General features: G+C 64.4%; 51 protein-coding genes (1 of these 51 cut by a window edge). 22 read left to right on the top strand and 29 right to left on the bottom strand.

All coding sequences use genetic code 11. The features are described from left to right. Positions 1–84: 84 nt before the first annotated feature. The 5 genes from ACFSUD_RS08595 (at position 85) to yaaA (ending at position 6,620) form a co-directional block, all read left to right on the top strand. Positions 85–234: an SRPBCC family protein gene (locus ACFSUD_RS08595; protein WP_386373737.1), complete on the top strand. Its 150-nt coding sequence runs from the start codon at positions 85–87 to the stop codon at positions 232–234. 321 nt (positions 235–555) lie between these two features. Beyond that, on the top strand, positions 556–1,098 hold the full coding sequence (locus ACFSUD_RS08600) for a phasin family protein (protein WP_386373427.1): 543 nt from the start codon (positions 556–558) through the stop codon (positions 1,096–1,098). A gap of 513 nt (positions 1,099–1,611) precedes the next feature. After that, complete coding sequence (locus ACFSUD_RS08605; protein WP_386373428.1) at positions 1,612–3,084, top strand: tetratricopeptide repeat protein; 1,473 nt, start codon at positions 1,612–1,614, stop codon at positions 3,082–3,084. A gap of 680 nt (positions 3,085–3,764) precedes the next feature. Then, positions 3,765–5,810: a DNA helicase RecQ gene (gene recQ / locus ACFSUD_RS08610; RefSeq protein WP_386373429.1), complete on the top strand. Its 2,046-nt coding sequence runs from the start codon at positions 3,765–3,767 to the stop codon at positions 5,808–5,810. A 30-nt stretch (positions 5,811–5,840) separates the two neighbouring features. Continuing rightward, positions 5,841–6,620, top strand: a complete 780-nt coding sequence (gene yaaA, locus ACFSUD_RS08615) for a peroxide stress protein YaaA (protein WP_386373430.1) — start codon at positions 5,841–5,843, stop codon at positions 6,618–6,620. On the opposite strand, the gene ACFSUD_RS08620 is transcribed toward yaaA, so the two are convergent. The 5 genes from ACFSUD_RS08620 to ACFSUD_RS08640 all read right to left on the bottom strand — a co-directional run bounded on the left by ACFSUD_RS08620 (position 6,605) and on the right by ACFSUD_RS08640 (position 15,604). Further along, entirely contained in the window at positions 6,605–8,788 is a 2,184-nt protein-coding gene (locus tag ACFSUD_RS08620; protein WP_386373431.1) for a response regulator, read from the bottom strand. The genes yaaA and ACFSUD_RS08620 overlap by 16 nt on opposite strands. Before the next feature lie 90 nt (positions 8,789–8,878). Then, positions 8,879–10,921, bottom strand: coding sequence for a hypothetical protein (locus ACFSUD_RS08625; RefSeq protein ID WP_386373433.1), 2,043 nt, complete (start codon positions 10,919–10,921; stop codon positions 8,879–8,881). After that, positions 10,918–13,707, bottom strand: a complete 2,790-nt coding sequence (locus ACFSUD_RS08630; protein WP_386373435.1) for a DUF4159 domain-containing protein — start codon at positions 13,705–13,707, stop codon at positions 10,918–10,920. Before ACFSUD_RS08630 ends, ACFSUD_RS08625 begins: the two co-directional genes overlap by 4 nt. Beyond that, a complete protein-coding gene (locus ACFSUD_RS08635; protein WP_386373437.1) occupies positions 13,704–14,588 on the bottom strand; it encodes a DUF58 domain-containing protein in 885 nt (294 codons plus the stop codon). Before ACFSUD_RS08635 ends, ACFSUD_RS08630 begins: the two co-directional genes overlap by 4 nt. Beyond that, complete coding sequence (locus ACFSUD_RS08640) at positions 14,585–15,604, bottom strand: AAA family ATPase (RefSeq protein WP_386373439.1); 1,020 nt, start codon at positions 15,602–15,604, stop codon at positions 14,585–14,587. The genes ACFSUD_RS08635 and ACFSUD_RS08640 overlap by 4 nt, the downstream gene beginning before the upstream one ends. Positions 15,605–15,674: 70 nt before the next feature. Between ACFSUD_RS08640 and ACFSUD_RS08645 the strand changes: the two genes are divergently transcribed. Beyond that, positions 15,675–16,268 carry a DUF1285 domain-containing protein gene (locus ACFSUD_RS08645; RefSeq protein WP_386373441.1) on the top strand — a complete coding sequence of 198 codons (594 nt, stop codon included), beginning with the start codon at positions 15,675–15,677 and terminating at the stop codon, positions 16,266–16,268. A gap of 18 nt (positions 16,269–16,286) precedes the next feature. Here the strand turns inward: ACFSUD_RS08645 and polA are convergent, their stop codons facing one another. Both polA and ACFSUD_RS08655 read right to left on the bottom strand, forming a co-directional pair. Then, entirely contained in the window at positions 16,287–19,085 is a 2,799-nt protein-coding gene (gene polA / locus ACFSUD_RS08650) for a DNA polymerase I (RefSeq protein ID WP_386373443.1), read from the bottom strand. Between the two features lie 135 nt (positions 19,086–19,220). Then, entirely contained in the window at positions 19,221–19,400 is a 180-nt protein-coding gene (locus tag ACFSUD_RS08655) for a zinc-finger domain-containing protein (protein ID WP_386373445.1), read from the bottom strand. A gap of 245 nt (positions 19,401–19,645) precedes the next feature. Between ACFSUD_RS08655 and gpmI the strand changes: the two genes are divergently transcribed. Genes gpmI through ACFSUD_RS08670 form a run of 3 tightly spaced genes read left to right on the top strand, consistent with a single transcriptional unit; the run spans position 19,646 to position 23,635 of the window. After that, the gene (gene gpmI, locus ACFSUD_RS08660; RefSeq protein WP_386373447.1) at positions 19,646–21,163 is read left to right on the top strand and encodes a 2,3-bisphosphoglycerate-independent phosphoglycerate mutase; all 1,518 of its coding nucleotides are present in this window, start codon (positions 19,646–19,648) and stop codon (positions 21,161–21,163) included. Continuing rightward, positions 21,160–22,293 (top strand): murein hydrolase activator EnvC family protein, encoded by a 1,134-nt coding sequence (locus ACFSUD_RS08665; protein WP_386373449.1) that lies wholly within the window; start codon positions 21,160–21,162, stop codon positions 22,291–22,293. Before gpmI ends, ACFSUD_RS08665 begins: the two co-directional genes overlap by 4 nt. A 4-nt stretch (positions 22,294–22,297) precedes the next feature. Then, the gene (locus ACFSUD_RS08670) at positions 22,298–23,635 is read left to right on the top strand and encodes a S41 family peptidase (RefSeq protein WP_386373450.1); all 1,338 of its coding nucleotides are present in this window, start codon (positions 22,298–22,300) and stop codon (positions 23,633–23,635) included. Positions 23,636–23,909: 274 nt separating this feature from the next. On the opposite strand, the gene ACFSUD_RS08675 is transcribed toward ACFSUD_RS08670, so the two are convergent. From ACFSUD_RS08675 to ilvD, 4 genes are all read right to left on the bottom strand, one after another. Beyond that, positions 23,910–24,281: a hypothetical protein gene (locus tag ACFSUD_RS08675; protein WP_386373452.1), complete on the bottom strand. Its 372-nt coding sequence runs from the start codon at positions 24,279–24,281 to the stop codon at positions 23,910–23,912. A gap of 10 nt (positions 24,282–24,291) precedes the next feature. Next, a complete protein-coding gene (locus ACFSUD_RS08680) occupies positions 24,292–25,065 on the bottom strand; it encodes a DUF6478 family protein (RefSeq protein WP_386373454.1) in 774 nt (257 codons plus the stop codon). Between the two features lie 73 nt (positions 25,066–25,138). Continuing rightward, positions 25,139–25,702, bottom strand: coding sequence for a hypothetical protein (locus ACFSUD_RS08685; protein WP_386373456.1), 564 nt, complete (start codon positions 25,700–25,702; stop codon positions 25,139–25,141). Next, positions 25,683–27,449, bottom strand: coding sequence for a dihydroxy-acid dehydratase (gene ilvD / locus ACFSUD_RS08690; protein WP_386373458.1), 1,767 nt, complete (start codon positions 27,447–27,449; stop codon positions 25,683–25,685). Before ilvD ends, ACFSUD_RS08685 begins: the two co-directional genes overlap by 20 nt. Before the next feature lie 159 nt (positions 27,450–27,608). Between ilvD and ACFSUD_RS08695 the strand changes: the two genes are divergently transcribed. The 4 genes from ACFSUD_RS08695 to ACFSUD_RS08710 are packed head-to-tail and all read left to right on the top strand — an operon-like array spanning position 27,609 to position 33,935. Further along, the gene (locus tag ACFSUD_RS08695) at positions 27,609–30,761 is read left to right on the top strand and encodes an ABC transporter transmembrane domain-containing protein (protein ID WP_386373460.1); all 3,153 of its coding nucleotides are present in this window, start codon (positions 27,609–27,611) and stop codon (positions 30,759–30,761) included. Further along, on the top strand, positions 30,758–31,657 hold the full coding sequence (locus ACFSUD_RS08700; RefSeq protein ID WP_386373462.1) for a CPBP family intramembrane glutamic endopeptidase: 900 nt from the start codon (positions 30,758–30,760) through the stop codon (positions 31,655–31,657). The genes ACFSUD_RS08695 and ACFSUD_RS08700 overlap by 4 nt, the downstream gene beginning before the upstream one ends. 56 nt (positions 31,658–31,713) lie before the next feature. Further along, positions 31,714–32,664 carry an acetyl-CoA carboxylase, carboxyltransferase subunit beta gene (accD, locus tag ACFSUD_RS08705; RefSeq protein ID WP_386373464.1) on the top strand — a complete coding sequence of 317 codons (951 nt, stop codon included), beginning with the start codon at positions 31,714–31,716 and terminating at the stop codon, positions 32,662–32,664. Then, positions 32,661–33,935, top strand: coding sequence for a bifunctional folylpolyglutamate synthase/dihydrofolate synthase (locus ACFSUD_RS08710; protein ID WP_386373466.1), 1,275 nt, complete (start codon positions 32,661–32,663; stop codon positions 33,933–33,935). The genes accD and ACFSUD_RS08710 overlap by 4 nt, the downstream gene beginning before the upstream one ends. 19 nt (positions 33,936–33,954) lie before the next feature. On the opposite strand, the gene zapE is transcribed toward ACFSUD_RS08710, so the two are convergent. From zapE to mbfA, 7 genes are all read right to left on the bottom strand, one after another. Beyond that, positions 33,955–35,037, bottom strand: a complete 1,083-nt coding sequence (gene zapE / locus ACFSUD_RS08715; protein ID WP_386373468.1) for a cell division protein ZapE — start codon at positions 35,035–35,037, stop codon at positions 33,955–33,957. Positions 35,038–35,134: 97 nt separating this feature from the next. Then, positions 35,135–36,055 (bottom strand): ornithine cyclodeaminase family protein, encoded by a 921-nt coding sequence (locus ACFSUD_RS08720; RefSeq protein WP_386373470.1) that lies wholly within the window; start codon positions 36,053–36,055, stop codon positions 35,135–35,137. Continuing rightward, positions 36,052–36,672: an HAD family hydrolase gene (locus ACFSUD_RS08725; RefSeq protein ID WP_386373472.1), complete on the bottom strand. Its 621-nt coding sequence runs from the start codon at positions 36,670–36,672 to the stop codon at positions 36,052–36,054. Before ACFSUD_RS08725 ends, ACFSUD_RS08720 begins: the two co-directional genes overlap by 4 nt. Positions 36,673–36,715: 43 nt before the next feature. After that, positions 36,716–37,168 carry a YaiI/YqxD family protein gene (locus tag ACFSUD_RS08730; RefSeq protein ID WP_386373474.1) on the bottom strand — a complete coding sequence of 151 codons (453 nt, stop codon included), beginning with the start codon at positions 37,166–37,168 and terminating at the stop codon, positions 36,716–36,718. Between the two features lie 10 nt (positions 37,169–37,178). Then, positions 37,179–38,012, bottom strand: a complete 834-nt coding sequence (fghA, locus tag ACFSUD_RS08735) for an S-formylglutathione hydrolase (protein WP_386373475.1) — start codon at positions 38,010–38,012, stop codon at positions 37,179–37,181. Positions 38,013–38,095: 83 nt separating this feature from the next. After that, positions 38,096–39,025: an AEC family transporter gene (locus ACFSUD_RS08740; protein ID WP_386373739.1), complete on the bottom strand. Its 930-nt coding sequence runs from the start codon at positions 39,023–39,025 to the stop codon at positions 38,096–38,098. A 66-nt stretch (positions 39,026–39,091) separates the two neighbouring features. Then, positions 39,092–40,066: an iron exporter MbfA gene (gene mbfA / locus ACFSUD_RS08745; protein WP_386373477.1), complete on the bottom strand. Its 975-nt coding sequence runs from the start codon at positions 40,064–40,066 to the stop codon at positions 39,092–39,094. 182 nt (positions 40,067–40,248) lie between these two features. Here mbfA and ACFSUD_RS08750 point away from each other — a divergent pair, with 182 nt between their 5' ends. Beyond that, a complete protein-coding gene (locus ACFSUD_RS08750; protein ID WP_386373478.1) occupies positions 40,249–40,599 on the top strand; it encodes a DUF2794 domain-containing protein in 351 nt (116 codons plus the stop codon). Positions 40,600–40,623: 24 nt separating this feature from the next. Here ACFSUD_RS08750 and ACFSUD_RS08755 read toward each other — a convergent pair whose 3' ends face one another. The 3 genes from ACFSUD_RS08755 to ACFSUD_RS08765 form a co-directional block, all read right to left on the bottom strand. Beyond that, the gene (locus ACFSUD_RS08755; RefSeq protein ID WP_386373480.1) at positions 40,624–41,406 is read right to left on the bottom strand and encodes a C40 family peptidase; all 783 of its coding nucleotides are present in this window, start codon (positions 41,404–41,406) and stop codon (positions 40,624–40,626) included. Next, a complete protein-coding gene (locus ACFSUD_RS08760) occupies positions 41,403–42,785 on the bottom strand; it encodes a leucyl aminopeptidase family protein (RefSeq protein ID WP_386373482.1) in 1,383 nt (460 codons plus the stop codon). The genes ACFSUD_RS08755 and ACFSUD_RS08760 overlap by 4 nt, the downstream gene beginning before the upstream one ends. A 74-nt stretch (positions 42,786–42,859) precedes the next feature. Further along, entirely contained in the window at positions 42,860–43,243 is a 384-nt protein-coding gene (locus ACFSUD_RS08765; RefSeq protein ID WP_386373484.1) for a hypothetical protein, read from the bottom strand. 141 nt (positions 43,244–43,384) lie between these two features. On the opposite strand from ACFSUD_RS08765, the gene ACFSUD_RS08770 reads away from it, so the two are divergent. Continuing rightward, complete coding sequence (locus ACFSUD_RS08770) at positions 43,385–44,035, top strand: carbonic anhydrase (protein ID WP_386373486.1); 651 nt, start codon at positions 43,385–43,387, stop codon at positions 44,033–44,035. A gap of 61 nt (positions 44,036–44,096) precedes the next feature. Continuing rightward, the gene (locus ACFSUD_RS08775) at positions 44,097–44,333 is read left to right on the top strand and encodes a hypothetical protein (protein ID WP_386373488.1); all 237 of its coding nucleotides are present in this window, start codon (positions 44,097–44,099) and stop codon (positions 44,331–44,333) included. Positions 44,334–44,366: 33 nt separating this feature from the next. On the opposite strand, the gene ACFSUD_RS08780 is transcribed toward ACFSUD_RS08775, so the two are convergent. The 4 genes from ACFSUD_RS08780 to ACFSUD_RS08795 all read right to left on the bottom strand — a co-directional run bounded on the left by ACFSUD_RS08780 (position 44,367) and on the right by ACFSUD_RS08795 (position 47,730). Continuing rightward, positions 44,367–45,389 (bottom strand): aspartate-semialdehyde dehydrogenase, encoded by a 1,023-nt coding sequence (locus ACFSUD_RS08780; RefSeq protein WP_386373490.1) that lies wholly within the window; start codon positions 45,387–45,389, stop codon positions 44,367–44,369. Between the two features lie 89 nt (positions 45,390–45,478). Then, positions 45,479–46,651, bottom strand: coding sequence for an MFS transporter (locus tag ACFSUD_RS08785; protein WP_386373492.1), 1,173 nt, complete (start codon positions 46,649–46,651; stop codon positions 45,479–45,481). A 112-nt stretch (positions 46,652–46,763) separates the two neighbouring features. Next, the gene (locus tag ACFSUD_RS08790; protein WP_386373741.1) at positions 46,764–47,438 is read right to left on the bottom strand and encodes a winged helix-turn-helix domain-containing protein; all 675 of its coding nucleotides are present in this window, start codon (positions 47,436–47,438) and stop codon (positions 46,764–46,766) included. A gap of 1 nt (position 47,439) precedes the next feature. Further along, on the bottom strand, positions 47,440–47,730 hold the full coding sequence (locus ACFSUD_RS08795) for a hypothetical protein (protein WP_386373493.1): 291 nt from the start codon (positions 47,728–47,730) through the stop codon (positions 47,440–47,442). Between the two features lie 180 nt (positions 47,731–47,910). Between ACFSUD_RS08795 and ACFSUD_RS08800 the strand changes: the two genes are divergently transcribed. The 3 genes from ACFSUD_RS08800 (at position 47,911) to ACFSUD_RS08810 (ending at position 50,452) form a co-directional block, all read left to right on the top strand. Then, positions 47,911–48,483, top strand: a complete 573-nt coding sequence (locus ACFSUD_RS08800; protein WP_386373495.1) for a hypothetical protein — start codon at positions 47,911–47,913, stop codon at positions 48,481–48,483. A 147-nt stretch (positions 48,484–48,630) separates the two neighbouring features. Beyond that, complete coding sequence (locus tag ACFSUD_RS08805) at positions 48,631–49,245, top strand: ribonuclease HII (protein ID WP_386373497.1); 615 nt, start codon at positions 48,631–48,633, stop codon at positions 49,243–49,245. 106 nt (positions 49,246–49,351) lie between these two features. Further along, positions 49,352–50,452: a site-specific DNA-methyltransferase gene (locus ACFSUD_RS08810; protein WP_386373499.1), complete on the top strand. Its 1,101-nt coding sequence runs from the start codon at positions 49,352–49,354 to the stop codon at positions 50,450–50,452. Between the two features lie 218 nt (positions 50,453–50,670). Here ACFSUD_RS08810 and ACFSUD_RS08815 read toward each other — a convergent pair whose 3' ends face one another. Both ACFSUD_RS08815 and ACFSUD_RS08820 read right to left on the bottom strand, forming a co-directional pair. Beyond that, the gene (locus ACFSUD_RS08815; RefSeq protein ID WP_386373500.1) at positions 50,671–51,822 is read right to left on the bottom strand and encodes an alkane 1-monooxygenase; all 1,152 of its coding nucleotides are present in this window, start codon (positions 51,820–51,822) and stop codon (positions 50,671–50,673) included. Between the two features lie 71 nt (positions 51,823–51,893). Further along, the gene (locus ACFSUD_RS08820) at positions 51,894–52,970 is read right to left on the bottom strand and encodes an A/G-specific adenine glycosylase (RefSeq protein WP_386373502.1); all 1,077 of its coding nucleotides are present in this window, start codon (positions 52,968–52,970) and stop codon (positions 51,894–51,896) included. A 97-nt stretch (positions 52,971–53,067) separates the two neighbouring features. Between ACFSUD_RS08820 and ACFSUD_RS08825 the strand changes: the two genes are divergently transcribed. From ACFSUD_RS08825 to ACFSUD_RS08835, 3 genes are read left to right on the top strand one after another with little or no spacing between them, the layout of a single operon-like run. Next, positions 53,068–53,580, top strand: coding sequence for a DUF721 domain-containing protein (locus ACFSUD_RS08825; protein ID WP_386373504.1), 513 nt, complete (start codon positions 53,068–53,070; stop codon positions 53,578–53,580). Positions 53,581–53,604: 24 nt separating this feature from the next. Further along, entirely contained in the window at positions 53,605–54,285 is a 681-nt protein-coding gene (locus ACFSUD_RS08830) for a DsbA family protein (RefSeq protein WP_386373506.1), read from the top strand. Further along, positions 54,285–55,397, top strand: coding sequence for a CaiB/BaiF CoA transferase family protein (locus tag ACFSUD_RS08835; RefSeq protein ID WP_386373508.1), 1,113 nt, complete (start codon positions 54,285–54,287; stop codon positions 55,395–55,397). Before ACFSUD_RS08830 ends, ACFSUD_RS08835 begins: the two co-directional genes overlap by 1 nt. A gap of 6 nt (positions 55,398–55,403) precedes the next feature. Here the strand turns inward: ACFSUD_RS08835 and ACFSUD_RS08840 are convergent, their stop codons facing one another. Then, the gene (locus ACFSUD_RS08840) at positions 55,404–56,543 is read right to left on the bottom strand and encodes a patatin-like phospholipase family protein (RefSeq protein WP_386373510.1); all 1,140 of its coding nucleotides are present in this window, start codon (positions 56,541–56,543) and stop codon (positions 55,404–55,406) included. Positions 56,544–56,584: 41 nt separating this feature from the next. Next, positions 56,585–56,923 carry the end of a tetraacyldisaccharide 4'-kinase gene (lpxK, locus tag ACFSUD_RS08845; RefSeq protein ID WP_386373512.1) on the bottom strand. It continues 651 nt past the right edge of the window, so the window shows 339 of its 990 coding nt (coding positions 652–990); the start codon falls outside the window, past its right edge; the stop codon is at positions 56,585–56,587.

A 56,923-nucleotide genomic window follows, 5' to 3' on the forward strand; every position in this document is an offset into this window, starting at 1 on the left:
GTTGATAAAGTCGGACATAAGGTCGGACTTACCATCGGATCGATCCCGAAATCAGACGGCCGCCGCCGGAGGCTTACGACGGATGTGTGGAAAGTAACGAACGCTGAGGACGTCGGACTGTGCATGTCGATGTCAGATGGTGCAAAATCGGACCACTACCGCCCTGGGCCTTTCTCGCCGGATGAAAGGCATTGCGTCCAGTTTTGTGACTGGATCATGAAATACTCGGCTTAGATATGGAAAGTCAGTTAACGGCAGGATCGTCCGCTGGTCGACTTTCGAACCTCTAAAATTCTGCGCGGTCTATGATTGGCAGCAATGACGCGTTGCGCCGCAGCATTTGGAAAGATCTCGTAGGTCGGCAACGGGTCGCTCCTACCAATTGGTCGCCGATACCCGAACGGCAGATTCGTCCCTCGTAGGCGACCAACAACATTTGCGCAGACCCCTAAATATTTTTCGAACTGCCGCAGTGCGGCGGTTGTAATGCTGCAGCGCGGCATTACATGGTTATCAACGCCAACGAACCCCCCATTCTCCAGAAGGAGTTTCCACATGACCACGCAGAACACCCAGACCCCTATGTTCGACATGCAGAGCCTGTTCAACCCCAAGAGCAGCCACGAATTGTTTAAGACGATGGCCAGCATGAACGAGCGCATGACTGCGATTTTCGTCGAAGCAGGCACCCGGTCTGTCGAGATCATGACCGCTACCGCGAAGCAATCCCTGTCGAACCTCAGTGAGGTCGCACAGGTCCGCGAGGAGCCCGCCGACTACGCCAAAGCTTACAGTGAATTTGCGCAAAAACAAATGGACCTCCTGAAGCGATCCGCGCAAGATATCGGCGAAGTGACCCAAGAAGCTGGCACCGAGACGCAAGAGTTGACTTCTGAACTCGGCGAAGAAGTGAATGGCAAGGTCGCAGCCAGCACCAAAGAAGCCACTGAGAAATTCTCTGCCAACGCCAAAGAGGCCAGCGAGCGGCTTACATCAAGCACCGAAGAAGCGACAGACAAGTTCAAATCTGTCGCCAAAGATGCCGCATATAAAGGCGCATCTGACAAAACTTCTTCGGCTTTCAAAAAGTCCAGCTAAGGCATCAGTCTTTTAAGCTATGACATGATGTGCGGCGGGTTCTGTAATGGACCCGCCGTTCTCGTCGGAGTGTCTGCATATTGTATTGGTCTGCTATGCGGATATTCCTGCCGGTCGCTGCGGACGCACAGTTTCCGCTGCGGTTGGGAAGACCTCCGGAAAGAAAGGCGGACACCATTCATTCGCTTTGCCGGTCACGATCGGCGGCGGTATGCCGGGAGCGCAGAGCCGCAAAGTCGAGCCGAGGATTGCTTCCTCCGTGTCGCGGCATGTCCGCTCTGGAACTCGTTTTGAAGAATGCTGCGCGACTCTCAGGTTACCATTCAGCGCCTGTTTATGTTACCTTACCTTAGGTCAATAAGTACAGTCGAGAGGCGGTCATCCCCTGCCGAAGCCACTTCTTTCCGATCCAGTTCAAAGAAGCATCGAATTGCGTGTCCCATAGCTGCCGCCAACGACTCATGTGAAGATTTCGCCGTAATCCACATCATCAGATATTTCGGGAGATTTTCGATGCAACGCATAACAATCAAGACTGGAGGCCTCGTTTTTGCCTTGCTAGGCGCAGTCTCGATGCCTATGTCCCTCATCGCAGCAGGAGTAGATTTTCCGACCACCTGTTCGACGAACGCCGATGCTGAGGTCGACGACGGCCTGACCCTCCTTCACAACATGATGTATATTGAGGCTGAGGCGGCTTTCGGCCGCGCCGCCGAAGCCGATCCCGACTGCGCCATGGCACAATGGGGGATCGCAATGGCAAACTTCCATCCGCTCTGGCCCGGAACGCCATCTGACGATGAAAAGGCGCGCGGCACTGCTGCGGCGGAACGTCTGGCCAACATGACCCCAGGCAGCGACCTCGAACAGGCGTTCGCCAACGCTGTGGCGGCGTTCTACGCGTCCGATCATGCCGACTACCGTGCCCGGCTCGCGGCTTGGGCGAAAGCGCAGCAGGCCGCGCAGGAGAAAATTCCCGAAAACATCGATGCGGCAGCCCTCTCAGCCCTCGCCCGCCTCGCAACCGCGCCATCGGGGCCGGATCGGATAGAGGAAAACGCGCGGGTCGGTGATGTGCTTGATGTGCTTCACAAAACAGCTCCGGACCATCCGGGAGTAATTCACTATGCTATTCACGCCTATGACAACCCGCCTCTCAAGGACCGCGGGCTACCCTATGCCGAGATTTATGACACTGCGGCACCGGCAGCAGCCCATGCGCTGCACATGCCCGCGCATATCTTCACGCGGACGGGCGACTGGCTGAAGTCGATCGATTTAAATCGCCGCTCTGCTGAAGCCGCGCTGGGAACATCTCAGGATGTGGTTCAGACCCACTATGTCCATGCCATCGATTATATGGTCTATGGCCACCTCCAGATGGGGGACATAGCCAAGGCAGAACGGCTGGTGGACGAAATGCTTGCGATCGACAACCATCAGGTAAGTTTTGGCGGAGCCTATGCATTGGCCGCATCCCCCGTCCGGCTGCTTCTGGAACAGGGGCAGTGGGCCGAGGCCGCTGCTCTTTCGCCCGCCATGCACGCAACGATCCCATGGGAGAATTTTCCGCAGGCCGCCGCGATGCTCTGGTTTGCCAAGGGACTGGGAGCGGCGCGCACGAACGATATAGCGACCGCGCGCGCCGCAGCCAGTGAATTGACCAGGCTGCACGATTCCATGCAGAAACAAGGACAAGATTACTGGGCTCGCCTGACTGAGGGTCAACTCTTGACGGTCGAGGGATGGATGGAATTGGCCGAGGGCAACAATGAGGTTGCACTGGCTCAGCAGAAAAAGGCTGCCGACCTGGAGGACGAGATAGGCAAGAGCCCCGTGACACCTGGCCATGTCCTGCCAGCCCGCGAACTCCTGGGCGACATGCTCAGCGAACTAGGGCGGACCGAAGAAGCGGACGAAGCCTACCGCGCGACCCTCGCCCATTCACCCAACCGGGCACGCAGCCTCGCGGCTCTGAACCGATAGGCAATGCCCCGGATTTCCTCAGTTTGTTCTGGCGGTCTACAATCGCATTGCATTCATACTTTCCGCGCTTCCTCCCAAGCCTTTGCAGGAACGCAGCGAGGATCGGGCACCCGCAGCGAAGGTCTGATAGGACCCGCTTATCAGGCATTCAGCCAATGAGAATGCTGCGCAATGGACCAAGGACCAGTCTGGGAAAGCTGAGTCACAGGAATAGACGAGGTGGTTAATGGTCTGTCAGGGCCGGGAGCAGCCGCTTCCGGATGTTTCACTCGTCTCCGAGACGGTCGAAGGCTGCAGTTAACCTGATAGTGCCACTCTGACTTTGGACAATCGGTTTCCTGCGCATCCTAGCTCTCTGTGCTTGACGCAACAAAGGGCAGTAGGGAGTTATCATGAATGCTTTGTCCGAAGGACAGCGGCGTTAGGAAGGTTCAGCAAGCGGGCGGATTGCAGCCACTGGCTGTTTGTCGCACTCATCCGCAGATGCAAGAGCTTATCTGGCTAATGCTTTGCTTGTTCGGAAAAGGTCAATTCCTACTCCCACAACCAAACCTATTTAGTCGAAACAAGGGCAAGTGCCGCCGATCGAGCATGCATATTGCCGGTATGGGAGGCTGGGCTTGTTCACGCTTTGTTAGTATGCGAGTCTGCATAAAGAGCAGGTGGATCGAAGGTAGGGCATGTCAGGCGCTGTTTCGCTGTTACGTGATATTTTCGGGTTTGACGATTTTCGCCCCGGACAGCAGGAAGTTGTCGACGCCGTCGCGGCGGGCGAAAACGTTCTGGCGATCATGCCGACCGGGGGCGGCAAGTCCCTTTGTTATCAATTGCCCGCGTTGGTCCGGGACGGGGTGACTGTGGTGATTTCGCCGCTGATCGCCTTGATGCGGGATCAGGTCCGCAGTTTGCAGGAGGCCGGGGTTGCCGCCGGGGCGCTGACATCCGGAAATACCCAGGAGGAAACCGAAGTCGTTTGGGAGGCTTTGGAGGCAGGGCGGCTGAAACTGCTCTACATGGCGCCGGAACGGCTTGCGGGGAGCGCGGCGCTCGGCATGCTGCGGCGTGCCAATGTGCGGCTGATTGCCGTTGACGAGGCCCATTGCGTCAGCCAATGGGGGCATGATTTTCGCCCGGATTACCTTCGCATCGGCGCGTTGCGGCGGGAGCTCGACGTACCGCTGGCGGCTTTTACGGCAACGGCGGATGCGGAGACCCGGGATGAAATCGTCCAGAAACTCTTCGGTGATACGGCCCCCCGTATCTTCCTGCGTGGTTTCGACCGGCCGAACATCCATCTCGCCTTCGCTGCGAAGGACCGCCCGCGACAGCAGATCCTTGCCTTCGCAGCGGCACGCAAGGGCCAGTCGGGGATCGTCTATTGCGGCACAAGGGCGAAGACCGAAGGGTTGGCGCGGGCGCTGCGCGAGGAGGGGCACGAGGCGCTGCATTATCACGGGGGGATGGACGCCGAGGCGCGGCGTGAGGCGGAGCGGCGGTTCCAGCAGGAGGATGGCCTGATCGTCGTGGCAACGGTGGCCTTCGGCATGGGGATCGACAAGCCCGATATCCGCTGGGTCGCGCATGCCGATCTGCCCAAGAGCATCGAAGCCTATTACCAGGAAATCGGCCGGGCCGGGCGCGACGGTGCTCCGGCGGAGACCCTGACGCTGTTCGGGCCGGACGATATCCGATTGCGGCGCAGTCAGATCGATGAGGGTCTGGCGCCGCCGGAACGACGCGCCGCGGATCACGGCCGCCTGAATGCGCTGCTCGGCTTGGCGGAAGCGCTGGAGTGTCGTCGCAAGAGCCTTCTGGCCTATTTCGACGAACATCAGGTGAGCTGCGGACGCTGCGACCTCTGCGATACGCCAGCGGAGGTTTTCGACGGTACGATGGCGGTGCGCAAGGCGCTGTCGGCGATGCTGCGCACCGAGGAATGGTTCGGCGCCGGACATCTGATCGATATTCTGCTCGGCAATGAGACCGACAAGATCCGTGAACGTGGTCATGGGGATCTGCCGACCTACGGGGTTGGCACCGAATATGACCGGCGCCAGTGGCAGGCGGTCTTCCGGCAGATGATGGGCCATGATCTGGTGCGCCCCGACCCCGAGCGTCACGGGGCCCTGCGGATGACCGATACGGCTCTGCCGATCCTGCGCGGCGAAGCGCAGATCAGCCTGCGCCAGGACAGTATCCGGGCGGCGGCGGGTGCGCGGCGACCGGCGGTAAAGGCGATGGTGCGCGAGGAGGATGCACCGTTGCTGTCTGCGCTCAAGGCCAAGCGCCGCGCGCTGGCCGAGGCCGGAAAGGTCCCGGCCTATGTTATTTTCACGGATCGGACCCTGATCGAGATGGCGGAGACCCGGCCGCGCGATCTCGACTCTATGGCGCGGATCTCCGGTGTCGGCGCCAAGAAGCTGGAAAGCTACGGCAACATGTTCCTCGAAGTGATCAATGGCGAGGTCACGCAGATGCATCCGAACCGGCGGCGGCTGGCCGGGCGGGCGCAGGGCAATCTCTATGACCGGCTTCTGCAGATCCAGACCGATCTGGCGCGTGGTTCGGCGGGTACGGACAAGCCGCTGAGCTGTTCGGCGGCCCAGCTTGCCAAGGTAGCGCAGCTGCGCGATCCGGACGACGCGGCGCTGCAGCGTCTGCTTGGCGAGCGGCGCGCGGAGCGTTTCGGTCCGGCCTTTCTGGACGTTCTGAAGGCGACGGGCTAAGCACGATCCGAAATACGAGAGGGTGAGCAGATGCTGGTGGTGATTTCGCCCGCCAAGAGGCTGGATTGGACCGAGCGTGCGTTGGAGACGACGACACCCGACTTCCAGGAAGATGCGATACGGCTCGCGCGCAGCGCCCGCAATCTGACATTGGGAAAGCTCAAGGCGCTGATGGGGCTCAGCGATGATCTGGCGCGGCTGAACCGTGAGCGTTTTCGGGCATTCGAGGCGGAACCTGGTCCGGAGCTGACCCGACCCGCGGCGCTGGCCTTTGCCGGCGATACCTATCAGGGGCTCGAAGCGGGCAGTCTGGATGCCGAGGAGCTGGCCTGGGCACAGCGGCATCTGCGGATCCTTTCGGGGCTTTACGGCGTGTTGCGCCCGCTCGATGCGATCCAGCCCTATCGGCTCGAAATGGGCAGCCGGTTGAAGACCCGACGCGGTGAGAACCTCTATGAATATTGGCGCGACGAGCTTGCGCAGGCATTGAACGATCAGGGTGAAGCGCTCGGGACCGATGTGCTGATCAATTGCGCCAGCCAGGAATATTTCGGCGCGGTGCCGCTCAGGCCGCTGAAGCTGCGGGTGGTGACCCCGCAATTTCTGGAAGACAAGGGCGACGGCAAGGGGCCGAAGATCGTCAGCTTCTTTGCCAAGAAGGCGCGGGGGGCGATGGCGCGTTTCATCATCCAGAACCGGATTGTCGAGGCCGAGGCGATCCGCGACTTCGACAGCGGCGGCTATGCCTGGCAGCAAGACTTGTCTACCCCGGAGCGGCCGGCCTTCCTGCGCCCCTATCCGACGGCCTGAACCGCCGGTACGGGCGTCAGTGGCCGCATCTGTTCCGTCCAAGCGTTGCGGATGATTTCGATGATCTGCGGCTTGCGCAGTGGCTTGGTCATGTATTGATCCAGTCCGGCGGCCAGGATGGCGGCGTCATCCCCGGCCATGGCGTGGGCGGTCAGCGCGATGATCGGGACATGGCCGCCGATCTCGGATTCACGCGCGCGGATCGCGGCGGTGGCTTCCTTCCCGTCCATCCGTGGCATCGAGATGTCCATGAAAATCAGGTCCGGTTCGAAGCTGCTGAACTGCGCCACTGCTTCTTCGCCGTTCGCGGCGATCGCGAGGTCGATGTCGAGATCCTTGATCATCTTCCTAAAGATCAGCTGATTGGTCTTGTTGTCCTCCGCCGCGAGAATGCGCAGGCGCCGGAGGGGGGGCGCGATGCTGCGCGGCTCCGCCGTTTTCCGGTCAAAACTCAGCGTGGCAAGGCTTGCCAGCAGATCCTGCCGCGAGGCCGGTTTGTGCAGGATGCCCGACAGGAGGGCGCTGGCCGGGTCCTGCGTGGCGGCGGCGGGGGTGGTGCTGAGCAGCAGCATTGGCTGTTCATGCCCCGCCGCACGCAACGCCGCCGCGAGTTCGAGTCCGTCCATCTGCGGCATGTTGTGATCGCTGAGGATCAGGTCGACAGGGCCATCCATCAGGGTCAGGGCGTCTGCACCGCTGGCACAGCTGCTCACCTTGAAACCGAGTTGGCGAAGCTGGCGTTCGAGAATGTCGCGATGCGGGCTGCTGTCATCGACGACCAGCACGTGTTTCAGACCGGCGGGCAGGACCGGCGGCTCCGGCGGCATCGTCCCGGCGACGGCCAGCGCCAGCTTGAAACCGAAGCAGGAGCCGACGCCCTCCTGCGAGGTCACCCAGATCTCGCCCCCCATCAACTCGATCAGCCGCTGGGAGATCGCCAGCCCAAGCCCGGTGCCGTCGAATTGCCGGTTGCGTTGGTTCTCGACCTGGTTGAACTCGCCGAAAATATGCCCGACCATTTCCGCCGGAATGCCGATGCCGGTGTCCTCGATGCTGAGATGCAGCGTGACGCGACAGGTCTGCGGCTCGGGCACGCCGGTGGCGCGGATCAGGACATGACCGGCATTGGTGAATTTTACCGCATTGCCGACCAGGTTGGTCAGAACCTGACGGATGCGCCCCGGGTCGCCCACCAGTTCGGTCGGCAGGAACATGTCGTAATCAAGCAGCAGTGTCAGCCCCTTGTCCCGTGCGGAAGGCTGCAGCAGCAGAATGATTTCCTGGATCGCGCGCTCCAGATCGAAGGGTTCGGGATGCAGCTTCAGCTTGTCGGCGTCGATCTTGGAATAGTCGAGAACGTCATTGATGATGACCAGCAGCGCTTCGCCGGAATGTTTGATGGTTTCGACATAGAGCCGCTGTTCCTCGTTAAGCGCGGTATCACCGAGCAGGTCGGCCATGCCCACGACACCGTTCATCGGTGTGCGGATCTCATGACTCCTATTGGCGAGAAAGGCGGATTTGGCGCAATTGGCGCTTTCGGCGACGGCACGGGCGGTCTTCAGCTCCGCCTCGTATCGCAAGGTATCGGTGATGTTGAGCCCGAGAGAGACAAGATCGCCGCCGGGGCCGCGCTGGTCTATCAGCTTGATATAGCCGCCGTCCCAGAGCTTCACCACCACCGGCTCGTGCGCGCCCTGCTGCAGGCGACGGGTCATCATGCTGCGCCATGCTGCGGCGCCCTGCGGGCCGGGGTCGATGATTCCCTCGTCGGTGAGCAGTTGCAGGATGGTGACGTAGTTGATTCCGGGGGCAACCTCTTCCAGCCCGTCGAAGACCGCCAGATAGGCGCGGTTGGCCATGATCATCTCGTTATCGGCGTTGAACAGGGCGAAGCCGTCGTGAATGGTCTCGATTGATTGCCAGAGCCGCCGCTCGGTCAGGGCGATGCGCTGATGTGCGGCGTTGAGATCGGATTTCACCCGCTGGTTTTCGCCGCGGATGTTCTCGACCTCGGCGCGGGTCTCGACGATCTCTTCGCTCAATTGCTGCGCATGTTGCCCGAGCTTGCGGTTCGCGGCGAAGAGCTCCGCCTGTTTGAGTTCCAGCAGCCGTTCCGCCGCCAACCGGCTGCGCCGCTCTTCGGTCAATTTGCTGGCCAGGCTCATGCGCCGCTCCGCTCCAGGGTCTGGCGCGAGCATTTCCGATCAGGGTGAAAAACTGCTTAATGCGGGCGCGTATCGTCGTGCCGTCTCGTCCTAGCGACGACCTTCGCGCAGCCAGGCGATGGTGATCAAGCCGAGGCTGAGCAGGAGTACAAGCCAGGGCGGCAGCAATGCGGTCTGGCGGATGTCGCGGGTTTCATAGGCGTCGCGCGGGGTCAGCCCGATCCAGCCGCGACCTGCCGCCGGTCGGCCCGCGCGGATGTTGCGCAGCCTCGGCAGGCCGTCTTCGATATGCAGGATGCCGCCGCGCCGGGGCGCGATCACCGGTTCCATGGTCTCTCCGCTCGCGATGGTTTCGACGAATTCGCGTGGCGCGGCGGGGCCGAGGCCGATAACGCTCTGTTGTTCCCCGTTTTCCAACCGGTAAAGCCCGATTTCTGGCCCTTCGAACGCGGCGGCGAACTTCCCCGGCGCGACTTCCTCCATGACAAGCTCGGTCACGGTGCCATCGGGTGCGGTGATGCTGAGCGGCGGCACGCTCTCTCCGAGGGTCCGGCGGGTGATCTTCATGCTCTGGCCATCGGCGCTGGCGGTCAGCGCCTCTTCCTCGAGCTCGGGTTCCTTCATCATCCAATGTGCGAGGCGGCGCAGCAATTCGAGTTGTGGTCCGCCGCCCTCGTAGCCGCGGTTCCAGAGCCAGGCATGGTCGGACGCGAGCAGCGCCACACGGCCCTCCTGCACCCGGTTGAGCACCAGCAGCGGGCGTGCGTCGATGCCTTCCAGCACCGTCGCGCCCTGCGGGTCGATCACGTCTATCTGGCGCAGCCAGCGCCCCCAATCCCCGTTGCCGGGCAGGTCGGCGGTGACCGGATGACGCTTGCCCAGTTCCGAGACCTTGGGCGTATAGGGCTCTTCGAGCACCCGTGCGCTCGGGGTCGCGGGCAGGATGGCGCCGAGCGGCGAGCGGTAGAGACTGTCGGCGCTGGCGAAATCGGGCCCGGCGGCGACCAGTACCGCGCCGCCCCTGCGGATGTAATCCGCGACGTTCTGCAGGTAGAGCGCGGGCAGGATGCCGCGGCGCTTGTAGCGGTCGAAGATGATCAGGTCGAAATCCTCGATCTTGTCCATGAACAGCTCGCGCGTCGGGAAGGCGATCAGCGACAATTCATTGACCGGCACGCCGTCCTGCTTCTCCGGCGGCCGCAGGATGGTGAAATGCACCAGATCGACGGAGGAATCCGACTTCAGCAGGTTGCGCCAGGTGCGCCCGCCGGGATGTGGCTCGCCGCTGACCAGCAGCACCCGGAGCCGGTCGCGCACGCCGTTCATCTGGATCAGCGCGGCATTGTTGCGATCGGTCAGTTCGCCCTCCGCCAGCGGCATGGAGAAGCGGATCACGTTGCGCCCGCCATGGGGCAGGGTGACCGGCAAGTCGATATCCTCGCCCACCGGCACCCTGAAGCGCTGCGGCTCTTCGCCATCGACGGAGATATCGAGCTGCGCCAGCCCGTCTCCCTCCGGCGCGGCGCCGAGATCGTCGATGCGCAGGGTCAGGGTCACCGGTTCGCCGATGATCGCGAAGGCCGGGGCGTTGCTGACGCTCAGGCGGCGGTCCCAGTCGCTCTGCTCGCCGCTGAGCAGCAGGTGCATCGGCGCAGGCAGGTCGAGCGGCATGTCGGCATCATGGATGCGCCCGTCGCTCAGCGCGACTATCCCGGCAATGCGTGAACGCGGCTCTTCGGCGAGCGCATCGGCGAGGCTGCGCATCAGTTCGGTTCCCGCATCCCCCGGCCCGTCGGGCACGTCGATGAGACGCAGTTCGGTGTTGGGTCGGGCTTCTATCTGCGCGGCGAGCGCCTTGGCGGCGGCTTCGGTCTGGGCGGCCCGGTCGCCGAGCCGCTGGCTGGCGCTGCGGTCTTCCAGCATCACCACGATGTCGCTCAGTGGCGCGCGGTCTTCCTGCTGCACCGAGGGACCGGCCAGCGCGCCGAGCACCACCAGGGCCGCAAGGCCACGCAGCAGCCAGCCGCCGAGACCGCGCCAGAGCGCCAGCAGCGTTCCGGCAAGCGACAGCGCCGCCAGCGCCCAGAGCAGCGGCAGCGGGATCAGCGGGTCGAAGACGATCGTCGAGGTCATTGGCCAAGCCTGTCGAGCAGCGCAGGCACATGGACCTGGTCGGATTTGTAATTGCCGGTCAGGACATGCATGATCAGATTGACCCCGAAACGATAGGCCAGCTCGCGCTGCCGCTCGCCGGAAAAGCCGCGACCGATGGGCAGCAGCGGCGCGCCGTTCGAAGTGATCGCCCAAGCGCTGGCCCAGTCGTTGCCACCGATCACCACCGGCGTCACGCCATCGTTGAGATTGCGGAAGGGCATGCCTTCGACCTTCTCGGCATCCGGCGGTGCCGCCTCGACCCAGACGTCACGGCTGGTGTGGCGACCGGGGAAATCCTGCAACAGGTAGAATGTGCGGGTCAGCACGTGATCGTCCGGCAGCGGTTCGAGTGGCGGGATGTCAAGCGGGGCGGCAAGCTCCTGAAGCTTGCGCCCGTTCGGGCTGGCGGCGCCGAAACCCGCGATATCGGCGTCGCGCGTGTCGAACAGGATGAGCCCCCCGGAGCGCAGATATTCGTTGAGCTTTGCATAGGCCTTGTCAGAGGGCTGCGGCTGATCCGGGGTCACCGGCCAGTAGAGGATCGGGAAGAACGACAATTCGTCACGTTCCAGATCGACGCCGATCGGGGGCGCGGGCTCGACCGATGTGCGGAAGAACAGCGTGTCTGTGAGGCCGAGCAACCCGGCCTTGGCCACGTCGTCGAGCTGCCGGTTGCCGGTCAGCACATGCGCCAGCGCCACTTCCGCCGCCGCGTCGAGCGCAAAGGCTTCCGCGTCGCGTTCGCTCGGCCCCTGCTGGGCCTGCGCCGTCGGAACCTGAAGAAAGGGGATAAAGACGAGCAGCGCGATCGCCGCGGCGCTGTTGCTGCGCGCCAATAGCCGACCCGACAGCGCCAGCGACGCGAGGACATCGGCCAGCAGCAGGAGCAGCGACAGGCTGAGCAACCAGCCCCCGAGCGGCCGCTCCGGCGCCAGCGCCAGGCCGTGCACCGGCACGTCGGCGGGCCAGCTGCTCGGGGTGAGTTCGGTTTCGGCGGAGATCGCGTTGCGCGCCAGCCGCCGGTCCTCGTTCCCGTAGATCCCCGGCAGCAACCCCGGCCCGGCCGGTTGCGATAGCAGCACTTCCCCCGCCACGCCCTGCAGGTTGCCTGCCTCGCTGAGCGTGCCATAGCCATCCATCACCCGCAGCGGGCTCCAGGTCGTGCCTTCGAGACTGGCAGGTTCCGGCGTTCCTGAGGCCGAGGAAACCGCCAGCCGTTCGAGCATCTGTACGAACAGGCCCGACAGCGGCAGGCTTGACCATTCCGCCGTGGCGGTGACGTGAAACAGGACGATCTGGCCCTGGCCGGACGCCTTGCGCGTGACCAGCGGCGTACCGTCGCTGAGCGCGGCGATGACCCTTTCGGCAAGACTCGGGTCGGGCTGTGCCACGACCTGTGCCGAGACCGAGACATCCGGCGGGATGGCAAGCCCGAAGAACGGTGAACTGTCGCGGAAAGGAGCCAGCGTCTTGGGCTCGCCCCAGCTCATCGCGCCGCCGACACTGCGCCCGCCCGCGCGCAGACGTACCGGCATCAGGGGGTCCTCCGCCATGCGGCTCACATCGCTTGCGGCGATCCGCGGCCCTGCGAAGCGGATCAGCATGCCGCCCGCGTCGATCCATTCCAGTAACGGCGCGGTTTCCGCTTCCGACAGGGTCGCGATATCCGCCAGAACTATGACATCGGGATTGGCGGGCAGCACTTCGGTCAGGCTGCCCTTGATCAGCTCGGCGCTCGGCGCGAGAGCCTGTTCGATGTAATGCAATGGCGACAGCAATTGCAGCTCTTCGCGCTGGCCCCGCCCGCCGATCAGCGCCACCTCCCGACGTTGCAGCCCGTCATCGACAAGGCTGCGCGCCCCGGCGGAACGCTGTCCGGAGATGTCAAAGGAGGTGATCCGCGCCCGCAGTTCGGCGGGCAGGGACAGCGACAGCTCGGCTTCCTTGGCCGCTTCGGCGAAATCGGCGGTGCCCCGGGCAAGGACGCGGGCATTGCCTGCCGGGTCGCGGCCCTGTGCCTCGACGGTGACCTGCCGCGCCGCGCCGGGGGCCGCACGTTTCAGCGTCAGCTGAACCGCACCGTCGGCATAGCGTGCCGGGGCGATGGCCATGGCATTTCCCGCGACCTGGTGGACCTCGACGCGGCCACGGTCCTGCAGGCGATCAAGCAGGGTGGAGCGACCGTCGTAATCCAGCCCGTCGCTGAACCAGAGCGTGTCGAAATCGGGCAGGTCGGCGATGATCTCCGCTACCCGGCCGATCTGTGCGACGTCAGGTTGCCAGGGTGCCGGGCTGAACCCGGCAAGGCGGCTGCGCCAGATATCGGCGGATTGAAACGCCGGGGTGTCGGGATCGGTCAGGCTCAGGAAGCCGACCGGACGCCCGGCGCGGGCGGCGCGGGTCAGCTGCGCCTCGATCGCCTCTTCCTGCTGGGTCCAGCGGGCGGCACCGGCCCAGGACCCATCAAGCAGGATCAACAGCGGCCCCTTGCCCTCGGCCCGGTCCTGCACGGGGTTCAGCACCGGCCCGGCCAGACCGATGATGATCGCCGCCAGCGCCAGCATCCGCAACAGCAGCAGCCACCAGGGCGTGCGGTCAGACACGCTTTCGTCATCCTTCAGCCCCAGCAGCAATGCCACGCCGGGAAAACGGCGGCGCACCGGCGCGGGCGGCACGGCGCGCAGGATCAGCCACAGGATCGGCAGCGCCAGCAGGGCGAGCAGCAGCCAAGGCGCGGTGAAGCCGATGCCGCCCAGAATCGTCATGCCGCCACCCCGCCGCGGGCATCGAGCGCACCATAGAGCCAGAGCAGCGCCGATTGCGGCGAGGCATCGGTGTGATGCAGCCCGTAGCGCCAGCCGGTGAGCGCGCAGAGCCGCTGCAACTCTGCCTTGCGTGCCGCCAGCCGGTCGAGATAGCGGTTGCGCAGCTCGCTGGCCTTCAACGTTTCATGGCGCAGCGTGCCGCCGACGCTTTCGAAGATCGTGCGGCCCTGGAAAGGGAACATTTCCTCGCTCGGATCGAGAACGTGATAGAGGATGCCGCGGATGCCCCTATCGGCGGATTTGGTCAGCGCCGTCTGCACGCCGGCGAGATCGCCCATGAAATCGGAGACGAACAGCGCCCTTGCATGGGGGATCAACGCGCGGTGTTCGGGCGGTGCGTAATCGGCTTCGTCCTCCGCGCCGAACATCTCGGCCAGCCGCCAGAGCTGGGTATTGCCGCGCCGGGGCGGCAGGGCGGTACCGGTCAGGCCGACCCGCTCGCCACCGCGGATCAGCAGCACCGCCAGCGCCAGAGCCAGCAGCCGGGCGCGGTCGATTTTCGGCGCGAGGGCATGATCCGAGGCAAAGCGCATCGAGGCGCCCTGATCGACCCAGAGCAGCACCGATTGCGCGATCTGCCATTCCCGCTCGCGCACGAATTCCTGATCGCCGCGCGCGGAGCGGCGGTGATCGATCATCCGGCGGCTGTCGCCCATCTGCGCCGGACGGTATTGCCAGAAGTCATCGCCGGTTCCGGCGCGGCGCCGTCCATGCGCGCCAAGCAGCACCGCTCCGGCCAGATGCTCGGCCCGTGCCAGCAGCGGCGGCAGGCGCTGCGCCTGTTCCTCGGCGCGCGCGCGAAGGGCGCCCGGATCGCTCACGCCGCAGCCTGCGCCCCGGTCAGCCTGGCGACGGTGCGGTCGATCAGCGTCTGCAGGCTGTCGCCGCGCGCCCGAGCAGCGAAATTGAGCGCCATGCGATGGCTCAGCACCGGGCGCGCCATGTCGATGACATCCTCGGCATTCGGCGCGAGACGCCCTTCCAGCAGCGCCCGCGCGCGTACCGCGAGCATCAGCGCCTGCGCCGCACGGGGTCCGGGGCCCCAGGCCACGGTTTCGCGCACCTCGTCACTGGCGTCCTGCTCGTCAGGGCGGAAGGCCCGGACCAGATCGAGGATCAGCTCGACCACGCTTTCGCCGACCGGCATGCGGCGCAGCAGGCGCTGCGCATCGAGCAATTCCTGTGCCGTGAACACTGCAACCGCCTCGGCCTCGGCCTCGCCGGTAGTGGCGATCAGAATGTCACGCTCGGTGGCGCGATCCGGGTAATCGACGTCGATCTGTACCAGGAAGCGGTCAAGCTGCGCTTCGGGCAGCGGGTAGGTGCCCTCCTGCTCGATCGGGTTCTGGGTGGCGAGCACGTGGAAGAGCACCCCGAGCGCGCGGTCCTGCCCCGCCACGGTCACGGTCTTTTCCTGCATGGCCTGCAGCAGGGCCGACTGGGTGCGCGGGCTGGCGCGGTTGATCTCGTCGGCCATCAGCAGCTGGCAGAAAACCGGCCCCTCGATGAAGCGGAAGGCACGGCTGCCGTCGGCGCCGGTGTCGAGCACCTCGGAACCGAGAATGTCGGCCGGCATCAGGTCGGGGGTGAATTGCACACGGTTGCTGTGCAGGCCCATGACGATGCCGAGCGTCTCCACCAGCCGCGTTTTGCCCAACCCCGGCAGGCCGATCAGCAGCCCGTGACCGCCGCAGAGCAGCGCCGTCAGCGTCAGGTCAACGACCCGCGGCTGTCCGATGAAGCGGCGGGTGATGGATTGCTTCGCCGCGCCGAGCTGCGCGCCGAGCGCCTCGATCTGCGCCACCATGTCATCGGCCTCGCTCTCGGTCAGGGTCATGACTTTTACTCTCTCAAGGTTATATGTTCTGAGTGTAAGTGTATCTCTTGCACAGGGAATGGCAAAAGCAATGAGCGGACAAAAAACCGTGACACCTTCGGCGGAATCGCTGGTCGCTTCGGCGAAGGCCGCCAAATCGGGCGGATTACCGCCGCTGGAAAAATGGAACCCGCCATTCTGCGGCGATCTCGACATGCAGATCAGACGCGACGGGACCTGGTTCTATCAAGGCACGCCGATCGGGCGGATAGAGCTGGTGAAGCTCTTCTCGACGATCCTCTGGCGCGAGGGTGACGATTATTTTCTGGTCACCCCGGTCGAAAAGGTCGGGATCGAGGTCGAGGATGCGCCTTTCGTCGCCGTCGATTTCGAGGTCGAAGGGCAGGGCCGCGACCAGCGCCTGACCTTCGTAACCAATGTCGGAGACAGCGCATTGGCCGGACCGGATCACCCGATCCGTGTGGAACGGGAGCCGGACACCGGCGAACCCGCGCCCTATGTACTGATCCGGCGCAATCTCGAAGCGTTGATCGACCGTAAGAGCTTTTACCGGCTGATCGATCTCGGCGCCCATCACGAGGGCTGGTTCGGGATTTGGTCAGAGGGTGAATTCTTTCGCATCATCCCGTCCGAGGAATTGCCGGAAAAGGGCGGCGAAGCCTGACGTCGCCCGCCGCCCGGCTCAATGCGCCTCGGCCCAGTTGGCGCCGCGGCCCGCCTCGACCACCAGCCTGACGTCGAGTTTCACGACCGGATCGGCGGCGCTCTCCATCACATCCCGGGCAACCTCGATCAGCGCCTCCTCGGCACCGTTCTCCACCTCGAAGAGCAATTCGTCATGGACCTGCAACAGCATCGTCGCGGGCAAGTCGGCGATCGCGGCGGGCATCCGCACCATGGCGCGGCGGATGATATCGGCGGCGGTGCCCTGAATGGGCGCATTGATTGCGGCGCGCTGGGCGAATCCGGCACGGGGCCCCTTGGCCGAAATCTCCGGCGTGTGGATCTTGCGCCCGAAGAGCGTCTGCACGAAGCCATGCTCCTTGGCGAAGGTCTTGGTGTCGTTCATATAGGTGCGGATGCTCGGGAAACGTTCGAAATAGCGGTCGATGAAGCCCTGCGCCTCGCCCCGGGGAATGCGCAGGTTGCGCGCCAGGCCGAAGCCTGAAATGCCGTAGATCACCCCGAAGTTGATCGCCTTGGCGCGGCGGCGGATCTCGGGGGTCATCTCCGCCATCGGCACGTCGAACATTTCCGAAGCGGTCATGGCGTGGATGTCCTGCCCCTGTTCGAAAGCCTCCTTGAGCGCCGGGATCTCTGCCATATGCGCGAGGATGCGCAGCTCGATCTGTGAGTAATCGAGCGCTACCAGCGTCTTGCCCGGTTCGGCGACGAAGGCGGCGCGGATGCGACGACCCTCTTCGGTGCGGATCGGGATGTTCTGCAGGTTCGGGTCGGTCGAGGCGAGCCGTCCGGTGCTGGCCCCGGCAATGGAATAGCAGGTGTGTACGCGGCCGGTATCGGGGTTGATATGATCCTGCAGCGCGTCGGTATAGGTCGATTTCAGCTTGGAGATCTGGCGCCAGTCGAGGATCTTGCGCGGCAATTCATGCTCGGTGGCCAGATCTTCGAGCACATCTGCGCCGGTGGCATAGGCGCCCGTCTTGCCCTTCTTGCCGCCCTCCAGCGCCATTTCGTCGAACAGGATTTCGCCGAGTTGCTTGGGGGAGCCGACATTGAACTTGCGGCCGGCGAGGGTGTGGATCTCCTCCTCGAGCATCGCCATCTTCTGGGCGAAGGCATTGGACATGCGGCTCAGCGTGTCGCGGTCGACCTTGACGCCGGAGCGCTCCATCGCCGCGAGCACCGGCACCAGCGGGCGCTCCAATGTCTCATAGACCCGCGTGACCTGCGCCACATGCAGCTGCGGCTTGAACTTCTGCCACAGCCGCAAGGTGATGTCGGCATCCTCGGCGGCATAGGCCACGGCATCGCTCAGCGGGACCTTGTCGAAGGTGACGGCGGATTTCCCCGAGCCGAGCAGCGGCTTGATCGGGATCGGCGTGTGGCCGAGATAGCGTTCGGACAGCGTGTCCATGCCATGGCCATGCAGGCCGGCATGCATCGCGTATGACATCAGCATCGTGTCGTCGATCGGCGTCATGGTAATGCCGAGCTGGGCGAAGATCTTGCCGTCGTATTTCATGTTCTGCCCGATCTTGAGGATCGCCGGATCCTTCAGCATCGGGGTCAGCATCCGCAAAGCCTCCTCCGTGGCCATCTGGCCCTCGGCGAGATCATCCGAACCGAAGAGGTCATCGCCGCGGCTCTGCTTGTGGGTCAGCGGGATATAGCAGGCCCGACCGGGCTCGACCGCCAGCGAAATGCCGACCAGCTCCGCGATCATCTCATCGAGTCCGGTGGTTTCGGTATCGACCGCGACATGGCCGAATTCGTAAATCCGGTCGATCCAGCGTTGCAGCGCCGCCGCGTCGCTGACCTGTTCATAGGCGGTGCTGTCGAACGGGACGTCGGCCTCGGCCGCGATTTCCGGCAGGGCGGCAGGCTCGGCGATCACCGGCGCTTCACGGCCCAACACCTCGGCCACACGACGCGACAGGGTGCGGAATTCCATCTCGGCGAGGAAGCCGAGCAACCTGTCGGGATCGGGGTCGCGCACTTCGAGATCATCGAGGGTGAAATCCAGCGGCGTGTTTTCGTCCAGCAAGACCAGACGTCGCGACAGTCGGATCTGCTCGGCATGTTCGATCAAGGTCTGGCGGCGTTTGGGCTGCTTGATCTCTTCGGCACGCTCCAGGAGGCTGTGCAGATCGCCATATTCGTTGATCAGCAGCGCTGCCGTCTTGATGCCGATCCCCGGCGCGCCGGGCACGTTATCGACCGAATCCCCGGCCAGCGCCTGCACATCGACCACCCGCTCGGGATAGACTCCGAACTTCTCGAACACCCCCTCGCGGTCGATCCGGTTGTTCTTCATCGCATCGAGCATCTCGACCCCGTCGCCGACGAGCTGCATCAGATCCTTGTCGGAGCTGATGATGGTGCAGCGTCCGCCCCGGTCGCGGGCCTGAACGGCGAGCGTGGCGATGATGTCGTCGGCCTCGAAACCTTCCTTCTCCTTGCAGGCGATGTTGAACGCCTCTGTCGCGATCCGGGTCAGGGGAATCTGCGGGCGCAGATCCTCGGGCATCGCTTCGCGGTTGGCCTTGTAGAGGTCATACATCTCGTTGCGGAACGTGTGGCTGCCCTTGTCGAAGATCACCGCGACATGGGTCGGGGCGTCGGGGCCGGTGTTGCCCTCCACATAACGGTGCAGCATGTTGCAGAACCCGGCGACCGCGCCGATCGGCATGCCGTCGGACTTGCGGGTCAGTGGCGGCAGCGCGTGATAGGCGCGGAAGATGAAGGCCGAGCCGTCGATCAGGTGCAAGTGATGGCCTTTGCCGAATGTGCCGGACATGGATGCTTCTCCGTTGCTTCAACGCGTGTGCGCCGCGTCAGGCGCGGCTTGCCGACGGGGGCGCGGCTGCGTCCCGGCTATCAGATCGTTCAGGGACCGCGCCGCAGGACGCGGCGGGCTGGCTGCGGCGCAGGCTCAGGCCTTGCCCTCGAAGCTGGCATGGACGAATTTGCAGTCGCAATAGCCACATTCGACCCAGCCGGTGTCGCGCGGGATCTGCAGCCAGACCCGCGGATGCCCGAGCGCGCCTTCGCCGCCGTCGCAGGCGACGCGGTAGCTGTTGACGATGCGGGTCTCGGGGGCTTGCAGGGTCATCTCGGTTCATCCTCGGCTCGGGGCTTTGCGCGGCGCTTCGGCCTGGCGCTGTCAGGCTTCGGTTATGACCAAAGGAGCCTGCGGGAGCAAGGCCGGTTTCACGCGCGGGCGAACCGCCGCGCCGGGCAGGAACGGCGCGCGCCCCGACAGTGCGCGTTCCCCTGCAGGAAGGCGGCGGAAAGTGGTTCACCCTGACGGCTGCAGCCGCTAAAAGGCGCGAAACATCAGGATCGGAACCGAGCAGAATGAGCCCCCCCAAGCCAGTCGTATTATGCATCCTCGACGGATGGGGCCAGAGCGCCGACCCGGTCGGCAATGCACCGCTGCTCGCGCGCACGCCGAATTTCGACCGGGTGATGCGGAGCTGCCCGAATGCGACGCTGGTCACCCATGGGCCGGATGTCGGCCTGCCGGTTGGGCAGATGGGCAATTCCGAGGTCGGCCACATGAACATCGGCGCCGGGCGGGTGGTGGCGATGGATCTCGGACAGATCGATATGGAGATTGCCTCCGGTGATTTCTTCGAGAACCCGCGCCTCACCGCCTTCATCGGGGAAATGCAGGACAGCGGCGGCACCGCGCATCTGCTCGGACTGGTTTCCGATGGCGGCGTGCATGGCCATATGAACCACATGGTCGCCGCCGCGCGCGCCCTGCGCGCCGCCGGGGTGCCGGTGCTGATCCATGCGCTTACCGACGGTCGCGACGTGGCGCCGCGCTCGGCCATCGGCTATCTCGAACGGCTGGGCGCGGCGCTGCCCGAGGGTGCCGCAATCGCTACCGTCGCCGGGCGCTACTTCGCGATGGACCGGGACAATCGCTGGGACCGGATCAGCCGCGCCTACAGCGTCATCGTGCGCGGCGACGGTTTGCGGGCGGGTTCGGCGCAGAAGGCCGTCGAACAGGCCTATGCGCGCAACGAGAATGACGAATTCATGGCGCCGACGCTGATCGGCGAATATGCCGGCGCACAGGGTGGCGACGGTCTGTTCTGTCTTAACTTCCGCGCCGACCGGGCACGGCAGATCATGGCGGCGATCGGCGATCCTGAATTCGACCTGTTCAGCGTGTCGCATCGCCCGCACTGGGCGGCGCTGATGGGGATGGCGGAATATTCCGAGCATCACAACAGCTACATGAGCGTGATGTATCCCAAGGTGGAGATCGTCAATACGCTCGGTGCCTGGGTAGCGAAACAGGGGCTGCGCCAGTTCCGGCTGGCGGAGACCGAGAAATATCCGCATGTGACATTCTTCCTCAACGGGGGCGAGGAAGAGCCCGAGGCGGGCGAGGATCGGTTCATGCCGCGCAGCCCGCATGTGGCGACCTATGACATGCAGCCCGAGATGTCTTCGGCCAAGGTGACCGAAAAATTCGTCGAGGCGATCGGGGCGGGCTATGACCTGATAGTGGTCAATTACGCCAATCCCGACATGGTCGGCCATACCGGCGATCTGGCAGCGGCGATCGCGGCCTGCGAGGCGGTGGACGAGGGGCTCGGACAGGTGCTGGCGGCGCTAGAGGAGGCTGGCGGGGCGATGATCCTGACGGCCGATCACGGCAATTGTGAAACCATGATCGACCCGCTGACCCGGGGTGCGCATACCGCCCATACGCTAAACCCCGTTCCCGTGGCGGTGATCGGCGGGCCGCCGGAGGCAGAGCTGCGCGACGGGCGGCTGGCCGATCTCGCGCCGACGCTGCTGCATCTGATGGGGCTGGAACAGCCCGGGGAGATGACCGGCCGGTGCCTGCTGACATGAGAGCCCTCTGGCTGATCCTGTCGCTGATCCTCGTGCCCGCCGTCGGGCTCGCGCAGGGCGAGGCGGCGGAACAGGCTCGCCTCGCCGCGCGCCAGCTCGAGGCGGCTTCGGCCAAGCTCGACACTGCCGCGACTGCCCGTGATCGGGTCAAGGCGCTGACCGAGACGATCAGATCCTACGAGACCGGTCTCGCCGCCATGCGCGACGGGCTGCGCCGCGCCGCGATCAGCGAAGCCCGGCTCAGCAAGCGTCTGGCGTCGCGCGACGGCGAGGTGGCGCAATTGCTCGGCGTATTGCAGAGCATCGGCGGCGAGCCTTCGCCGGTGGTCTTCCTGCACCCCGAGGGGCCGATGGGCACCGCCCGCGCCGGGATGTTGCTGAGCGAGCTGACACCGGCGCTCAACAACCGCGCCGATGCCCTGCGCCGTGACCTCGATGACGTAAAGACCCTGCGTGCCCTGCAAAGCGAGGCCGCCGCCCGGCTTCAGAAAGGGCTCGACGAGATCCAGCGCGCCCGCACCGCGCTCAACCAGGCGATGGCCAACCGTACCGACCTGCCGACGCGGTTCACCGAGGATCCGGTGCGTACCGCGATCCTGATCGATTCGACCGAGACGCTCGAAGGGTTCGCCAGCGGCCTGACGAAGATCGCGCTCGAGGAAAGCGAACCGGCGCCGATCAACATCGACGGACAGGTCGGCGAATTGCCGCTGCCGGTGCAGGGGCTGGTCCTGCGCCGCGCCGGAGAAACCGACGCCGCGGGCGTGACACGGCCCGGCATCGTGCTCGCGACCCGGTCGCGGGCCATCGTCACCAGCCCCTCCGCGGCCACCATCCGTTACACCGGCCCGCTGCTCGACCTCGGCAATGTGGTCATTCTGGAGCCCCAGGTCGATACTCTGTTTGTGCTCGCCGGGCTTGATGTGGTCTATGGTCAGGCGGGGCAGGTGATTTCGGCGGGCACGCCGATCGGATTGATGGGCGTTCCGGCGGGGCAGGAGGGCGCGGAATTGTCAAATCAAGGTGATGGCTCTGGCATCGATCGCTCGCAGACGCTCTATTTGGAAGTAAGGCAGAATAACACGCCACTGGACCCCCAGGACTGGTTCCGCACCGACAAGGATGGATAAGCAGATGAAGAAATTCGTGATGGCAGCCCTAGGCGGCACATTGGCAGGGGCAATCGCCACGACCCAGGTTGCGGGGCCATTGCTCGCCCAGGAGGCGGCCAAGACCGGCAATGTCTATGAGCAACTCGACCTTTTCGGCGACATCTTCGAGCGGATCCGCGCGCAATATGTCGAGGATGTCGATCCCGGCGATCTGATCGAAGCGGCGATCAACGGCATGCTGACCTCGCTCGACCCGCATTCCAGTTACCTCTCGCCCAAGGACGCGGTGAAGATGCGCGAGCAGACCCGCGGAGAATTCGGCGGTCTCGGCATCGAGGTGACGCAGGAGGACGGCTTCGTCAAAGTGGTCTCTCCGATCGACGACACGCCGGCGGCGGAAGCGGGGATCGAGGCGGGCGATTTCATCACCCATGTCAACGGCGAGAGCCTGCTGGGCCTGCTGCTGGACGATGCGGTCGAACTGATGCGCGGCCCGGTGGGCTCTGAGATCGTCATCACCGTGGTGCGCGAAGGCGAGCCCGAACCCTTCGACGTGACAATCACCCGCGACACGATCCAGCTGACGGCCGTGCGCGCGCGGACCGAAGGCAATTCGGCTGTGTTGCGCGTCACGACCTTCAACGAACAGACCTATCCCAAGCTCAAGGAAGGGCTCGCCGAACAGATCGAGAAGGCGGGCGGGATCGAGAAGCTCAACGGCATCGTGCTCGACCTGCGCAACAATCCCGGCGGGCTGCTGACCCAGGCGATCGCAGTGTCGGACGCCTTCCTCGAAGAGGGCGAGATCGTCAGCACCCGGGGCCGGGAGGCTGCCGACGGGGACCGTGTCAACGCCACGCCCGGAGACCTGTCACAGGGCAAGCCGATCGTGGTGCTGATCAACGGTGGCTCGGCCTCGGCCTCGGAGATTGTCGCGGGGGCGCTGCAGGATCACCGCCGCGCCATCATCGTCGGCACCAAGAGCTTCGGCAAGGGTTCGGTCCAGACCGTGATGCCGCTGCGGGGCGATGGCGCGATGCGGCTGACCACCGCGCGCTACTACACGCCCTCCGGCCGCTCGATCCAGGCGCTGGGTGTCTCGCCCGATATCGTGGTGGCGCAACCGCCCGCCAAACCTGCCTCCGAGGAGGAGGAAGACAAGATCGCACGCCCGCTCCGCTCGGAAGCCGACCTGCGCGGGAGTCTCAACAACGACAGCCTCAGCGAAGACGAGATCAAGCAGATCGAAGAAGACCGCGCCAAGGCTGCCGATGCCGCCAAGCTGCGCGAAGAGGATTACCAGCTCGCCTATGCGATCGACATCCTGAAGGGCCTCTCGGCGCTCGGCCCGACCGACTGAGAGGCGCAAGTTTAGCGCAAAGGGAAGGGGCTCGCCGCGGGATCGGCGGGCCCCTTTCTATATATGTGGTGGGTTGCGCGTTGCGCGTCCGGCGGGGGGAATGTTCGCCGCGAGTCCAATTTACAGGCTGCCTGGGAAGGCCTGAACGGTTTATGGGGTGGTTCACCGGAGCCGCCACTGGGGCGTTCGCGGTGTAATAGAGCTCCGCCCGCCCAGCCGACATACCAAACGAAGATGCCTTCGCAGGGATCTGTGCGGGCGTCTCTTGCGCGGCTCAGGTGGTTTCGAGGCAATGACGGCGGAAGGCGCGTTTGAGCATGTCGAGTTCGGCGCGCAGCAGGTCGAGCTCGGCGCGGATGTCATCCGCCAGCGCTTCCTCGGCGATCAGCGTCACATGGCCGAGCTGGGCATTGTCTTCCCTGTTGAGGATCAGCAAGGTCTGCACACCATCCGCGATGGCTTCCGGCGGGATCGGGATCGACAGCAGCCAGTGACCGGCCGCCTCGTTGTGTTCGAGCGTGAAATTCTCGAGCCTGCGTTCGCCGTGGCGGATATCGAGATCGGGGGCGCTGTCTCCGGCGGGTGTCAGGATGCCCTGCCAGATCCCCTGGCGCATGTCGGTCTTGGTCAGTTGCAGCGGGCGCATTCAGCGACTCCTAGATCTGGGCGCGGGGGCGCCGGGAGAAGGTCAGGTCGCGCAGTACGACCTGGTTCATCTGCGGCCCTTCGAAGATCAGGTCGATCCAGGCCGCTTCGACGCGTTTCTCGTTGATGCTCGAATAGGCGAGGTCGAATTCGACGCGCATGTCGCTCTGCTCCATCGGCAGCTCGCGGACGATCTGCTCGGTATTGGGGCCGTGGCGGATGTTGAGCCGGGCGAAGATCTCCAGCGGTTTCTCGAGTTCCACAATGGCTTCGAGCCGCAACAGATGGTTGCGTTTCAGGCCTTTCCAGCCGCTTTCCGGCAGATCCACGACCAGGGACAGAAACGAGCCGTCAAAGCTGAACACATCCAGGCGCAGCCCGTAGGGCGCGAGATCTTCGCGGCGCAGGTTACGCAGCTGACGCAGGGTCAGCTCGGATTGGGCGCAGTCGTGGAACAGCGTGATCTCGTCACCGAGCCGCGCCTTGTTCGGCACCGAGGCGCGGCCCTTTTCGGCCAGCGGACCGCGCCAGAGCGCCGGGCGCCAGGCCCAGTCGGCATTATGAGGTTTGGCAAAGCCGGTAGAGCCGATCATCGGCAGCGCGAGTCGTTCATCTGCCTTGTTGATCAACCGGTCGAGATGATGCCTGAGAAGCCGCGCACGATTGCGCTGGCGGCGCAGCACCGTCAGATCGACAATATCAGCCTGCCGCGCGGCGCGCGCCCATCGCCTTATCGTCCCCGCATAGAGCGGATTGCTCAGGAAAGTATCGCCGAACCTGGCCATAAATCGTTACTGCCTTCGTTTCTGTCATCCTAGCTACCAGCGACGGCGCATTCAAACGGAATGCACCGGAGTCTCAGGGGTTGGCCGCCCGGCTGCGCGCAATCAGCGCCTTGATCAGCATGCGTCCGTCGCCGGTAATGGCACGGCCATCCTCGGGCCCGTAGAGCGCGATCCCGACGAGTTGTCCATCGATCAGCGCGGCGGCGCGCCAATGCCGTGGCGAGACGCCTTTCACCGGGACCGGGCCGACCGCGCGGAAGATCGTTTCGGCCGCGGTGCTTTCGACCTCGGAAAGCCGGGTGAGCCGCGCGGCCTTGGCGATGGTCTCGGGACTGGGCAGTTCCGCTCCGGCAGGGGCGGGCAACATGCTGAAGGTGATCATGCCACGCGGCGCATCGCTGACCGTGTCGACGGCGGCGAAGGCATCGCAGCGGGCCAGCAGGGCGAAACGGGCCTTCAGGCTGCCCTGATCGATGCAATAGCCGGGCGGCGGCACCAGCCGTAGCGCGCCCCCGCCCATGCGGGCCTGCGACAGCCCCTTGGGCGCGGCGCCGCTGCCGACCGGACCGACCTCGCAGCCGGTGAGGAGCAGCAGCGCCGCCGCGAGAAGCGGACCTTTAGAGGTCCATGTAGTCATGCGTTTCCGCTTTCGCGCCAGGGTGGGTCACGGCGCCGAGATAGGTCGGGCCGACGAGCTGGGCATATTTCCACAGCGCACCCGAAGCGTAATTGGTCGGTCGGGCACCGGCCCAGGCGGACTTGCGCTCCGCCAGTTCCTCATCGCTGAGATCGACCGAGATCGTTCCCTTGACCGCGTCGAGCGTGATCATATCGCCGTTCTTCAGCAGCGCGATCGGTCCGCCGTTGGCAGCCTCCGGTCCGACATGGCCGACGCAGAAGCCGCGGGTCGCGCCGGAGAAGCGGCCATCGGTGATCAGCGCCACCTTCTTGCCCATGCCCTGACCCGAAAGCGCGGCCGTGGTGGCCAGCATTTCGCGCATGCCGGGACCGCCGGCCGGGCCTTCGTTGCGGATCACGAAAACGTCGCCTTCCTTGTAATCGCGGTTCTGCACCGCCTCGAAGGCATCCTGTTCGCATTCGAAGACCAGCGCCGGCCCTGTGAAGACGATGTCTTCCTCGGACATGCCGGCAATCTTCACGATGGCGCCCTCGGGAGCGAGATTGCCCTTCAGGCCCACGACGCCGCCGGTCTTGCTGATCGGGGTGGCGACCGAATGGATCACCTTGCCGTCGGCCTCGCGCTCGATCCGGTCAAGCTCCTCGCCGATGGAGCGGCCTGTCACGGTCAGGCAATCGGTGTGCAGCAGCCCCGCCTTGCGCAGCTCCTTCATCACCACCGGCACGCCGCCCGCGTCGTAGAGGTCTTTCGCCACATACTGGCCGCCCGGTTTCATATCGACGAAGTAAGGCGTGTCGCGGAAGATTTCGCAGACGTCCTCAAGGTAGAACTCGATCCCGGCTTCATGCGCCATGGCCGGCAGGTGCAGACCGGCGTTGGTAGAGCCGCCGGTGCAGGCGACGATGCGTGCCGCGTTCTCAAAGGCTTCGCGGGTACAGATGTCGCGGGCGCGGATGTTCTTCTCGATCAGGTTCATCACCGCGGCGCCCGAGGCTTCGGCATAGGCGTCGCGGCTCTCATAGGGCGCGGGCATGCCGGAGGAGTTCGGCAGCGCGAGGCCGATGGCCTCGGACACACAGGCCATGGTGTTGGCGGTAAACTGGCCGCCACATGCCCCGGCAGAGGGGCAAGCAACGCGTTCGAGCACGTCCAAAGCGGCCTGCGACATGGAGCCATTCTGGAAGCGGCCCACGGCTTCGAACATATCCTGCACGGTCAGATCGCGGGTGGCGAAATCTTCGGGCACATCGGCACCGGCGGGTGCCTTGCCGGGCAGGATCGAGCCGCCATAGAGGAAGACCGACGGCACGTTGAGCCGGATCATCGCCATCATCATGCCGGGCAGCGATTTGTCACAGCCGGCCAGCCCGACAAGCGCATCGTAGCAATGGCCGCGCATCGTCAGTTCGACCGTGTCGGCAATCGCTTCGCGCGAGGCGAGCGAGGAACGCATGCCCTCGTGGCCCATCGCGATACCGTCGGTGACGGTGATGGTGGTGAACTCGCGCGGCGTGCCCTGCTGGGAATGCACGCCCACTTTCACCGCCTGCGCCTGCCGGTTCAGCGCGATGTTGCAGGGCGCGGCTTCGTTCCAGCAGGTGGCGACGCCGACGAGCGGCTGGTGAATCTCTTCTTCCGTCATGCCCATCGCGTAATAATAGGACCGGTGCGGCGCCCGCGCCGGACCCTCGGTCACGTGGCGGCTGGGCAGTTTGGTTTTGTCGAAACGCTGGTTGCTGGACATGCGGATAGGCTCCCGTTTGGCTGTTCCTGCTGGAATAGTCCTCCGGTCGCGCTGCTGCAAGGCTGATGCGCGCTTGTTGTATTGGCCCCGGCGCTTGACTAGATTGGGCGAACCCCTTCTTCCGGCCGTCGGCGGCCCCCGCAGCGAAAGTGACGGCGCATGGAGCCCAGCCTATTTTCCTTCATCTGGAAATATTCGCGGCGCGAGCAACTGGTGCTCCTCGGCTTCACGATCCTCACCTTTCCGTTCCTCTACGCGACGCTGGAACTGCCCAAGCGGATCATCAACGACGCCATCGGCGCGCAACATTCGGTGATCGACCTCTTCGGGGTCAGGATCACCCAGGTGCAATTGCTGATGCTTCTCTGTTTCGCCTATCTGGCGGCGGTGCTGGTGCATGGCTTGCTGAAGATGCGGCTCAACACCATGAAGGGCGTCCTTGCGGAACGGCTGCTGCGGCGCTTCCGGTTTCAGCTGATCGCCCGGATGATGCGATTTCCGCGCAGCTATTTCGAGAACACCAGCCAGGGCGAGCTGGTCTCGATGGTCACCTCGGAGGCCGAGCCGATGGGCGGGCTGATGGGAGATGCGGTGGCACAACCGGCGTTTCAGGCCGGACAGATGCTGATCATCGTGCTGTTCCTGTTCCTGCAATCGCCTTGGTTCGGGCTTGCCGGGGTGGCGCTGATCCCGCTGCAGGCGTGGCTCATCCCGCTGCTGCAGCGCCAGATCAACCTGCTCAACAAGGAGCGCATCAAGGAGGTGCGCCATTTCGCCGCCGAGATCGGCGAGACCGCCGCCGGGATCACCGACCTGCGCAGCAACGGCGGCTGGCGCCTGCGGCTGGCCGGTTTTACCGATCGGCTCGGGCGGCTGTTCGATATCCGTTTCAGGATCTATCAGAAGAAGTTCTTCATGAAGTTCCTCAACAACTTCATTACCCAGCTGACGCCGTTCTTCTTCTATGCGGTCGGCGGCTACCTCGCGATCGTCGGGCAGATCACCGTCGGCGCGCTGGTCGCGGCGCTGGCGGCCTACAAGGATCTGTCGAGCCCGTGGAAGGAATTGCTGACCTATTACAACCAGACCCAGGACATGTCGCTACGCTGGGACGTCGTGACCGAACGTTTCGGCCCGCATAACATGATCGACGAGCGCCTGTTCGAGGGCGCGCCCGAGGAAATACCGGAGCTCAAGGGCGATCTGGTGCTGAGCAATGTCTCGCTGCGCAACGGCGATGGCGACATGGTGCTGGAGGATCTCAATCTGCGCATCCCCGCGGGGGCGCAGGTCGCCATCGAGGTCGCCAACCAGTCCGAACGCCGCGCGCTTGCGGAAATGCTCACCCGCGAACTGCTGCCGAGCCGCGGCCGGATCGAGATCGCGGGGCATGACCTGTCACGACTGCATCAGGCCGTGGTGGCGGCACGGATCGGGTATGCCCATGACAAACCCTACCTGTTTCAGGGCAGTGTCGGGGAAAACCTGCTGATGCCGCTGCGCATGCGCCCGCGCAATTCCGTGGGCGAGATGCAGGCTTCGACAGCGCTGACGCTGATCGGCAGGGGCAATGGCACGGCGGTCGAGGATCGCCTGCGGCTCGAGGCCGACCGCTCGGGCAACAGTCTAGACCGGGTCGAGCCCGATTGGCTCGATCCGGGGCTGGCCGGGCTGGAATCGCGCGAAGAGGTCGAGGAATGGTGGTACAAGCTCAGCGAGACACTGGGACTGACCGAGACCATGTTCCGCAACATGCTCAACGCGCGAATGGACCCCGAGGCCCATCCCGAGCTCGCGCGCCAGATCGTTTCGCTGCGCGGCGAGGTCTGGGAGGGGCTGAAGAAAGCCGGGCTTGCCAAGGCGATCCACCGGCTCGATCCGGAAAAGTTCAACCCCGGCATTCCGCTGGGCGGCAACCTGATCTTCGCCACGCCGCTGCGCGACATTTCGCAGGAAGGGCTGGCGGCGGAGCGGCATTTCCTCGGCATGATCGCCGAGGTTGGTCTTGCCGAAGAGGGGATCGCGATCTCGCAGACCCTGGTCGAGACGCTGCACCAGACCTTCGGTCGCGACGGCACCGACCATCCGCTGTTTACCGCGCTGGGCATCGAGGAGGAACTCTACGAACGGCTGGTGGATATCGCCGCGCGGCGCCGCGAAAAGGGTGATGCAGCGCTCAGCGAGGATGAATTCGCGCTGCTGCTCACCGTGCCCTTCGCGCTGACGGCGGAACAGATCGGACCGGCCTTTCCGGAGAGTTTCAAGCAGGAGATCCTTCATGTCCGGAAGACCCATGGCGCGACCCTGCGCGAGCGGGCCAAGAGCATGTTCATCCCGGTGACACCCGAGAATTATTTGCCGCGCTTCTCGCTGCTGGAAAACCTGATCTACGGAAGGGTTTCGGCGATTGCCGGGCTCCAGGGCGATCTGATCGTCGATCTGGTGGCAGAGATACTCGAGTCACACGGGCTCTGGCGGAAGATCGCGGTCAATGTCTTCGACGTGCCGACCAATATCGGCGGTACCAACCTGTCGTCGATGTTCCAGGAACGGCTCGCCTTCAACCGCGCGGCGATCAAGCGGCCCGACATCCTGGTATTCAACAAGCCGCTCAGCTCGCACAGCAACGCCGCGCTCACCCAGCTTCGGCACCGGCTCGGGGAATTGCTGCCCCGGACGACACAGATCCATCTCGACGACCGTTTCACCGATCCCGGCGATTTCGACCTGCATGTTCGGATCAGTGGCGGGCGGATCGACGGGCAGGAGCAGCTCGATCGGCCCACACCGGAGGAGGACGGCTCGGGCGATCTGCGCCGCAAGCTGCGGATCCTGTCGCGCAACGAATTGTTCGGCAATCTCGACGCCCGCAACCAGCGGCTTCTGGCCTTTGCCGCGCAATGGTACGAGGCAGAGGAGGGACAGCGGATCTTTTCCATCAACGAGCCGCCGGATGCCGCCTATCTCTGTCTTGAGGGGCTTGCGGAACTGACCTGGCGCGATCCGGAGGGCGAGGGGCATCATGTCGCCGATGTCAGGCCGGGGCGGTTGATCGGCGATCTGGCGGTCATCCTCGACCAGCCGCGCCAGCTCGACCTGACCGCGCTGGAAAAGACCCGTTTCCTGCGCATCGGGGCCGAGCAGCTCCGCGCGGTGATCGAGAATGACCGCGGCGTACTGCTCAGCCTGCTGCGCACCGTCGCCGAACATCTCACCGGGGCGGCCGAATTGCTGCGCGCGGCGCGGATCGACGTGCCCCGGCAGGTGGATGGGCCCCCGGCGCCGCCGGTGGACCGGGAGCCGCCGCGATGATCTGGCGACTGGACTACCGCGCCCATGACCGTTTTATCGCGCCCGCCCTTGCCACGGCGGCCCTCTGGCGGCTGCTGGCCGGGCTGATCATGGCAACCCTACTCTATTTCATGCTCAACCAGGTGTATTTCCTGTTTTTCTACGGTCTCTCGGACCAAAACGGCAGGTCACTCTATCAGGAGGTGCTCTCGGGCGCCTCGCCGATGGCCATGTACATGCTGTTGTTCAGCTTTGGGCTGATGATTCTCGCGACGGGTGTCAGCGTGCGGCTGCTGCACCGCCGCCCGATGCGCAGTCTCATCGGCCCGGTGCAGGTCGCGCGGGCGCATTTCGCCGCCGTCCTTGGGCTGCTGGCGCTGCTCAGCCTGGCGCTGTTGCTGCTGCCGCCCTGGGGGATGGGAGATGCGCTGGTGCCGAACCTGCCGGTCGGCCGCTGGCTGCTGCTGCTGCCGCTGTCGCTGCTCGGCGTATTGGTGCAGGTCAGCGCCGAAGAGATCCTGTTTCGCGGCTATGTGCAGCAACAGCTGGCGGCCCGGTTCCGCTCTCCCCTGATATGGATGGTGCTGCCCTCCGTCCTCTTCGCCCTAGGCCATTATCTGCCCGAAGTGGCGGGGGACAACGCGCTGATGATCGCGCTCTGGGCCGGGCTCTTCGGTATCCTGATGGCGGATCTCACCGCCCGCTCGGGATCGCTCGGACCGGCGATCGCGGTGCATTTCTGGAACAATGTCTCGGCGATCGTGATCATCTCGGTCCCCGATGATCTCTCGGGGCTGGCGCTCTATCTCACACCGTTTTCGATGGCCGACGAGGCCGCGACGAGGGCCTGGCTGCCGGTCGATTTCGCGCTGATGCTGGTGGCCTGGCTGACCGCGAGACTGGCGATCCGGCGCTGATTGCAATTTGCGGCGGGCCGGCTTATCTCAGGGGTCAAATTTCCAAGGGACACGACATGAACTGGATCGCGAACTACGTTCGGCCAAGGATCAACTCGATCTTCTCGCGGCGCGAGACGCCGGACAACCTGTGGACCAAATGCGACGAATGCGGCACCATGCTGTTTCACCGCGAGCTGTCGGACAATCTTAACGTCTGTACCAATTGCGGCCACCACATGCAGATTTCGCCGCGCGAACGGTTCAAGAACCTGTTCGACGGAGGGATCTTCAGCGAGGTCAAGGTACCGGCGCCCACCACCGATCCGCTGAACTTCCGCGATCAAAAGAAATACCCCGACCGGCTGCGCGCCGCCCAGAAACAGACCGGCGAGAGCGAGGCGATGCTGGTCGCGACCGGCGAGATCGGGCGCACCCCGATCGTTGCCGCGGCGCAGGATTTCTCCTTCATGGCCGGGTCGATGGGCATGTATGTGGGCAATGCGATCATCGCCGCTGCCGAGGAAGCGGTAAAGCTCAAGCGGCCGCTGGTCCTGTTCTCCGCCGCCGGCGGCGCGCGGATGCAGGAAGGTATCCTCAGCCTCATGCAGATGCCGCGCACCACCGTCGCGGTGCAGATGCTGAAGGAGGCCGGGCTGCCCTATATCGTGGTGCTCGTGCATCCGACCACCGGCGGTGTCACCGCGTCCTATGCGATGCTGGGCGATGTGCAGATCGCCGAGCCGAACGCGCTGATCTGCTTTGCCGGGCCGCGGGTGATCGAACAGACGATCCGCGAGAAACTGCCCGAAGGCTTCCAGCGCGCCGAATATCTGCTCGATCACGGCATGCTCGACCGGGTGACCAAACGCACCGAGCTGCGCGACGAGCTGATCGGCATCACGCGGATGCTTCTTGGCCTGCCGCCCGCCGTGCGCGGCGATCTCCCGGCGCCGGACAAGAGCGAGCAAACCCCCGTCGTAGCAGCGCCGGAACCCGAACCGGCCACCGAGGCACCCAAGGCATGACCGGGCAGGGCTCGGACGCCATCCTCGAACGGATGATGGCGCTGCATCCGAAGATCATCGACCTGACGCTGGACCGGATGTGGCGGCTGCTCGACGCGCTCGGCAATCCGCAGGACCGGCTGCCGCCGGTTATCCATCTCGCCGGAACCAACGGCAAGGGCTCGACACAGGCGATGATCCGCGCCGGGCTCGAGGCGATGGGCAAATCGGTCCATGCCTATACCTCGCCGCATCTGGCGCGGTTTCACGAACGTATCCGCCTCGCGGGCGCGTTGATCGACGAGACGGTCCTGACCGAAGTGCTCGACGAATGCTACGCCGCCAACGATGGCGAAGACATCACCTATTTCGAAATCACGACCTGCGCCGCGCTGCTTGCCTTCTCGCGGGTGCCTGCCGATTACGTCCTGCTCGAAGTCGGGCTTGGCGGGCGGCTCGATGCGACCAACGTGATCAAGGATCCGGCCCTGACGGTGATTACCCCGGTTTCGGTCGATCACCAGCAATTCCTGGGCGAGACCCTCGCCGAGATTGCCGGGGAGAAGGCCGGGATCATCAAACGCGGCGTGACCTGTGTCGTCGGCCCGCAGGAAGAGGCCGGGCTCGAGGTGATCGAGGCACGGGCCACCGCCCTCGGCGCGCCGTTGCTGGCCTATGGGCAGCAATGGCATGTGGGACCTGAGGCCGGTCGCATGGTCTATCAGGACGAGCGCGGGCTGCTCGACCTGCCGCGCCCGAACCTGCCGGGCGACCACCAGATCACCAATGCCGGCGCGGCGCTGGCGGCGCTGCGGCATCTCGGCGCGGACGAGGCGGCCTGCGAGGCGGCGGTCACGAAGGCCTTCTGGCCCGCACGGATGCAGCGGCTTAGTGCCGGGCCGCTGGTCGAGCTGGCGGGGCAGGGGGAACTCTGGCTCGATGGCGGCCACAACCCTGCGGCGGGCGAGGCGCTGGCCTCGGTGCTGGCGCAGATGCCCGCGCGCGCGACCTACCTGATCTGCGGCATGCTCAACACCAAGGACATCAGCGGCTATCTGCGTCCCCTCGCGGCACAGGCCGAGCGACTGGTCGCCGTGTCCATTCCCGGCGAGGCCAACACCCTGCCCGGCGAAGCTACGGCAGCGGCGGCAAAGGCGGTGGGCATGAAGGCCGAGGTAGCTGATGATGTGGCCAGCGCGCTGCGCGGGATCGTCGCCGAGACGCCGGAGGCGCGGGTGCTGATCTGCGGCTCGCTCTATCTCGCGGGCGGTGTCCTGCGCGAGAACAGCTGACGAAATCCTTGCCGGGGGCTCAGCCCGTGCCCCCGACGCCATTCCGGCGCGCCCAGTCATCGCTCTGCATCTCCCGCAGCCGCGAAGCGGTGCGCTCGAATTCGAACGTGCCCTCTCCCTCGAGATAGAGCATCTCCGGCTTCGCCGCGGCGGAAGAGATCAGCCGGACCTTCGCCTCGTAAAGCGCGTCAATCAGGGTGACGAAGCGTTTGGCTTCGTTGAAATTCGACCGCCCGAGCTGCGGGATGTCATCGAGCAGCAGCACCTTGATCTCCGCGGCCAGCGCGAGGTAATCCGCCGGGCCGAGCGGGCGGCCGCAGAGATCGTGGAAAGGCGCGCGCGCCACGCCATTGCGGAAGGTCGGCAGCACCACGTCACGCCCCTTGACCTGCAGATGCAGCGGCGCGCCCGGACCCCCGGCAAGATCCTGCCAGACCGCATTCATCGCAGCGCGGCTTTCGGCATTGACGGGTGTGAAATAGACCTGCGTCCCGGCCAGCCTGTCCTGCCGGTAATCCTTCGGACTGGCGAGCTCATGCACCACCATCCTGTCCTTGATCAGCGCGATGAAGGGCAGGAAGAGATCGCGGTTGAGCCCGTTCTTGTAGAGCTCGTCCGGCAGGCGGTTCGAGGTCGTGACCACCACGACCCCATCGGCGAACAGCGCTTCGAACAGTCGCCCGACGATCATTGCGTCGGTAATGTCGGTGATCTGCATCTCGTCAAAGGCCAGAAGCCGCACCGAGGCGGCGACCTCGGCCGCCACCGGCGCGATCGCGTCATCGACACCGGTCTTGCGCACCTCGTGCAGCATTGCGTGGATCTCCTGCATGAAAGCATGGAAATGCACCCGCCGCGCGGGCACGTCCTCCAGGCTTTCAACGAAGAGATCCATCAACATCGACTTGCCGCGCCCGACCCCGCCCCAGAGATAAAGCCCCTTGGGCGGCTCGGGTGCCTTGCGGAACAGGCCTTTCCTGACCGGCTGCAGCAGGGCGGTGCGGATCCGGTCGAATTCCGGCAGCACAGCTTCCTGCGCCGGGTCGGGCTGCAGCTTGCCGGAGGCGGTCAGCTGCTCAAAGGTTTCGCGCATGTTTGTCATGACAGAGTCCTACAATCCTGTCTCGTCAGATGAAAGCGGCGCGCCGTGGCCCGATCCGGGACATCGTTTCGGCGAAGACACCGAAATTTCCGCTGGCTCAGTTCTGCGCCCGCCAACGCTCGAGAATATAGCGGCTGGTCATCAGGTCGAGATGCGCGCCGCCGCCGTTCTTGAACAGGGTGATCTCTTGATCATCGTTCCGGGTGAAGCTCGGCAGGTCATAATAATCCGCCAACAGCGCCTCGCGGCCGATCGCGCCGCTTTCGAGCGGGATCTCGATCTCGCCGATATGGCCGATTGTCGTGTCGAAACTGTCCACGAAGATCCGCGCGGCCTGCAACGCCGCATCATCGGCCTCGCGCATATCGGGGCGGTAGGCGCCGATGAGATCGATATGCTGGCCGGGCTGGAGCCAGTCGCCCTTGATCAACGGCGTGCTCGACATGGTGGCGCTGGTGACGATATCCGCACCGCGCACCGCCACTTCGAGATCCTCGGCGACGCTCAGGCCGGGCAGTTCCGTCGCCATGGCCTCGGCATTGGCGCGGGTGCGGTTCCAGATGCTGAAACGCGCCTGCGGAAAGACGGCGCTATAGGCTTCATAGAGCGCGCGCCCCTGCGTTCCGGCACCGACGATCAGAATATTTTCGCTGTCGACCCGCGCCAGATGGCGCGCGGCGAGCAGGGAATCGCCGGCCGTTTTCCATTTGGTCACGAGGTGGAAATCGACAATCGCTTCCAGCGTGCCGTCGCCATCGGCGTAGAGATTGACCCCGCCGTTGACCATCGGCTTGTCGGTCTGGCGATTGCCGGGAAAGATCGTGGCGGTCTTCACCGCGATGCCCAGTCCGTCGATCCAGGCGGCGCGGCTCAGCAGCGTGTCTTCGCCGCGATAGAGGAAGGTATCGCCGATCTCGGCGCGCGGCAGCCCGTGACCGGCGGCCAAAGCATCGGTCAGCCCGATCCAGTCGAGCAGGGCTTCGCCTGCCTCGAAGGAAATGACGGGGATGTTGCTCATGCGGCTTCCTCCTGGCTCAGCAATCCTTCCGCGACGAGCCGGTCGGCCCAGCCCTGCGGTCCGGTGAAATGATGGGTGCCCCAGCCGCGCGCGGCGGCGGCGGCGATATTGTCGGCGCGGTCATCGGTGAAGAGCAGGCGTTCGGGCGCGATGCCGCTGCCCTTTTCCAGCGCCTCATAGATCGACGCGGCGGGTTTGATCATGCCGAGATGGCCGGAGATGAAATCCCGGTCGAACTGGCGCAGGAACGGATAATGCCCGGCGGCGAGATCATAGCTCTGGATGCCGAAATTGGTGAGCGAGAACACCGGCACGCCGCGCGCCTGCAGCGCCTGCATCAGGCGCAGCGAATGGTCGATCACCGGCGCGGCCATCTCGATCCAGCGGTCATGCCACAGACGGATCTCGTCGCGCCAGTCGGGGTATTGCTCGGCGCATTCATAGATCGTCTCGGTGAAATGCCCGCCCCTGTCGACCCGGTCGTTCATGCCGTGCAAGTCGATGGCGGCAAACATCGCGCGGCGGCGCTCTTCGCCGATCACTGAATCATAGAACCGTTCGGGCTGCCATTCGATCAGGACATTGCCGATATCAAACACCACGGCTTCCGGCTGCACAGGTTATCCTTTCTCACATGACGGAGTTCAGGCAGAAGCGCGCTCAACCCCGGATGGCGCTCCGCAGGGTCCGTTCCAGAGCATCCAGAAAGCGGGAACGGTCGGCCTTTGTAAAGCCCTTGCCTCCACCCTGGCGGAACGGGTCGGCGGCACGCAGATCGGCCATCAGATCGCGGGTCGCGAGCACATTGCCGATATTGGCCCGGGTCAGCGCTTCGCCGTTATGTTTAAGCACCTGCGCCCCCGCCTCGACGCAACGGGCGGCAAGCGGGATGTCTCCGGTCACCACCACGTCGCCAGGACCGCAGCGTTCGGCGATCCACATGTCGGCCACGTCCGGCCCGTCGGGCACGATCACCGTCTCGACCAGCGGATTGGGCGAGGGCCGCAGCCCGCCATTGGAGACCACGAACATGCGGATCTTGTGACGGGTTGCGACACGTTCGGCCTCGGGTTTGACCGGGCAGGCATCGGCGTCGATGTAAAGCGCGGTCATGGTCGGCGCCTCAGCCTGCGTAGAGCGCATCGGCATGGAAGGCGACATGGTCTTCCATGAAGGTCGAGACGAAGAAGTAACTGTGATCGTAGCCCGGCTGCATCCGGAAGATCGCCTGCTGACGGCGTTTGGCGATGGCCTCGGAAAGCGCCTCGGGTTTGAGCAGGTCGAGGAACTGGTCATTGGCGCCCTGGTCGATCAGGATCGGACCGTCGAAGCCCTTCTCGGCCATCAGCAGCGTCGCGTCATGCTTGCTCCAGCCGCTCTCGTCCTCACCGAGATAGGCGGTCAGCTGCTTGCGGCCCCAGTCACTGGCGGAGGGGTTGGTGATCGGTGCGAAGGCGGAGACCGAGCGGTAGCGGCCCGGCAGGTTCATCGCGAGCGTCAGCGCCCCGTGCCCGCCCATGGAATGGCCGGTGATGCCCTGACGCTCCATGTCGAGCGCGAAATTCTCCGCGAGAAGCGCAGGCAGCTCATCGGCGATGTAATCCCACATCTGGAAATGCGGCTTCCACGGATCCTGTGTCGCGTTGACGTAGAAACCGGCACCCTTGCCGAGGTCATAGGCTTCGTCATCGGCCACGTCATCGCCGCGCGGCGAGGTGTCGGGGAAGACCAGCGCGATACCATGTTCGGCGGCCCAACCCTGAGCGGCAGCCTTGGTCATGGCGTTTTCGTGGGTGCAGGTCAGGCCGGAGAGATACCACAGCACCGGGACCGGACCGTTCTGCGCCTCCTCGGGCAGGAACAGACCGAAGGTCATCTCGCAATTGCAGCTGCTCGACTGATGCGAATAGACGCCCTGCGTGCCACCGAAACAGGCGTTCTCGGAGATGGTTTTCATGGGATATCCTTTCAATACGTTTGCCTGCTAAGATCATCGCCGCAGTGGTCGCGTCAAGGGGGCGCTTCGCCGCGGTGCATTGCTCAGACGCCGGTAACCCAGCCGATGATGAGGCTGACGCTGACGATGCTCAGCGCGGTCGATACCAGGATCGCGGCGGAGACCCGCTGCGGTGCGACCCGGTAATGCTGGGCCAGCATATAGACATTGCCCGCCACCGGCAGCGCCGCCGTGGCGATGATCACCCCAGCCTTGTAGGGCTCGACTCCGAAGAGCAGCAGCGCGCCGCAGGCCACGAAGAGCGGATGCAGCACCAGCTTGCAGAAGCTGAGCCAACCGGCGATCTGCAGCCGTTCGGCGGATTTCGTCGCCAGAGAGGCACCGATGGCAAAGAGCGCGCCGGGGGTCGCTGCGCCGCCGAGGATGGCAGTGAATTCATTGACCGGGTCCGGGAGCGGCAGCGCCAGCCCCGACCACAGGAAGCCGAGGCTGATCGCGACGATCATCGGGTTGCCGATCAGCCCCAGACCGATGCTGCGCAGCAGCCGCAGGGAAATCTGCCCGTCCCGTGCCCCGGCGATCAGGATCACGAAGAGGCTGGAAAACACCACAAGGTCGATGGCCAGCACCAGCAGCACCGGGCCGATGGCTTCGGGGCCGAGCAGCAGGGTCAGCATCGGCACGCCGAGAAAGCCGGTATTGCCGATCACCGCGCTCTGCGCCTCGACCGCATTGGTGGCGACATCGAGCCCGCGCAGGAAACCGACGAAGCTTACGATGCCATAGACGAAGCCGGTGCCCCAGAGATAGGCGATGACCAACCGGCTGTCCCAGACCTCGGCAAGCGAGAGATTGGCCGAGAAGCGGAACAGCATTGCCGAAAGGGCAAAGAAGAACACGAACTTGGTCAGGCAAGCGGTGGCTTCGGCACTGAAAAAGCGGCTGCGTCCGGCCCAGTAGCCGAGCCCGATCAGCGCGAAGAATGGTAGTGTTTTCAGAAAGATCGCCAGCATGCCCGCAGGGTTATCGGGCAATCAGACGCTGTGCAACTGGTGCGGGAGAATAAAACGGCAAGCGCCCTATCCCGAACCGATCAGCACCCCGGCGGCAAAGACCAGCGCGCCGCCGAGCACCACCTGGAACGCGGCACGGAAGAACGGGGTCTCCATGAACCGGTTCTGGATCCAGGCGATCGCCCAGAGCTCGACGAAGACCACGATGATCGCGATGATCGTGGCGGTCCAGAAATCCGTGATCAGATAGGGCAGGGCATGGCCGAGCCCGCCGAGCGTGGTCATCACACCCGAGGCAAGCCCGCGTTTGACCGGCGAACCGCGGCCCGACAATTCCCCGTCATCGGAGGCGGCCTCGGTAAAGCCCATGGAGATACCGGCCCCGACCGAGGCGGCCAGACCGACGAGGAAAGTGGTCCAGGTGTCATGGGTCGCGAAGGCGGTGGCAAAGATCGGCGCAAGGGTCGAGACGGACCCGTCCATCAACCCGGCGAGCCCCGGCTGCACCCAGGTCAGGATGAACTGGCGATGCGCGCGACTGTCCTCGCTCTGGCGGGTTTCGGGGTCGAGATGGGCATCCGTCAACCGGTCGGCCTCGGCCTGATGACCGGACTCCGCCGCTGCCAGATCGCCGAGCAGCTTGCGGGTCGCCGCATCTTGGCTGCGCACGGCGGCGGCATGGTAGAAATGGGCCGCCTGCTGCTCCATCGCCGCGGCTTCGGCGCGCATCCGGTCAAGTCCGAGGTTCTCGACCAGCCAGACCGGGCGGCGCGAATAATAGCCCGACACATGTTCGCGGCGGATCAGCGGGATCACCTCGCCGAAACGCTGCCGGTGCAGGTCGATCAGCAGCTGGCGATGCCCGTCCTCCTCCTCGGCCATACCGTCGAAGACCGCGGCACTGTCGGGATATTCCGCGCGCAGCCGTTCGGCATAAAGCCGGTAGATCTGCGCGTCGTCCTCCTCCGAAGAGATCGCCAGCGCCAGGATCTGCTGCTCGGTAAGATCCTTGAACCGTTTGCGGTTGAGCGAAAAACGCATGTCGAAAATCCCCTGCCTTTGGCACCATATCTAGTTCTTGCCGGTGTCCTGCACAATTGTCCCGCGAAAACCGGCCCGGCGCAGGGGAAGTCCGACGCGGCGCAGAACGCGGCGCGGTCGACTTGCCCCTATAGATCGTTCAGGGGGCTTGATTTGGCCTTCCATTGGCGCAAATGTCAGGTATGACGCTCCATTCGCCTCCGCCCGTCACGCCGATCGAGCGTTTTCCCGAACAGGTCGCCTTTCATCGCACGGAGCTTGCCGTGATCCTGTCGATCTATGGACGGATGGTTGCCGCGGGTGAATGGCGTGACTACGGGATATCCTCTCTGCGCGAAGTGGCGGTATTCTCGATCTTTCGCCGCACGGCGGAAATTCCGCTCTACCGGATCGAGAAACGGCCGAAGCTGCGCGGCAAGCAGGGAATGTATGCGGTGATCGGCACAGGCGGGCAGGTGCTGAAACGCGGGCATGAGCTGAAACCGGTGCTGCGCGTGCTGGAGCGCAAGCTGATCCGCGCCGTCAAGGACTGACCTCTCGCTTCTCGCGGACGTCTCTCAGAGCCGCCGATGCGCGGTGACCGGCCCGTCTCCCGCCGCCTCGATCCGCGCGATGGCCTCGGCGATCGGCTCGAAGGTCACGGCCATGACATTCGCGGTCGCATGGATCAGCGTCCGCGCATCCGTGACCAGCGCCACATGACCTTTCCAGAACAGCAGATCATTGCGCCGGAAATCGCCACCGGACGCTCTCAACGTGCCGAGCTGCGTCTCCTGCAGATCGCTGTCCCCGGGGCAGGGCAGGGCACAGGCGTGCAATGCCGCCTGCACCAGCCCTGAGCAATCGATCCCCCAGCGGCTGTTGCCGCCCCAGAGATAGGGTGTGCCAAGCAGCCGCGCCGCGACCTCTGTAGGGTCGGTAGCTGGCGCGCTCAGGGGAGTGAGGTGCATCTCGGGGATGAAACCGACGGGTGTCTCGCAGAATCGGCCGGAGTGATCGGTCACGGCAACACGGCTGTTCAGACTGAGCCCGATAAGGTCAGGGGATTTGAAATCGGCCGCTGCATAGGCGTGGCTGGCGGGCGCGCTGACGTAATGGGTGGCCTTCTGCACCGGCCCGAGCGCGGCGCTTCTCACATGGCCGCAATAGCCATCCTTCTCCGCCTGCAGATAGCTCCAGCCGTCGCGTTCGGACAATATGGTGACGAGATCGCCATAAAGCAGTTGCCGGTCGCGCTTGCCGCCCGGGCCGCGACAGAGATCACAGAGCGCGGCGGTGACTTGTGCCGCCCGACGCTCGAGGCAGAGCGCCGGGTCGGGGTGCAGGCGCGCATCGCTCACAGGTTCAGCAGCTCGGCAAGGCAGTCATGCAGTGCCCTTGTGGCCTGTCCGACCCCGCCCTTCGGACGTGCGGGCGCATCGCTGGGCTGCCAGCCGTAGATGTCGAAATGCGCATAGCGGCTGTCGGTGACGAACCGGCGCAGGAACAGCGCGGCGGTGATGCTGCCCGCGAAGCCGCCTTTCGGTGCATTGTCGAGATCGGCGATGCCCGGCTCGATCATCGGCTCGTAGGGAGCATGGAACGGCATGCGCCAGACCGGATCGGCCTGCCGCGAAGCGGCGCTTTCCAGCGCCTGAACAAAGGCCGGATCGTCGCTGTAATAGGGTGCGAGATCGGGCCCGACGGCGACCCGGGCGGCGCCGGTCAGCGTCGCCATCGAAATGATCTGATCGGGCTTCTCCTCATCGGCAAGCGCCAGCGCGTCCGCCAGTACCAGCCGCCCTTCCGCATCGGTGTTGTTGATCTCCACGGTCAGCCCCTTGCGCGAGGTCAGGATATCCTGCGGGCGGAAGGCATTGCCCGCGACCGAGTTCTCAACCGCCGGGATCAGGACCCGGAGCTGCAATTTGACTCTGCAGGCCATGATCATATGTGCCAGTCCCAGCACCGCGGCAGCACCGCCCATGTCCTTCTTCATCAATTCCATCGAGGCGCCGGGCTTGAGGTTGAGCCCGCCGGTGTCGAAACAGACGCCCTTGCCAACCAATGTGAGCTTCGGCCCGCTATCGCCCCAGCGCATGTCGATCAGCCGCGGCGCGCGATCCGCGGCCCGTCCGACCGCATGAATGAGCGGCAGGTTCTGCGCCAGCAGGTCTTCACCGGCAATCACCTCGATCCGCGCATCATGGGCTTCCGCCAGTTCGTGCGCGGACTGTTCGAGATCGGGCGGCCCCATGTCGCTGGCCGGCGTGTTGATCAGGTCACGGGTCAGCATCTCGCCCTCGGCCAGCGCTGTAAGACGGCTACGGTCGAGCCGCGCATCCGGTACGATTTCCGCCAGCAACGGCGATTGCTTGTGATAGCGGTCGAAGCGATATCCGGCCAGCAGCCAGCCCAGGGTCTCATTCTCGAGCTGATTATCGGGCAGCCCACCGGCGATCCGGTAGGCGCCCTTCGGCAGTTTCGGCGCGGCCCCGGCGAGGTGGAACCGGCCCCGGCTGCGGCTCTGTTCGGTGCCGTAGCCGACGAGCGCCATGGCAATGCCCCCCTGCGCATCGGTAAGCGCCAGCGCCTGTCCGAGACCGCCGGTGAAGCCGAAAGCCGCGACGGCGTTGCGCGTTGTGTCATCCTGAGCGGCCAGCCAGTCTTCGAGCGCCTCTTCGGCGAGGACGTGCAGGGGAATCGCATCGGCGGTGGCGGCGCGGAGGGACAGGGACATTGCAGACCTTTCGAACTTGGGGCGATGGCACTGACCCTAGACTTTCCTGCGCCGCCCGCAAGCCATGGCGCGGCTCAGCCGGGAACCTCCCGCAGATCCCAAATCGCGACCAGCGAGCATTCCCCGATGCGGATCAGCCGCGCCAGCGTCGCCGCGACCGCGATCTGGTCCTGCGCGGCAAGGCAGCGGCGCACGTCCGTGGCGACGAGGGCCAGCAACGGCATGGCGATCCGCTCGGCAATGCGCCCCAGAGCGCGGACATCCTTTTCCAATGCCGACCAGTCGCCTGCCGACGAGAATCGCTCGCAGCGGGACAGCCGCAGCGCCATCTCCTCCAGCGCCCGGCACAGCACGTCCTGCGCGGCGCCCTGACCGAGCCGCGCACAAAGCCGCCCGAGCCCCTGTTCATCAACAGCGACCATCTCCGATATTTGCAATTGCAGAACCTGCATGTTCATCACCCTTTCAAGACCCCCACGGCCCGCGTCAATGTGCAGGAACAGCCTTGGCAAATGATTGAAACGCACACCGTTTTTCGCTCGAAATTTGACCGGATTTGCGCTAATTGGAGCGCAAGCGAAGCAAGGACGCGAGACAACATGCATAATGCCAAGGCGCTACCGAATTATCTGCTGAAACGCTATCATGGCTGGAAAGCCACGACCTATACGGAGAATCAGGCTTGGTACCGACGCCTGGCCGAAGAGGGGCAGAGACCCCGTGCCATGGTGATCTCCTGCTGCGACAGCAGGGTTCACGTGACCTCGATCTTCGGCGCCGACCAGGGCGAGTTCTTCATCCATCGCAACATTGCCAACCTGGTGCCGACCTATACGCCGGACGGCGATCATCACGGCACTTCGGCGGCGGTGGAATATGCCGTGCGGGTGCTGAAGGTGGCGCATCTGATCGTGCTTGGCCATTCCAATTGCGGGGGCGTCAAGGGCTGTATCGACATGTGCAACGGCAAGGCGCCCGAGCTTGACGCCAAAGACAGTTTCGTCGGTCGCTGGATGGATATCCTGCGCCCTAAATACGAACTTGTCGCCGATATCGAGGACGGGCGCCAACAGGAGCGGCAGCTTGAGAAACACGCGGTGATGATCTCGCTCGAAAACCTGATGACCTTTCCCTGGGTGGAGGAAAAGGTGAAGTCGGGCGAACTGAGCCTGCACGGGCTCTGGACCGACATCGGCGAAGGCGGGCTCGAATTCTACAGCCCCGAGGCAGGAAGTTTCCAGCCGGTCTGATCTCTGCGGCTTAACGCCTTTTTAACCGATCCTGTCTCAGGCTCCTTGGATGGAGCATGAGATGGCATCGCATTCTGCAGCCCCGCCGGTTCCGGAGGAACGGGACGCGGCTGCGCCCTGTGTCCGTATCGGTGACGTGGCACAGCGCCTGCTCAGGCGGCAGATGCTTCGGCGGATGAGCCGCGGCGGGGCGGGTGACGCACACGACATGGTGCAGGAACTGGCGCGCCGCAGCCCTGAGGCGATCGATGCCCGTCCGGGCCGTGACCCGCAACCGGATGCAGAAAGGGGCGCCTGATGACGCCCCTTTCAGGAAACTCCATCAGGCGTTTCAGCCTTTCTTCAGCACTTCGCGGCCCAGCAGTTCGGCGATCTGGATCGCGTTCAGCGCCGCGCCCTTACGTAGGTTGTCGGAGACGCACCACAGGTTCAGACCGTTGTCGATCGTGCTGTCCTGACGGATCCGGCTGATGAAAGTGGCGAAATCGCCGACACATTCGACCGGCGTCACGTAGCCGCCGTCCTCACGCTTGTCGATCACCATGACACCCGGGGCCTCGCGCAGGATGTCGCGGGCCTCGTTCTCGTCCAGAGGATCTTCGAACTCGATGTTGATCGCTTCCGAATGACCAACGAAGACCGGCACTCGCACGCAGGTCGCGGTGACCTTGATCGACGGATCGACGATTTTCTTGGTCTCGACGACCATCTTCCATTCTTCCTTCGTATCGCCGCTGTCCATGAACACGTCGATATGCGGGATCACGTTGAAGGCGATCTGCTTGGTGAATTTCTTGGCGGGCTTGTCATCGACCGGGTTGTAGATGCTCTTGGTCTGGTCCCAGAGCTCGTCGATCCCTTCCTTGCCCGATCCGGAAACCGACTGGTAGGTGCTGACCACGACTCGTTTGATGGTCGCCCGGTCATGCAGCGGCTTCAGCGCCACGACCATCTGCGCGGTCGAGCAGTTGGGGTTGGCGATGATGTTGCGCTTGGCATAGTCGTGGATCGCCTGGGGATTCACCTCCGGCACGATCAGCGGCACGTCGGAATCGTAGCGATAGAGCGACGAGTTGTCGATCACCACGCAACCGGCCTTCGCGGCCTTCGGGGCATATTGCTTGGTCGCTTCGGAGCCGACGGCGAAAAGCGCCATGTCCCAACCGGTGAAATCGAACGTGTCGAGATCCTTGGTAGTGAGTGTCTTGTCGCCGAAGCTGACCTCGGTTCCCATGGATTTGCGGCTCGCCAGAACGGCGATCTCATCCACAGGGAACTGGCGCTCGGCCAGGATGTTCAGCATTTCGCGGCCCACATTGCCAGTGGCGCCCACGATCGCGACGCGATAACCCATCTGAAGTCTCCAATATATGATGCGTATTGATGGTGCTCGCCGTTTAGCCTGCTTGGCCCCCAGTTAAAAGAGCCTGCTTGCGGACCTGCTCATTCGGGTGCGTTGCGGCTGAACAGGTAAATCACCAGACCGAACAGGATCGCGACGCTGAACAGGCCGAAGATCGCGACATAGGGCGCCACCGGATCTGTACCCGAAGCGGCGGCGTGCAGGCGGGCCGAGCCGAATTGCAGCAAACCGACCCCGCCGATGCTGAACAGGTTCAGCATGGTGACCCCCCGCCCGATCAGATGCGGGGGCAGGAAGCTGCGACCATGGGCGATGATCACCGGATAGGTGGCGCCGAAAAATCCGATCACGCAGAGCATCAGGATCGAGAGGGTCAGCGAACTCTGCGGCAGGGCGATCAGCGTCGCCGAGGCCAGCAGCGTCACGGTGGTGCCGCCGACGATCAGCCATTTGCGCGAGCGCAGCGCCCTGTCGAGGGGGCCATAGGTCAGCGTGCCGACGATCATCGCCACCCCCATCGCCAGTGTTGCCTGTCCGATCGCGCGTGTATCGGCGCCGAAGACATCGGCCAGATAGGGTCCGATCCAAAGCCCCCGCACCGCCCCGACAATGGCATAGCCCACGCCCATCAGCGGAAAGATCAGCCACAGGGGGCGGATCGCCAGCATCTCGCGCAAGGAGCCTTTTGCTTCGCCCTCCGGGGTTGCCGGGTCGCGCACCAGCACCCAGAGACCGATCGCGGTCAGCGCTGTGAGCCCGGAAAGTGCCAGAAGCGCGGCGCGCCAGCCGATGGTCTCGGCGGCCAGCGCCATCGGATAGGAGGCGACGAGGTTCCCCGATGTGCCGATCCCGACCATCAGCGAGGCCAGGGTGGCGAACTGAACCGGCGGATATTCACGCGCGAAGATGTAATAGGAGGCCATCAATACCGGCGCGCAGCCGATGCCGATCAGCAACATCGCGGCGCTGAGGTGCCAAGGCTCGGTGGCCAGTCCGAACAGCAGGGCGCCCCCGGCTCCGCCGACCATCAGCAACCCCGCCGCCGTGCGCCGCGGGCCGATGGTGTCGAGCGCCCAGCCGACCGGAAGCTGAAAGAGCGCGAAAGACAGGAACCACAGGCCCGAGGCCTGGGCCAGCAGCTCCGGTCCGGCGCCGATGTCACGTTCCAGCACCTCGCTGAGCACCGCCAGAAAGGCCCGGAAGAACTGGCTCAGCACATAGGCCGCACCAAGCAGCAGGATGCCCGCATTCATTGCAGCGCGGCTTTGACAGGGAAGGGGGCGGACATCGCGACGGAACCTCTGACTGGATACAGACGCACCCTAGACAGGGATGCCAGCGGTTGACCAGTGCTTGCTGTCGCAGTCAGATCACCTTAATCACGTCCTTGTCGATCGCCAGCATATAGCCGCGCCGCGCGATGTTCTTGACCAGCAGCTCCGACACGATCTGATTGCCCAGCGTATCGCGCAGCCGCTTGATCCGCGTGGCCCCGGCGGATTCGTCGCAATCCGAGGAATCCCGTCCCGAGATCATGGCCTCGATCTGCGATCCCGAAAGCACGTCGTCATCCATCCGCGCCTCGGCCAGCACCGACATGGTCTCCATCGCGGCTCCGGTGAGCTTGAAGCCGAGATTGTTGAGATAGACGGTGTTTTCCTCACGGCTGATCAACAGCGAATTGACCTGTATGCCGACGCGTTCGATCTGTGCCATGCGGCGGTTGAAGTTGAGCAGCATCACTAGGAACACCAGCGCCGCCAGCAGCATCGCCGCGGCAAAGACCAGCAGCACCACGATCACCACCCGGTAGCTCGCCAGCGTGTCCGAAAAGGCGGTGCCGGATTGCGCGAGAATCTCCAGCAGCTTGATCTCCGCCTGGTTGGTCAGATCGTCGTTCTCCACAAAGATCCGCTCGACCCGCGCGTTGAAACTGTTGGCATCGGGCAGCACCCAGAGCAGCAGCACGGCCCCGCCGAGCAGCATCGCGAGCACTGCCGCGATACCGCCGCCGAGGAAGCGGCTGCCGAAGCGGCGCATGTCAGAAACGGAGGTAGTTTGGTCCTGCACTGTCTTTCCTTTGCGCCAGCCCGTCACGGTCGAATACCGACAGAACATTCAGCAGCGTCCAGCCTTTCTTGGCCAGCCGCCCCTGCAATTCTGCGCGCGCATTGTCACGTGTGCAGGCGCCGTTAACCCGGGCCACACCGTAATGCAGCCGCAGGGGATTGTCTTGCTTGGCCTTGTAATCGGCAAAGCAGTCGGCGGCGAGAGCCGGTTGGGCCAAGCTCAACATTGCCGCGATCAGCAAGGAAAGGGTGAGGGTTTTCATATCCTTTTGATGGGCCATTCCCCGCTGATATTCAATATCCCGCAACCGGCAAGCGGCCTGCTATTAGATAACACAGGGCTGATATTGCCTTGCTTCAGGGCTTTGCGGGATGCTGGTGTCACAAATCATTTCACGGCTTTGCGCAAGCTGACGCGCTGCATTGCAGAAAGGATCAGGCCCATGTACCGCCGTTTCATTGCCTTCATCGTCGCCCTCTCCGTGGCGATCACCGCCTTTGGCGCCGCACCGGCCCGGGCGGATAACGACGACCTCGCAAAGGCGGCGGCCGCGATCCTCGGTATCGCCATCGTCGGCAAGATCATTCACGACAGGAACAAGAAAAAGGATCGCGAGCGCGCCGTCTCGCGCCGCCAGCATTCCTATTACGACGCGCCGACCTATTACGCCCCCAAACACACTTACCGCCCGAAAATCCGTGGTCACAACAAACACCACAGGCATCCCGGGCAGGGCGTCGTCACGCCGGGATACGGCAATCCCGTCTATACCCAGCCGCGCCCGCTGCCCCGCCGCGTCGATCGCAAGCTGCTGCCGGGAGCCTGTTTCAAGAGTTACGAGACCCAGCGCGGCAATCACCTGATGTTCGATCGCCGCTGTCTCGACGCCAATTACGGTTATGCCCACCGGTTGCCGCAGCAATGCGCCCAGCGGGTAGAGACCTACAGGGGCACCCGCCACGGTTATGACGCGCGCTGTCTGCGCCGGGCGGGCTACAGCTTGGCACGCGGATAGGATTCCGCGGGCCATGATCGGGTCGCGGCCTCGCGCTGCGACCCGTTGGGAGGGGAGAGATGTTCGGGCGTCTCTCCCCTCCGCTTTTTCTCACATGTGTCGCACCGGGGTCTTGCCACTGCCCCGGCTTTGCGCTTTGCCCTTCATATGGTACCTGATTTCACCTTCGAGGACACGGCACGCAGCCAGGGCTATCGGCGCATCGCGGGGATCGACGAGGTTGGCCGCGGCCCGCTGGCCGGGCCGGTGACCGCGGCAGCGGTGATACTGGACCCGGATCGCATCCCGAAGGGGCTGAACGATTCCAAGATCCTGAGCCGCAAGGCGCGCGAGGCACTTCATCTTGAAATCCTCGCTGTCGCCGATGTCTGCGTCGCGCATGCCAGCGTCGCCGAGATCGAGGAGCACAATATCCTGCGCGCCAGCCATCTGGCGATGATGCGCGCCCTGGCCGGTCTGCGCGCTGCGGCGGATTACGCGCTTATCGACGGCAATATGATCCCGAAACAGATTCGCGCCCCGGCGCAGCCGGTGATCAAGGGCGACGGCCGTTCCCTGTCGATCTCCGCCGCTTCGATCGTGGCGAAATGCACCCGCGACAGGCTGATGGTGGATTTATCGCAACAGCATCCCGGCTATGGATGGGAAACCAATATGGGCTACGGCTCGAAGGCCCATCTGAGCGCCCTGCGTGCCCTAGGTGTCACCCCTCACCATAGACGTTTGTTCAAACCGGTCCACAATATCTTGTATCAAGCCTAAAACTTAACTGCTTGATTCAAAAAAGAAATTGACCACGATTCGCCTTTGACTCATTTTAGGAGCCAATCAACGAGCACAAAATGTGCCGATGAATGAGGCAGTACACATGACAACTAAGAAGAAGGGTGCCCCGGCACTTCCCTTGAACACCATTCTTGCGGGCGATTGCATCGAGGCGATGAACGCCTTGCCCGAAGCCAGCGTTGACCTGATCTTCGCCGATCCGCCCTATAACCTGCAGCTGCGCGGCGATCTGCATCGCCCGGACAACAGCCGCGTGGATGCGGTGGACGATGAATGGGACCGGTTCTCGAGCTTCTCCGCCTATGACGATTTCACCCGCGCCTGGCTCAAGGCGGCACGCCGCTTGCTGAAGCCGAACGGCGCGATCTGGGTGATCGGCTCCTATCACAACATCTTCCGCGTCGGCGCGGCGCTGCAGGACCAGGGCTTCTGGATTCTCAACGATGTCGTCTGGCGCAAGTCGAACCCGATGCCGAATTTCCGCGGCAAGCGCCTGACCAACGCCCATGAAACGATGATCTGGGCTGGCAAGGACGAGAGCAGCAAATACACCTTCAACTACGAGGCGCTGAAGGCGCTGAACGAAGGCATCCAGATGCGCAGCGACTGGGTGTTGCCGATCTGCACCGGTCACGAGCGACTGAAGGACGAATCCGGCGACAAGGCGCATCCGACGCAGAAACCCGAAAGCCTGCTGCACCGGATCCTCATCGGATCGACCAATGTCGGTGACGTGGTGCTCGACCCGTTCTTCGGCACCGGCACGACCGGTGCCGTAGCCAAGATGCTGGGCCGCGATTTCATCGGTATCGAGCGGGAGGAAACCTATCGCGAGGTTGCGGAAAAACGGATCGCGATGGTGCGCCGTCTCGACAAGGAAGCGTTGCAGACCACGACCTCCAAACGCGCCGAGCCGCGCGTGCCTTTCGGCCAGCTGGTCGAACGTGGCATGCTGCGCCCGGGCGAGAGCCTCTATTCGATGAACAATCGCCACAAGGCCAAGGTCCGGGCCGACGGCACCTTGATCGGCGATGACGTCAAAGGCTCGATTCACCAGGTCGGCGCCGCGCTCGAGGGCGCGCCGAGCTGCAACGGCTGGACCTACTGGTGCTTCAAAAAGGACGGTAAACGCGTGCCGATCGACCTGCTCCGCCAGCAGATCCGCGCCGAGATGTCCAACTAGACCGCTCCGACATACGAATACCGCCGGTGCCCCGCGGCCCTCCCCTGACGGAGGACCGCATGAAAGGGGCGCTCACCTCGGCCCCGCCCGGATCGGCGGGGTCCTTTTCATTCTCCCGCGCCACCGCGCTTCTTCTGACTGAAAATACCTTTGGGGGAGTTTGAGGGGGTAAACAGCCCCCTCATGCCGCAAGCGCCACGAGAAGTGTGATCGGTGGGTCAGCGCGGCGGCGGATTGGTCGCATTCTTGTAGGCGCTCCAATCGTGGATCTCCGGATAATAGCGCCGTCGCCATGCCCGGACCCGCGGGTTCATGATGCGCCGCCAGAGCGGCGGCACCATCGCCGCCATGGTCATTACCGGATAGCCGTAAGGCAGCTGCGGCGCCTCGTCGGGGCCGTAGTTCTGCAGCACCGGGAAGCGCCGGTCGGGCCTGAAATGATGATCGGAATGGCGCTGCAGGTTGATCAGCAGCCAGTTTGACGCCCGATGCGCCGCGTTCCAGCTGTGGCGCGGCTGCACATGTTCATAATTGCCATTGCCGAGATATTTCCGTGTCAGCCCGTAATGCTCGATGTAATTGACCAGTTCCAGCTGCCAGATCGCCACCCCCGCCTGCAGCGCGAACAGCCCCAGCCCGGCCCATCCGCCGAGCAGCAGCGCAAGCGCCGCAAACCCGATCTGCAGCCCCCAGTAGCGGAGGAACGGATTGCTTCGGTGATGCCAGGCCAGCCCGCGGCGCGCCAGCATGGCCGCTTCCGCGTTGAAGGCGGAGATCAGCGATTGTTTCAGCACACGCGGATAGAACCGGTGAAACCCCTCGTTGTAGCGCGCGGTCACCGTGTCGCGCGGCGTCGCGACATGGCGGTGATGCACCAGCAGGTGCTCCGAGCGGAAATGCGAGTAGAACACCATCGCCAGCAGCAGATCGGCCAGCCAGCGCTCCAGCCGATTGCGCTGATGCATCAGCTCGTGACTGTAATTGATTCCGATGGTGCCGGTGATCACCCCGATTCCGAAAAACAGGAAGATCCGCTCGGCGGGCTCCAGATGGGCGGCGCGCGTGGTGTAGTAAACCAGCCCGAACAAAGTGACGAATTGCAACGGCACCCAGATCAGTGTGACCAGCCGATACCAGTACAGATCCGTCTCTTCCGCACCGGGATCGCCATTGTCGAGGTTAAGCCCGAGCGCCGCATCGAGCAACGAGAACAGGAACCAGGTGACCAGGGGCAGCAGCGCGATCGCCCACCCCCCGGTGAGCGCGCAGAACCAGGTCAGCGGGATCAGCAGAAACGACAGCCAGAACGGCAGCACGTGCGACAGCCGCGCCAGTTCGGTGGCAGGAACGGTACGGGGCGAAGGGATCATGGCTGCGCCTTTACTGGTTATCAGAGCGGTATAGCGCGCGCGCCCGGCTTCTCAAAGCGGTGACGCAGCGCTCAGCCCAGCAGATCGAAAGCCTTGCGCATCACGGTCGGGAGATCGGAGGGGCGAAAGCTCGCGGAGGGCAGGAAGGCGCCGCGGATCGGTTCGGCCTCCATTCCGACCTCGGCGAAACGCAGGCTCAGCATCAGGTGGAAATGCGTGAACGTATGGCGCACTTCGCCGGACAGCATCTGCCAATCTGCTTTGATCGGCGGCGTGCCGACGGGCCGGTCTTCTGCCGCATCGAGCCAGTCGGACCCGGGCCAGCCCAGCATGCCGCCGAGCAGGCCAGTGTCGGGCCGCGTTTCCAGCAGCCAGGCCCCGTCGCTTCGCCGCGCCAGATAGAGCGTGCCGTGGCGTGTCGGCTTGGCCTTCTTGGGCAGTTTCCTGGGCAGGTCGGCGGCGGTTCCGGCGCGCCGCGCCGCGCAGGGCGTGCGCCAGGGACAGATGCCGCAGGCCGGTGATCTGGGCGTGCAGATCGTCGCTCCGAGATCCATCACCGCCTGCGCATAATCGCCGGGCCGCGTAACCGGGGTAAGCGCCTGGGCGAGCGCCATCAATTCCGGTTTGGCGGTGGGCAGCGGCGTATGCACGTCATGCAGCCGCGCCATCACCCGTTCGACATTGCCATCCAGCACCGTGAACGGCAGGTCGAAGGCAATCGAGGCGACGGCCGCCGCCGTATAGGGGCCGATGCCCGGCAGCGCCAGCAGGGCCGCGTGATCGGCGGGGAAGACACCGCCGTGACGCTCGGCCACCACGCGGGCGCATTTCAGCAGGTTGCGCGCACGCGCGTAATAGCCGAGCCCCGCCCATTCCCCCATCACCTCGGCATCAGGCGCCGCGGCAAGCGCCGTCACATCTGGCCAGCGCGTGACGAAACGGCGGAAATAATCCCGCACCGTTGCCACGGTGGTCTGTTGCAGCATCACCTCGCTCAGCCAGACCCGATAGGCATCCGGCCGCTGCCCCGCCTTGCGTGCGCCGGGCGGCACCCGCCAGGGCATCGCGCGGGCGTGGCTGTCGTACCAGTCGAGCAGAATCAGCGGCAGATCGCCTGTCCGAGCGTCTTCGGGGGAGGTGTCACGCAATCTTTATGACCTTTCTGCAAGGCAATGGCTGGCGAGCGTCGGGCAAATCACTATGTTGGGCTTGTTGTTCGGACCCTGTCATCCGGGATATGTAGTCATGCCGCCACGGCGTACCAGTACAAAAGGCTTCAAACGCACCGACAGCCTGCTGTCGGGGCAGATCCGCAAGGCCAGCGAGAGTCGCGGCTTCGCGCAGTCGCGGCTGCTGACCCATTGGGCGGAAATCGTCGGTGATGACGCCGCGGCGATCTCGCGGCCCGTCGAGGTGAGCTACGGGCGCGCGGAAGGCTACGGTGCGACATTGACCCTGCTGACCACCGGGGCCAACGCGCCGATGCTCGAGATGCAGAAGGAACAGCTGCGCAAGCGCATCAACGGCGTTTATGGCCATGAGGCGATCAAGCGCATCCGGCTGACCCAGACGGCGGCGACCGGCTTTGCGGAAGGTCAGGTCGCCTTTGCCCCGAAACCCAGAACCGAGGATGCCGCGCCCGCCGATCCGGCTTTGCGCCAGAAGGCGGCGCGCACGGCGAGCCCGGTTGCGGACGACGGGCTGCGCGAGGCGCTCGCGCGCCTCGCCGAGAACATTTTCAACAAGGCCAAGAGCTGAACAGGCGAATAAAGGAACATCTCTATGAATCGCAGAAAAGTCATCCTCGGCGGACTCGCCACTCTGAGCCTCGGCGGCCTATTGCTCTCGGGCCGCTTCGGCAGCATCGGCTCGACCAGCCTCAGCCCCCTGGCCAGCCCCGCCAATGCGCAATCCGCCCCCTCCGACGTGGATACTTCGGGCATTGTCGAGATGACGATGGGCGATCCCGAGGCCAAGGTCACGGTGATCGAATATGCGTCGTTCACCTGTCCGCATTGCGCCACGTTCCATACGGGCCCGTTCAAGCAGCTGAAGGCCGATTATATCGACACCGGCAAGGTGAAATTCATCTACCGCGAAGTCTTTTTCGACCGTTTCGGTCTCTGGGGCTCGATGATCGCGCGTTGCGGCGGGCAGGAGAAATTCTTCGGCATCGCTGACCTGATCTACAAGGGCCAGTCCGACTGGACCAGCGCCGGGGAGCCCGCCGCGATCATCGAGGAACTGCGCAAGATCGGTCGTCTCGCCGGGCTCGATAACGAGGCACTCGACGCCTGTCTCAAGGATGGCGAGAAGGCCGAGGCGTTGGTCGCCTGGTACCAGCAGAACGCCGAGGCCGACGGGATCAACAGCACGCCGAGCTTCGTGATCGACGGCGAGAAACACGCCAACATGTCCTATGACGACATGAAAGAGCTGCTCGACGCGGCGCTGGAGGGCTGATGACCGCGCCGCTTGCCGGGCTTAAGGTCGTCGAACTGGCGCGTATCCTGGCCGGCCCCTGGGCCGGTCAGACGCTGGCGGATCTCGGCTGCGAGGTCATCAAGGTCGAAAGCCCCGATGGCGATGACACGCGCCAGTGGGGGCCGCCCTTCGTGACCCGGAACGAGGATGTTTCGGCGTCCTATTTCCATTCTACGAACCGCGGCAAGACCTCGGTCACGATCGATTTCCGCACCGAAGAAGGACGCGCGCGGCTCAAGGACCTGCTGGGCGACGCCGATATCCTGATCGAGAATTTCAAGACCGGCGGGCTGGCGAAATACGGGCTCGACTACGAGAGCCTCGCCGCGCAGTTCCCGCGGCTGATCTATTGCTCGATCACCGGCTTTGGCCATACCGGCCCCTATGCGCATCGGCCGGGCTATGATTTCATCATTCAGGGCATGTCCGGACTGATGTCGATCACCGGCGAGCCCGATGGACAGCCGCAGAAATCCGGTATGGCGATCACCGATATCTTCACCGGCATCTACGCCACGACCGCGATCCTGGCGGCGGTACATCAACGCAGCCAGACCGGCGTGGGTCAGCATATCGACATGGCGCTGCTCGATTGCGCCGTGGCGATCACCGGCAATCAGGCGATGAATTATCTGACCACCGGCACCGCCCCGACCCGCATGGGCAATGCGCATCCCAATCTGACACCCTATGAAGTGTTTGAATGCAGCGATGGTCATATCATCATCGCCACCGGCAATGACAGGCAATATCAGCGTCTTTGCCGGTTGCTCGGGCTCGATGACATGGCCGAGGCGCCGGAATATCGCAAGAATGCCGACCGCGTCGCCAACCGCCCCGAGATGATCCGGCGTCTGAACGGCGCGACGCGGACCCGTGCGCGCGACGATCTGCTGGCGGCCTGCGAATCCGAGGGTGTTCCCGCCGGGCCGATCAACGACATGGCCGACGTGATGGCCGATCCGCAGGTCAGGGCCCGGGGCATGCAGATCGAACTCGACGGCGTGCCGGGCTTGCGCGCGCCCTTCACCTTCTCCGGGGCGGAACTGGCGCTGACCCGTCCGGCTCCGAAGCTCGGCGAGCATGATTGAACAGGATCAGGGCGCCATGAACGCCCTGATCTCGTCGGCGCGCCGCATCGTGTCTTGATAGCCCAGGTCAATCAGCGCACCGGTATAACCGGTCTCGAAGAGCAGGTAACTGACCAACCGGCTGTCATGCCCCCAGGAGCCGATGCTGCGCATCATCATCCTCAGCGGCAGGGGCAGCTCGGCCGCATTCTCCGATGCGATTTCGCGCAGATCCCGGGAGGGCGATAGCAGGATCGTCTCGATCTTCCGCAGCGGCGTCTTTTCCAGCGCCTCGGGCGAGAGCAGCGACAGGGTCCGGTTGATCCGTGTCAGCCGTTCGTGATCCGATTCCAGGTTGTCGTTGAACAGGATGTCGAGCGCGTGACCGGCCATGTCGCCGATGGTGGGGCTTTCCTCGGGCCGGGCGCCGCGGGCCCTGCCGGGAATGTTGTCGCGGGTCGCGATGACCAGGATCCGATCAGCCCCGGTATGGATCGCGGGCGACAGGGGCGAGGTCAGCCGCAGGGCACCGTCGCCGTAATAGGCGGACCCCAGATGCACGGGCGCGAAAGCAAAGGGCAGCGCCGCGGAGGCCAGGAGGTGATCGACCTCGATGACACTGCGCAGACCCTGCCGCCGCGCGCGGGTCCATTCCCTGATCTCCGGTCGCCCCTGGAAAAACGTGACCGCCTTGCCTTCGTCATAGCTCGACGCGGTGATGCAGAATGCGTGCAGCGCGCCGGCGTTGAGCGCGCGCTTGATCAGCCTGGGTTTCAGCTCGCTCTGCAAGAGCTGCCGCAGCGGGGCGTTGTCGAGCAGCCCGCCGGAGCTGCGCAGGCCGAAATGTCCGAGCACAAGGGTCCCGGCCAGGCGCAATCCGGTGAGCAGCAGGGGCCAGGAGCGGACATCATAGATGCTGCCGCAATGCAGCCCGCGCCAGAGGCTTTCCAGATGCAGCGCACCATGCTGGAAATCCTGCGAGGCGGCCGCGATCGAAGCGGCATTGATTGCCCCGACCGAGGCACCGCAGATGATCTGGAAAGGCGAGCGGCGCCGACCGGTGATTTCGGCGATCGCCCTGATCGCGCCGACATGATAGGCCCCCCTCGCACCCCCGCCCTGAAGGACCAGCGCGATGCAGGGTGAGAGGTTGGGCGCGGTGGACATGAAGGCTCCTCAGAGGCTGAGTCTGCCCCCACGATAATCGCTCAGCGCGGTTTGCCAAGCGCCTCCAAAGTGGCGAAAAGCGCGTTGTCAGCGGGCAGTTTCAGCCGCACCGGCAGGGTGATCACCTTGCTGCGAAAGCTCGCGGGAAGGCGCACCGCGTCTTTCTCCGTGGTGACGAGCTGGGCGCCGCGCAGCATCGCGTCGGCCTCGAGCCGTTTCATCAACGCCGGTGTAAGGGGCTGGTGATCATCCAGCGCCTCGGCATGAACAAGCGTCGCCCCGAGCGCGCGCAGGGTTGCGAAAAATTTCTCCGGATGACCGATCCCGGCGAAGGCCAGCGCCGTCGTATCGGACCAGTCCATCCCGGTCTGTAATGCGAT

This window comes from Sulfitobacter aestuarii (assembly GCF_042685005.1).
GTDB lineage: Bacteria > Pseudomonadota > Alphaproteobacteria > Rhodobacterales > Rhodobacteraceae > Sulfitobacter > Sulfitobacter aestuarii.

Bases quoted from the DNA above. Each gene is read 5' to 3' on its own strand.
- ACFSUD_RS08810 (WP_386373499.1), top strand. From the start codon at position 49,352: ATGACAACTAAGAAGAAGGGTGCCCCGGCACTTCCCTTGAACACCATT.
- ACFSUD_RS08655 (WP_386373445.1), bottom strand. From the start codon at position 19,400: ATGACCCTGCAAGCCCCCGAGACCCGCATCGTCAACAGCTACCGCGTC.
- ACFSUD_RS08605 (WP_386373428.1), top strand. From the start codon at position 1,612: ATGCAACGCATAACAATCAAGACTGGAGGCCTCGTTTTTGCCTTGCTA.
- ACFSUD_RS08780 (WP_386373490.1), bottom strand. From the start codon at position 45,389: ATGGGTTATCGCGTCGCGATCGTGGGCGCCACTGGCAATGTGGGCCGC.
- ACFSUD_RS08665 (WP_386373449.1), top strand. From the start codon at position 21,160: ATGAGAGCCCTCTGGCTGATCCTGTCGCTGATCCTCGTGCCCGCCGTC.
- accD (WP_386373464.1), top strand. From the start codon at position 31,714: ATGAACTGGATCGCGAACTACGTTCGGCCAAGGATCAACTCGATCTTC.
- zapE (WP_386373468.1), bottom strand. From the start codon at position 35,037: ATGACAAACATGCGCGAAACCTTTGAGCAGCTGACCGCCTCCGGCAAG.
- ACFSUD_RS08840 (WP_386373510.1), bottom strand. From the start codon at position 56,543: ATGTCCACCGCGCCCAACCTCTCACCCTGCATCGCGCTGGTCCTTCAG.
- ACFSUD_RS08740 (WP_386373739.1), bottom strand. From the start codon at position 39,025: ATGCTGGCGATCTTTCTGAAAACACTACCATTCTTCGCGCTGATCGGG.
- ACFSUD_RS08675 (WP_386373452.1), bottom strand. From the start codon at position 24,281: ATGCGCCCGCTGCAACTGACCAAGACCGACATGCGCCAGGGGATCTGG.
- ACFSUD_RS08730 (WP_386373474.1), bottom strand. From the start codon at position 37,168: ATGACCGCGCTTTACATCGACGCCGATGCCTGCCCGGTCAAACCCGAG.
- ACFSUD_RS08630 (WP_386373435.1), bottom strand. From the start codon at position 13,707: ATGACGATTCTGGGCGGCATCGGCTTCACCGCGCCTTGGCTGCTGCTC.
- ACFSUD_RS08760 (WP_386373482.1), bottom strand. From the start codon at position 42,785: ATGTCCCTGTCCCTCCGCGCCGCCACCGCCGATGCGATTCCCCTGCAC.
- ACFSUD_RS08805 (WP_386373497.1), top strand. From the start codon at position 48,631: ATGGTACCTGATTTCACCTTCGAGGACACGGCACGCAGCCAGGGCTAT.
- ACFSUD_RS08710 (WP_386373466.1), top strand. From the start codon at position 32,661: ATGACCGGGCAGGGCTCGGACGCCATCCTCGAACGGATGATGGCGCTG.
- gpmI (WP_386373447.1), top strand. From the start codon at position 19,646: ATGAGCCCCCCCAAGCCAGTCGTATTATGCATCCTCGACGGATGGGGC.
- recQ (WP_386373429.1), top strand. From the start codon at position 3,765: ATGTCAGGCGCTGTTTCGCTGTTACGTGATATTTTCGGGTTTGACGAT.
- ACFSUD_RS08685 (WP_386373456.1), bottom strand. From the start codon at position 25,702: ATGACTACATGGACCTCTAAAGGTCCGCTTCTCGCGGCGGCGCTGCTG.
- ACFSUD_RS08770 (WP_386373486.1), top strand. From the start codon at position 43,385: ATGCATAATGCCAAGGCGCTACCGAATTATCTGCTGAAACGCTATCAT.
- ACFSUD_RS08695 (WP_386373460.1), top strand. From the start codon at position 27,609: ATGGAGCCCAGCCTATTTTCCTTCATCTGGAAATATTCGCGGCGCGAG.
- ACFSUD_RS08765 (WP_386373484.1), bottom strand. From the start codon at position 43,243: ATGAACATGCAGGTTCTGCAATTGCAAATATCGGAGATGGTCGCTGTT.
- ACFSUD_RS08795 (WP_386373493.1), bottom strand. From the start codon at position 47,730: ATGAAAACCCTCACCCTTTCCTTGCTGATCGCGGCAATGTTGAGCTTG.
- ACFSUD_RS08785 (WP_386373492.1), bottom strand. From the start codon at position 46,651: ATGAATGCGGGCATCCTGCTGCTTGGTGCGGCCTATGTGCTGAGCCAG.
- mbfA (WP_386373477.1), bottom strand. From the start codon at position 40,066: ATGCGTTTTTCGCTCAACCGCAAACGGTTCAAGGATCTTACCGAGCAG.
- ACFSUD_RS08790 (WP_386373741.1), bottom strand. From the start codon at position 47,438: ATGCGCCGCTTCGGCAGCCGCTTCCTCGGCGGCGGTATCGCGGCAGTG.
- ACFSUD_RS08670 (WP_386373450.1), top strand. From the start codon at position 22,298: ATGAAGAAATTCGTGATGGCAGCCCTAGGCGGCACATTGGCAGGGGCA.
- ACFSUD_RS08600 (WP_386373427.1), top strand. From the start codon at position 556: ATGACCACGCAGAACACCCAGACCCCTATGTTCGACATGCAGAGCCTG.
- ACFSUD_RS08720 (WP_386373470.1), bottom strand. From the start codon at position 36,055: ATGAGCAACATCCCCGTCATTTCCTTCGAGGCAGGCGAAGCCCTGCTC.
- ACFSUD_RS08625 (WP_386373433.1), bottom strand. From the start codon at position 10,921: ATGACCTCGACGATCGTCTTCGACCCGCTGATCCCGCTGCCGCTGCTC.
- ACFSUD_RS08640 (WP_386373439.1), bottom strand. From the start codon at position 15,604: ATGACCCTGACCGAGAGCGAGGCCGATGACATGGTGGCGCAGATCGAG.
- ACFSUD_RS08835 (WP_386373508.1), top strand. From the start codon at position 54,285: ATGACCGCGCCGCTTGCCGGGCTTAAGGTCGTCGAACTGGCGCGTATC.
- ACFSUD_RS08830 (WP_386373506.1), top strand. From the start codon at position 53,605: ATGAATCGCAGAAAAGTCATCCTCGGCGGACTCGCCACTCTGAGCCTC.
- ACFSUD_RS08750 (WP_386373478.1), top strand. From the start codon at position 40,249: ATGACGCTCCATTCGCCTCCGCCCGTCACGCCGATCGAGCGTTTTCCC.
- yaaA (WP_386373430.1), top strand. From the start codon at position 5,841: ATGCTGGTGGTGATTTCGCCCGCCAAGAGGCTGGATTGGACCGAGCGT.
- fghA (WP_386373475.1), bottom strand. From the start codon at position 38,012: ATGAAAACCATCTCCGAGAACGCCTGTTTCGGTGGCACGCAGGGCGTC.
- ACFSUD_RS08825 (WP_386373504.1), top strand. From the start codon at position 53,068: ATGCCGCCACGGCGTACCAGTACAAAAGGCTTCAAACGCACCGACAGC.
- ilvD (WP_386373458.1), bottom strand. From the start codon at position 27,449: ATGTCCAGCAACCAGCGTTTCGACAAAACCAAACTGCCCAGCCGCCAC.
- ACFSUD_RS08700 (WP_386373462.1), top strand. From the start codon at position 30,758: ATGATCTGGCGACTGGACTACCGCGCCCATGACCGTTTTATCGCGCCC.
- ACFSUD_RS08680 (WP_386373454.1), bottom strand. From the start codon at position 25,065: ATGGCCAGGTTCGGCGATACTTTCCTGAGCAATCCGCTCTATGCGGGG.
- ACFSUD_RS08775 (WP_386373488.1), top strand. From the start codon at position 44,097: ATGGCATCGCATTCTGCAGCCCCGCCGGTTCCGGAGGAACGGGACGCG.
- ACFSUD_RS08645 (WP_386373441.1), top strand. From the start codon at position 15,675: ATGAGCGGACAAAAAACCGTGACACCTTCGGCGGAATCGCTGGTCGCT.
- ACFSUD_RS08800 (WP_386373495.1), top strand. From the start codon at position 47,911: ATGTACCGCCGTTTCATTGCCTTCATCGTCGCCCTCTCCGTGGCGATC.
- ACFSUD_RS08620 (WP_386373431.1), bottom strand. From the start codon at position 8,788: ATGAGCCTGGCCAGCAAATTGACCGAAGAGCGGCGCAGCCGGTTGGCG.
- ACFSUD_RS08815 (WP_386373500.1), bottom strand. From the start codon at position 51,822: ATGATCCCTTCGCCCCGTACCGTTCCTGCCACCGAACTGGCGCGGCTG.
- polA (WP_386373443.1), bottom strand. From the start codon at position 19,085: ATGTCCGGCACATTCGGCAAAGGCCATCACTTGCACCTGATCGACGGC.